The organism is Vibrio sp. 10N.261.52.C11 (assembly GCF_041471405.1).
GTDB lineage: Bacteria > Pseudomonadota > Gammaproteobacteria > Enterobacterales > Vibrionaceae > Vibrio > Vibrio crassostreae_C.
The window spans coordinates 1-57,671 of sequence record NZ_JBFROI010000009.1 but is presented as its reverse complement, the minus strand read 5'-3'; the positions used below and the strand labels follow the sequence as shown (position 1 = coordinate 57,671).

Below are 57,671 nucleotides of genomic sequence, written 5' to 3'. Positions count from 1 at the left end.
CGAAAGATATTGATAGTTTAAAGCTGTCGATTAATCCGCTACTCAGTGAAATCGCCTCTCTTTCGGAAAGGCTGAACCACGCAGAGCAAAAAGAACAAGCTCTGATAGAGAGAATGAGTTACGGAAAGACTCAGTTAGATTCACTCTATGAAGTGACGCAAGATTACCGTAAGCGCTTGGAAGATCAGGCTCAGCGTATGCTGCTTGATCCTCTAACCAAGGTTTACAATCGCACTGCCTTTACTGATCGCTTAGAGCTTGAGTATCGCCGCTGGATCCGCGCGCAACACTCGCTACGCGTAGTACTGCTCGACATCGACAACTTCAAAGCAATTAACGATAGCTTTGGTTACACCGCGGGCGACAAAGCACTCAAGATCATCGCAAGAACTATTACCAAAGAAGCAGGCACCACCGATACTGTGGCACGTTTTTCAGGTGAAGAGTTTGTGTTATTGCTGCCAGAGCAAACCGATGAATATTGCCATCAGGTGATTCAGAACATTCAAACTCAAGTAAGCCGCCTGCCCTTTAAATTCCGTGACCAGCAAATCACGATCACTTTATGCGCGGCAAGTACTCAGTTTAAAGAGTCAGATACACCTGAAGAAGTGCTAGAGCGACTCAATAAGACTCTAAATAAAGCAAAACAACGCGGTACCAACCAACTTGTTTGGCACTAGGCCAGCCCTAGATTTAATTTATTTCATTTTTTCAAATACTTATCACATACCATTTCCCTCAATGTTTGCTAAGCTAATGATTAACATTCGCTTAACAAGCATTCATGGCAAGCAACGCTGTCGTATCCGTTTCGTCTGGTTAACTCTCTCCTACCTTTAACCAAACACTTTCAACGTTTGCTTCTCACTCTCGAGCCAGAGGGTCACTTCAACGTCCCCTGCTCTTTTCAACAAGGAGGCACTATGATCACTCATATCAGCCCTGCCGGTAGCATGGATTTACTCTCTCAACTTGAGGTTGAGCGTCTTAAGAAAACCGCGTCTAGTGATCTATACCAACTGTATCGTAACTGTACGTTAGCGGTACTCAACTCAGGTAGCCACACCGACAACTCCAAAGAGCTACTCGACAAGTATCAGTCATTTGATGTTGAAGTGGTGCGTCGTGAGCGTGGTATCAAGCTCGAACTAAGCAACCCACCAGAGCATGCCTTTGTCGACGGTGAAATCATCAAGGGTATTCAAGAACATCTATTCTCAGTGCTGCGTGACATTGTCTACGTCAACATGCACTTGGCCGATAACCAAAGGCTTAACCTCACCAACGCAACTCACATCACCAATCTTGTGTTTGGTATTTTGAGAAACGCAGGAGCACTCACACCCGGCATCGAGCCTAACCTGATTGTATGTTGGGGTGGTCACTCTATTAATGCCAGCGAATACCAATACACTCGTGAAGTCGGTAATGAGCTCGGCCTCCGTGAACTGAATATCTGTACCGGTTGTGGACCGGGTGCAATGGAAGGCCCAATGAAAGGGGCTGCCATTGGTCACGCGAAGCAGCGTTACACCGATCATCGTTATCTGGGGCTTACCGAGCCTTCGATCATTGCGGCTGAGCCACCAAACCCAATCGTCAACGAACTGGTGATCATGCCAGATATTGAGAAGCGTCTTGAGGCGTTTGTTCGTATGGCACATGGCATCATCATTTTCCCAGGCGGCCCCGGCACGGCCGAAGAGCTGCTGTACATCTTAGGGATCATGATGCACCCGAATAACGCCGAACAGCCAATGCCGATTGTGTTAACGGGCTCGAAAGAGAGTGAGGCTTACTTCCGCTCAATCGATAAGTTCATTGGGGAAACTCTAGGGCCTGATGCTCAGAAACATTACGAGATCGTGATTGATGACCCAGCACGCGCTGCGAAAATCATGAAACAAGCGATGCCAGATGTGCGTTCTCACCGTAAAGAGACCGGTGATGCCTACAGCTACAACTGGTCACTGCATATTGAGCCTGAGTTCCAACTGCCATTCGACCCAACACACGAATCTATGGCGGCGCTTGATCTTCATATGGACCAAAAAACAGAAAGCCTAGCCGCTAATTTACGTAAAGCGTTCTCAGGCATTGTGGCTGGTAACGTCAAAGCAGAGGGTATTCTGGAGATCGAGAAGCACGGCCCATTCCTAATTGATGGCGACAAAGAGCTAATGACCAAGATGGACCAACTGCTGAATGACTTTGTTGAGCAACATCGAATGAAGTTACCGGGAGGGACCGACTACGTGCCTTGCTATAAAATCGCCTCACGTGATTAAGGCGTTTACGTTACCAACGTTTCAACTCACCAAGTGATACGTTACTATAAGGGGCTAGCAGCCCCTTTTTTATTGCCTATTTAGTGGAAACTTATGTCTATCCATCTTGTTATTATCGATGCCTTAAACCTCATCCGACGCGTGCACTCTGTTCAGCCGGATCCAACCGATATAGCAAGAACCATTACCACCACAATTCGCACTCTCAATAAGATTCTGAATGAATCAAAGCCCACCCACATCATCGCGGTATTTGATCACCATTTACAAGACCGTGGCTGGCGCGCAGATGTGCTTCCTGCTTATAAGCAGAATCGTAAACCGATGCCAGAACCATTGATGAAAGGCCTTGATGCTATTCAACAAGCTTGGTGGGAGTTAGGCATTGATTCACTGCTGTCTGATGGCGATGAAGCGGATGATCTCGTCGCAACACTGGCAAAGAAAGTGGCTGACCACGGAGAAACCGTCACCATCGTCTCGACGGATAAGGGCTACTGCCAACTGTTGTCACCAACGCTTCAGATCCGAGATTACTTCCAGCACCGCTGGTTAGATAAACCCTTTATCGAAGCTGAGTTTGGCGTTAAACCTGAACAACTGGCGGATTACTGGGGATTAACGGGCGTAAGCTCAAGCCAAGTACCGGGCATCCCAGGTATCGGGCCAAAAGCAGCCAAAGAGATATTGACCACTTACCCAGATATCGAAGCGGCCTATCAAGCAGAAGATCTGCCGAAAAAATATCGTAAGAAGTTCGACGAACACATCGAATCCGCTCGTGTATGTAAGCAAGTATCGGCACTCAAAACCGATATTGATTTAGGGTTCAACCTGCAAGATATTCGTTACGAAGCAAACGCTTAAGTCGCTGTGACTCGATAATATTGATACAAAAAATGCCCCTTAAAGGAGCATTTTTTATCACTGACACACTAACGTAAATATTAGTGCGGTGAGATGTTTGAAAGCGCCTGAATGTGGACCGTGATCTCTTCGCGATCGTGGTAAAGGTGCTTAGCCTGCATCTTGAACTTCACTTTGTTCTCAATCAGGAACACTTTTAGGTTCTCGATATCTTGCAGTACTTCATCGTAACGGCCTTTCATAGGCAGTTTAAGGTTGAACAGTGCTTCTTTCGCCCAGCCTTTGATGATCCACTCACCCATAAGGTGAGCAACACGAGCTGGCTTCTCAACCATGTCACAGATAATCCAAGTTACGTTCTTACGGTCTGGTTCAAACTTAAAGCCATCCACCATGTGGTGCTTAATTTGACCTGTTTCCATTAGGCTGTCTGCCATCATGCCGTTATCAACACAGTGAACGAACATCGAGCGCTTAACCAATTGGTAAGTCCAACCACCTGGACATGCACCTAAATCAACACCCCACATACCTGGAGCCAAACGCTCGTCCCACTCATCACGAGGGATGAATACGTGGAATGCTTCTTCTAGCTTCAATGTAGAACGGCTTGGCGCATCTGATGGGAACTTCAGACGAGGGATACCCATAAAGAACTGGGAGTTGTTCGTTGGGTAAGAGTAACCAACAAAACAGTGGCCCGGAGCGATGAAGCATAAATGAAGCACAGGCTTCTTAGCGTTATCTTTCGCTGTCATCAGGCCTTTACCACGCATCGCTTGACGCATCGGCACGGTAAATTTACGGCAGAACTTCAAAAGCTCTTTTGCTTCGTTAGTATCTGGCGTTTCAATACGGATATCACCACAACGAGGGAAACCTTCTTTCTCAGAAAGCGCCTCAAGAATTGGAGAAATACGGTCATCGGTTGGCAGGTCTTTAATTTCAACAGCCACTGCCAACATTTGACGAGCAAAGATCAGTGATTGGAAATCGATCTCTTTGATCAACTTGTCCGCTTCACCTGCTTGGTAACATTCAAACAATACAAAACCTGTATTGTTCTTTAGGCGAGGAAAACCAAACACTTCCAGTTGTGTTGCCTTGTCTTGAATTTCGCCAGCACATTCTTTTTCAAAACCAGAGCGACAATAAAGTAGTACGTGTTTCACTGAGTTACCTCTTTTATATTCAAAGCAGCGAAGGAGAAGACTCCCCAACCAATGATAAATAGTAGACCACCAAACGGAGTGATAGGGCCAAACCATTTTATTCCTGTCAGTGCCAAGCCATAAAGGCTGCCACTAAAACAAAGGATGCCGATGATAAAGCAAATTGCCGCAATGAAAAAATATTTTTGTGATTTAGCGCCAAGTTTCATCTGCAGCAGAGCGCCACACGCCAATATCGCTAGAGTATGGATAAATTGGTACTGAACACCCGTCTCAAACACGCCTAGCAGATATTCAGACAAGATAGCTTTCAAACCGTGAGCTGCAAAGGCGCCAAGCATCACAGCAACCGCACCAGAGATGCCAGCAAACATGAGTAAATACTTACTTCTCATTGAGTACCTCTTTGATAAACGCTGATAACTTCTCAACGGTTAACGCAATATTCTGCTGCTCGGTGTAACCAGAACTCTTACGAGGTTTAAAGCTGTGGTCGCCATCGGGAATAAATTCAACACGAATAGAATCAGACAGATCAAAATCAGCAAACTCTTCACGCTTACCAAAGGTATCGCGCTCACCTTGTAAAATGAGGCATGGCTTTGCTAACTCAGCCAGATGCTCACCTTTGTATTTCTCGGGTTTACCTGGTGGGTGGAAAGGAAAGCCTAAACACGCCATTGCGGCCACCTTATCAAGTTCAGACAAATGGCTCGCCATACGCCCTCCCATCGACTTACCACCAATCACAAGCTTATCGGCATCAACCTGCTCAATAATCTCTTGATAGGCTTCAAGTAGCTTAGGCGCTCTGTCAGGTGGACGACGCTTACCATCTTCAGCACGTTTAATCATGTAAGGGAAGTTGAAACGAATCACTCGTATCCCTTTAAAGGCTAACCCTTTGGCTACCGACTGCATGAACTCATGCTCCATGCCTGCGCCAGCACCATGGGCAAAGATAAAGGTGATGGGATTGTCTTCACCATCAATGATGACGTTATTCATCGAGTAAGTCCTCTTGTTCACTTTGCGCTTTCGCTAGCATCCAGTCGCGGAAGGTAGCAATACGACCCATGTCGGCTTGTTTCTCATGACAAACCACATAGAAGGCGTTCTTACTCACCAACACTTCATCAAAAGGCGCAATCAAACGACCCGCTTCGATTTCAGGCTGCGCCAACACGTTGTTACCCAGAGCAATGCCCTGGCCGTGAGCCGCTGCCTGCAGCACCATGGTTGAGTGACTGAAGATAGGGCCGTGATTAACGTTTACCCCATCGATGCCATTTTGCTTAGCGAACTGTTTCCAATCCTTTCGAGAAGTATCATGCAATAGCGTATGACATGCTAAATCACTGAGAGATTCTAATGGTTTTACTCCTAGCAGCACGGAAGGTGAGCAAAGAGGGATCAAGTATTCTTGGTAAAGCTTATCGGCTCTAAGCCCCGACCAATTACCTCGGCCATAATAGATAGCGACGTCTACATCATCGGTTAGCGAGCCTTCATCCATATCAACGGCTTTGATTCTTACATCAATATCAGGCTCTTGCTGATTAAAGTCAGCGAGCCTTGGTACCAACCATTGAATAGCAAAACTCGGCGGTAAACTGATGGTCAATGCGCCCTTCTCACTTCGCTCCAGCACTTTGTCTGTCGCTTCTGCTAGTGATGTGAAAATATCTTTGATATCTAAGAAGTAGCTTTGACCTTCTTCAGTTAGCAGCAAAGAGCGGTTTCTTCGGCGAAACAGCTTCAAAGATAAGAATTCTTCAAGCGCTTTGATCTGATGACTGACTGCCGCTTGAGTAACAAACAACTCTTCTGCAGCACGCGTAAAACTCAAGTGTCGAGCTGCAGCTTCAAACACTCTTAGCGAGTTTAATGGGGGTAATCGACGAGACATAGTTACTCTCTAAATAAGCATTAGTTTTTTTTATCTGAAACATTATAATTTGTCCATTGCCTAGCAGCCAGAGAAATTCTATATTTCATCCCGCAGCAGCTAGCCTGAACGGCTTGATTCTCTCTAGAATCAATTGGCTTAGCTCCTGCGATGTTGTGTTTGCAAACTCGTTCTTTTCGAGTTGGGTAGAGTTCTACCAAATGTTTTGTTGCAGTTTATACTGAAACGAGGCATGTACTTCCTGTATTTATTTTGACCTGTCTGTCAAATTTGTTTACACCGCCTTATGGGCGGTGTTTTTTTATGTGCAAAGAAATGTAACAACAAGTTTATCAATAGCTGTGCTAATTAATCTTTATTATTTTTCATCGCCAATCACAGAATCAGACACCCACTCAAATAATCAACTGAACACATACAAATAGCACCATTGAGTTGCACTAAAAAGTAACAGAATACTTCAAGATACTCACACTTCTTCGGTACTTATAAACCCGTTTAGAGCTTACTCTTTCTATCAATCAAAAATTTTAAAGCTGAGCATGACGATAGCACGCCCAAACTCACGCCTCTGTCTGACTACTGTAAATCATTCACAATAGAAAATAAAAAAGCCGCTTACTTTTCAGTAAACGGCTTTGCAAAATGATTAACGCTTGGTCAACACACCACTATGGGCGGTAAACCTTAACGTTATGGAAGCCCTGCTCTTGTAGGTAAAGTGCCTGTAGACGGCTCATTACACCACGGTCACAGTACAGCAAGTACTCTTTCGCTTGGTCTAGGTCGCCAAACTGAGTCGAAAGCTTGAAGAATGGGATGTGTTTAATTTCAACACCCTCGATCTCTAATGGGCTTTCGTCTTCTTCTTCTGGGCTACGGATATCAAGAACGATAGCGTGCTCAGCAACAGCTTGAACTTGTTCAACTTCAGGCGCTTGCTCTTGGCTCTCTTTCTCGATGTCACGGATATCCATAACACGAGCGTTCTCGATCACTTGATCCAGCACTTCAAAGTTAAACTTAGCTTCTTCTGCTTCCAGTTTGCCTTTCTTCGCTTTCACTGTTGGCTTCTTAGAAATAACACCACAGTACTCAGGCATTACCTTAGCGAAGTCTTCAGTACCGATGATACGAGAAAGGTCGATGATGTCTTCTTTATCCCAGTTGATCAGTGGACGAAGGATCAAAGTGTCCGTCACGTTGTCGATATGACGCAGGTTAGTTAGCGTTTGGCTAGAAACCTGACCAAGAGCTTCACCCGTTACTAGTGCTTCGATACCGAAACGCTCTGCAACCATACCACCAGCACGCATGAACATACGCTTAAGAACAACGCCCATTTGGCCATCTTCAACGTTCTCAAGGATTTCAGCAACCACAGGTTCAAAGTCTACAGAAATGAACTTCACCTTTGCAGATGAGCCGTATTTATTCCATAGGTAGTGAGCCACTTGTTTAACACCAATCTCGTGCGCTGGGCCACCAAGGTTGAAGAAACAGTAGTGAACCTTAGAGCCGCGTTTGATGTGCAGGTAGCTTGAAACACCAGAATCAAAGCCGCCAGAGATCAAGCTCAGTAGATCTTCTTGAGTACCAAGAGGGAAGCCACCGAGGCCTTTGTGACGAGCTAGAACTTGGTTTAGCTTGTCGTTAGCCACTTCAACCTTAACGGTTACATCAGGGTTCTTAAGTCGAACTTTCGCTGACTCAACTGCTTGGTTTAGACCGCCGCCTACGTAGCGCTCAAGTTCAATAGAGGTAAAGTCATGCTTACCACGACGCTTAGCACGTACAGAGAAAGTCTTGCCTTCAATGTCAGCACGGCTGCGTTCTAGTACTTGCTCGTAAATATCGTGCAAGTCTTTGAATTCAGACTGTTGAACTTCAAGAGAGTGGTGAATACCTGGAGTGTGAGTCAGAGCCTCTAACACTTCTGCGTAGTACTGGTCACTCTCAGACGTCACTTCAATATGATCGCGACGGTTGAATACCGCAACACTTTCACAGCGACGTTGAATAACGTTACGAATGTTGCACTCTAGAATCCTTGTGAAGCGCTTACGCACCGATTCACTTTTTACAAAAATTTCCGGATGGGGCTTAACAATAAATTTCATAGTACTTTCACAACATTAATGTTCAAAATTTTGAAAACGCTCATCGCCAAGTAAATTAGAGAATTTACACAGCACTTGAAGCAAGAATAGATCATATCTAAATCTAAGGGCGCGAATTATACATGAGAAAGTGAAGCAAGGAAAAGAGTGCTTGCTGTAACACCATCATTAAACCGCTTGTTATTAACAGTAGCAGGTTTCGAAACGACATAAATGCCGCAGAGAGAACCATTGAAGACCAGCAAACAAAAAGCCCAACCTCATTATAAGGTTGGGCTTTCGATGCTATCTGCATGTTACCGTGTGTACACGTATCGGCTATTCATTAATAACAGGCACTTCGTCACTGTAAAGCGGCTCGCCCTGCATGATGCTGATTTCAACGCGGCGGTTGAGGCTACGTTGCCATTCAGTATCGTTCGGCTCGACTGGCTCGGTATCCGCCATGCCGCGTACTCTCAAGCGTTGATGAGAGAAACCACGCACCTTTTCCATCTCTTGAGCAACAGACACTGCTCGCTGTGATGACAAGTCCCAATTAGATCGATAAAGCTCGGAATCAAGACGTTGATTATCGGTGTGCCCTGAGATTCGAACGATACCCGGAACATCTTTCACCAACTCAGCAACCTGTCTCACCAAAGGTCGGAACTTAGGCTGTAGGAAAGCAGAACCCGATGGGAATGCACCCTTCTCACGAATTCGAATCACAATCTGCTGGCCAAGGTTTTCAACTTCAATCGCGCCTTGGTCTATCTCTCGCTCCAACGCCTTCTTGATGCTTTCCATCAAGGTTTCCATCTCTTGCGATTGAGCTTCAGCTTGTTGTTGCTGTTGGTCTGACTCAGAGTTTTGATTGTCGTGAGTCGAAACCTCTGGCGACTTGCCTCCGGTCATCTTGCCTTGATCACGCATGGTACCGCCAGCACGCTCAGATTCACCTTCATGAAACTCAAGCGTTTGCTGCGTAATATCAATCGTCTGCTGCATGATCACATCAATCGGTGTCGGCTCTGGACGACCAGGTCGAAACTCTTGTGCAATGATGCTGGTGCCTTTAGGAATGTCTTTCACTTCCAAGCGGTTTTGTACACCAAACGCAAATTTCATCGAGCCAGCGATCTGTTTGAACTTCAGTACGTCCATCTCAGAGAATGAGAGCAGCAGTACGAAGAAACACATCAGCAGTGACATCAAGTCAGCAAATGTCCCCATCCATTGAGGCAATCCCGGAGGAGGACATTTACATGGATTTTCTTCATCCATCTTCAACTCCTCTTACGCAGGTTCACCATCAATCGTACGCTTACCTTCGTTTAGGTAGCTCTTCAGGTAACCATCGATTACTCGTGGGTTCTGACCATCTTGAATCGCGAGTACGCCATCCATAACCAAACGACGGTTGAGTGTCTCTTGGTCACGACGCAGCGCAAGCTTGTCGGCAATTGGGAAGAACACCATGTTCGAAAGAATCGCACCATATAGGGTGGTTAAAAGTGCCACCGCCATCGCAGGGCCGATCGCTTTTGGATCATCCATGTTAGAAAGCATGGCAACCAAGCCAACCAAGGTACCAATCATACCCATCGCGGGTGCTACATCACCAAATGCAGAGAACACCTTCGCGCCCTGCTCATGACGCTCTGTGGTTAATGCGATGTCTTTTTGCAGTGCAGCACGAACTACATCTCCATCATGGCCATCCACCAAAAGATCGATGCCCTTTTGCATGAAACTGTTGTTAATTTCCATCTCTTCCAGTGCTAAAAAACCACCTTTACGAGCCGCATCAGCCATCTCTACAACTTTCGCAATAAGATCTTCAGGCTCATCCGCTTTAAACATAAAAGCTTTGCCTGCGATTTTAGTCGCACCAAAGAACTGTCCCATGGTGAACTTCATTAGAACAACAAAGGTTGAGCCCCCAACTACGATCAAAATGGATGTCGTGTCATAGAACATCCCGAGGCTTCCACCTAGGATCATTGCCATAATTACAAAGGCAAATCCACCAATCAAACCTATTAGGGTTGCTAAATCCACTGAGCACTCCTCATGCTTTTTTGTAGCTCTATGTCGACGATAATCTTTGTATCGGCAAGACTATAAGATCTTTTAGTAAATTCTTGGCCTAAGTATCACACTTTTCGTTTTTGAATCCCAACTATTGGCTTACTTTGCTCTTATACGTAGCGCATAAACTCGATAAAGCTAAGGTTATTCAAGCAAAGTGCGTTCAAGCCCCTTAAAAACGAACTTTCTAGCAAAATTTCTTGGTTACATTTGACCATCTCAGCGGCCTAGGGTAACGTTCGTTCATCTTTCCAAACGCAGATTTATTATGGCTACTAAGAAACCTGAAAATATGAGCTTTGAAGCAGCAATCGAAGAGCTTGATGGCTTGGTTGATCAACTAGAAAATGGTGATCTAGCTTTAGATGATGCGCTGAAAAAGTTCGAACGAGGCATCTCCCTCGCTCGTGCCGGTCAAAGCAAACTAAACGATGCTGAACAGCGTGTTAGCATCCTACTGCAAAATGATGAAAACGCAGAACTTAGTGACTTTAACCCACAACCAGAATAACGAATTGTATGAGATCCCCTATGATTGAGACTTTATTGTCTTATCAAGCACGTAATAACGAGCAACTGAACCTTTGGCTTGATCGCCTACCACACCAAGATCAGAACCTGATCAACGCGATGCGTTATGGGTTACTTTTAGGCGGTAAACGCGCACGTCCATTTCTTGTCTACATTACAGGGGAAATGCTCGGCTGCACCGCTGAAGAACTCGACACTCCAGCATCTGCAATCGAATGTATTCATGCCTATTCTCTGATTCACGACGACCTTCCAGCAATGGACGACGATGAACTGCGTCGTGGCCATCAGACTTGTCACATCAAATACGATGAAGCAACGGCAATTTTAACTGGCGATGCACTACAAACTCTCGCGTTTACTATACTTGCGGAAGGTACATTAAGTGCTGACGGTGAAAGCAATCGCGTTCGAATGATTCAACGCCTAGCCGAAGCCTCTGGTGCACAAGGTATGTGCATTGGACAAGCACTTGATATTGAAGCTGAAAACCGCTCTGTCACGCTAGAAGAGTTAGAAGAAGTTCACCGCAATAAAACGGGCGCGCTAATGAAATGTGCGATTCGTTTAGGTGCTCTCGCTGCTGGTGAAAAAGCGTTTGAAGTGATGCCTCAATTAGACAAGTACGCCGACGCCATTGGATTAGCATTCCAGGTTCAAGATGATATTTTAGATATCACTGGCGATACTGAAACTTTGGGTAAGCCACAGGGTTCTGACCAAGAATTGAACAAAAGCACCTACCCTTCTTTGCTAGGTTTAGAGGGCGCTCAAGAAAAAGCGCAAACTCTGCTACAGGAAGCGCTTCAAGCTTTGGCTGCAATCCCATACAATACCCAGTTACTCGAAGAGTTCGCCCGATACGTCATCGAGCGCAAGAACTAAGACAATAAGCGCGCATTACCTATGACTCTTGATATATCAAAGTACCCAACTCTTGCTTTGGCTGATAAGCCAGAGGATTTGCGTCTACTTCCAAAAGAGACGCTGACACAGCTTTGTGATGAATTACGTACCTATCTTCTTAACTCAGTGAGCCAGTCAAGTGGTCACTTAGCGTCAGGCTTAGGTACAGTAGAGCTGACAGTTGCTCTGCACTATGTGTACAACACGCCTTTTGACCAGTTGGTTTGGGATGTTGGTCACCAAGCATACCCGCACAAAATTCTTACAGGTCGTCGCGACCGCTTGTCGACTATCCGTCAAAAAGATGGACTGCACCCATTCCCATGGCGTCAAGAGAGCGAATACGATACCCTTTCTGTTGGTCACTCTTCAACATCGATCAGTGCTGCACTTGGTATGGCTATCAGTTCGAAGAAAGAAGGCAAGAACCGTAAAGTCGTGAGTGTGATTGGTGATGGCGCGATTACTGCGGGTATGGCATTTGAAGCCATGAACCACGCGGGCGATATTCACAATGACATGCTGGTTATCCTGAACGATAACGAGATGTCGATCTCTGAAAACGTAGGTGCGCTAAACAACCACCTAGCTCAAGTTCTTTCTGGCAGTCTTTACACGTCAATTCGTGAGGGCGGCAAGAAAGTGCTATCAGGCGTTCCGCCGATTAAAGAGCTGGTTCGTCGTACAGAAGAACATCTAAAAGGCATGGTTGTCCCTGGCACCATGTTCGAAGAGTTAGGCTTTAACTACATTGGCCCAATTGATGGTCACGATGTCAATGAGCTGATTAAAACGCTTAAGAACATGAGAGACCTTAAAGGCCCTCAGTTCCTGCATATCATGACTAAGAAAGGCAAAGGCTACGAGCCAGCTGAGAAAGATCCAATCGGTTACCACGGCGTACCGAAATTCGATCCAGCACACTCAAGTCTGCCTAAGAGCACCAGCTCTAAACCAACTTTCTCTAAGGTTTTTGGTGACTTCCTGTGTGATATGGCGGCGCAAGATCCTAAGCTAATGGCGATCACGCCTGCAATGCGTGAAGGTTCTGGCATGGTGCGTTTCTCGAAAGAGTACCCAGAACAATACTTCGACGTAGCAATTGCTGAGCAGCATGCTGTGACCCTAGCAACGGGTATGGCGATTGCCGGTGATAAGCCGATTGTCGCTATCTACTCGACGTTCCTACAACGTGGCTACGATCAACTGATCCACGATGTGGCTATCATGGACTTACCGGTCATGTTCGCTATTGACCGTGCAGGTCTTGTCGGTGCTGATGGTCAAACACACCAAGGTGCGTTCGACTTAAGCTTTATGCGTTGTATTCCAAACATGGTGATCATGGCGCCAAGCGACGAAAACGAATGTCGCCAAATGCTTTACACTGGCCACCAGCATACAGGTCCAAGTGCCGTTCGTTACCCTCGCGGTAATGGTATGGGTACTGAGATACAAAATAAATTTACCGCGCTTGAGATTGGTAAAGGTCGTATCGTTCGCGAAAGCGAAAAAACAAAAGATGGCTCGAAAGTCGCTATCTTAAGCTTTGGTACTTTCCTTGAGAGTGCACTTCAAGCCGCTGACGTCATCGATGCGACAGTTGCAGATATGCGCTTTGTGAAACCACTCGATGAAGCTCTGATCAAACAACTTGCTGCTGACCACGATGTACTGGTAACTATCGAAGAGAATGCGATTGCAGGTGGTGCGGGCGCAGGTGTGATTGAGTTCTTGATGCAAGAGAAACTGCTGATGCCAGTATTGAACCTTGGCCTACCAGACAAGTTCATTGCTCAAGGTACGCAAGGCGAACTGCATGAAGAGCTTGGTTTGGACGCGAAAGGCATTGAGAAGTCTATCACTGACTATCTTGCCAAGTAGCTTTAATACGTAAGCTCGTAAGCTCCGCAAACAAAAAAGGTTGGCCCTAGGGTCAACCTTTTTAGTATCTGCTAATTAGTTTGGTGTATCGCCAACTAAACCTTAGCCCTTCAGTTAACTCACACTAACCAACCAGCGAAATGTGCCACGGCATACAACGAAATAGCCGCCATAATACCCGCTACAATATCGTCAATCATGATACCTAAACCGCCGTGAATTCGTGCATCTAACCAACCAATCGGCCATGGTTTCACCATGTCAAAGAAGCGGAAAAGCACAAAACCAGTCAGCAGCCACTTCCAGTCATCAGCAGGGATATTCAACATAGGCACTAAGCTCATGGTGATCCAAAAGCCCGCGAACTCATCCCAAACGATAGAACCGTGGTCATGCACGCCCATATCATCAGACGTTACTTGGCAGATCTTAATACCAATAATGCAGCTTACCACCACCACGGCAACGTAAGCAGGAAACGGTAGCTGAACCAACAATAGGTACAACGGAATTGACGCAAGCGTGCCCATTGTGCCGGGAATAATAGGCGATAAGCCACTGCCAAAACCCGTTGCTAAGAAATGCCAAGGATTTTTAAGAGAAATAAGAGAAAGTGGGTTTGTCATCAATTAACCTTAAAGTGATCGTAACCAGTTAAGTTCCAGCTTAGTGGTTCACCATTATTGTGTAATTCAAAATATTCTACAGGTCTTATCTGGCCAATGCAGGTGACTTTTGTACCTGTGTGTGACAAAGCACTTTCCAGCGACCCTTTATTCTCTTCTGGTACAGTAAAGCACAGTTCGTACTCTTCACCACTCGTTAGCGCATACTGCTGAGCTGAAGTGATATCAGGAGCGAACTGACGTAACTCTGGAGAGATAGGCAGCGTGCTTACATCAATACTCGCGCCAACTTGAGAACGCTTAAGGATATGTTTTAAATCAGCAATAACGCCATCAGAGATATCAATCGCAGATGAAGCAAGGTTCACTAGAGCCTGACCCGCTAACACTCGTGGGGCGCTCACATAATGTCTCTCTTCAAGCTCAGCAGCATAGGGCTTCGCTCTGTTCTGCTCAGGGTTAAGTAACACTTCTAAGCCAGCTTTGCTGTCACCTAGATTACCTGTTACGTAAATCCAGTCGCCCACTTTCGCGCCATCTCTGCGCAGCGCTCGTCCTTCAGGAACAAAGCCCTGTACCGTCAGTGTCAGGCTTAGTGGACCTTTGGTTGTGTCGCCACCAATTAACTGAATACCAAAGTAGTCTGCGAGTTTAAAAAAGGAGTCACAGAAGGGAGCAAGCCATGCTTCATCGATTTCAGGCATGGTTAAAGCAAAAGACACCCAAGCAGGCGTCGCGCCCATTGCAGCAAGGTCACTGATATTGGAAGCCAACGCTTTGTGTGCCACCCAAGCCGGATTCGCCTCAGCTAAGAAATGGGTACCAGCCACTAAGGTGTCCGTGCTGATCGCTATCTCAACATTGCCCGGCGCTTTGACCAAAGCACAATCATCGCCAGCAGCTAGAAGAACGTCTTTACGTTGTGGTTGTCGATTTACAAAATATTTTTCAATCAGGTTAAATTCGCCAGACATCACATGCCCTATCTTTAGTCTCATAAAAATCGCCGTAATCATGGATATTACAGAAATTTAGTTACAAAAAAGGCCAGCATAAAAGCTGACCTTTAGATTCAATATACGAACGTCTTATTTCTTACGAACGTGCGGTGCAGCTTTATCAAGCACACCGTTAACAAACTTATGGCTGTCTTCTGCTGCAAATACTTTTGCAAGCTCGATAGCTTCGTTGATAACCACTTTGTATGGTACATCTTCGCGACGAGTCATCTCGTACATAGCTAAACGTAGAAGCGCTAGTTCCATCAGATCCAGATCTTGCATAGGGCGAGATACGAATGGACGAAGCTTGCTATCAAGTTCCATGTGGCTAAGAGCAACACCAGTTAGTAGGTCGCGGAAGTATGCAACGTCTGTTTCTGGCATAGCAAGAGCAGGCTCTGCAGCATGATGCTCTTCTTCATCATACTTACCACCAGATAAGAACTGTTCTTCAACGGTAGCAATATTTTCTTTAGTAATTTGCCAAGAATAAATTGCTTGTAGAGCAAATTGACGTGCGTTACGACGTGCGGCTGGTTTCACACTGGCCCCCATTAGGAATCGATTTCAGAAAGAACGTTGATCATCTCAAGTGCGCTAAGTGCTGCTTCTGCACCCTTATTACCAGCCTTGGTTCCTGCGCGTTCAATAGCTTGATCGATCGTATCAACAGTAAGAACACCAAACGCTACTGGAAGAGAATATTCCAGAGACACTTGTGCCAAACCTTTATTACATTCACTACAAACATAGTCAAAGTGAGGTGTACCGCCACGAATTACTGTACCAAGAGATACAATCGCATCGAACTTACCTGTTTTTGCAACGCGCTGCGCTACAAGTGGAAGTTCTACTGCACCAGGGCAACGAACAACAGTGATGTTGTCTTCGCTTACTTGTCCATGACGCTTTAAAGTATCGATTGCACCAGAAAGTAAACTTTCGTTAATAAAACTGTTGAAACGAGCAATAACGATAGCAATTTTTGCATTTGGCGCTGGGAAGCCACCCTCGATCACTTTCATAAGCCTTCCTTTAACTATTTTCATCAAGTGAGAATCGCCGGATTCTAGCACAAAACTGTGAGCAATATCTAATGGTAATTTAGAAGAACAGACACCGGCAATGTAAAGATGATAATGCAGCGCTGATCCCAAGCATATAGGAACAGCGAGTAACCAAGTTTGTGTGTTGAACACGTTTTGAGTCGGACTTGGCTACTTTGCTCTTTTGGCAAGATTTATCACCAAAAGAGCCACTGAAATCATCGGTAAATTATGTTGCTACAAACGGAGAAACGTCTGCTTGCTAACGCATGGTTTATTCGCAAACGTACTCAACAACGTTAAGGCCAAAACCACCCAATGCGTGGTAACGCTTAGTGCTTGAAGAAAGCAGACGCATATCGTGCACACCTAGATCTTGAAGAATCTGAGAACCGACACCAACACGACGCGAGGTACCCTGCTTCTTCGCCATAGTTGGCTGCTCGTTCTTGTCTTGCGCTTCGAATGTCTTCACTTTGTGAATCAAAGAATCAGACGACTCTTCGTTGCCAAGAATAACCAACACACCGCCTTCGTCGCCAATACGCTTCATCGCTTTATCTAGCGACCAGCTGCGTTCAGTACCACGGTCTGAATGAAGCAGATCGGTGAACGTGTCATGCAGGTGAACACGTACCAAAGGAGCACCTTCAGATAGGTCGCCTTTTTGCATCGCGTAGTGGATCTGGTTATCAATTGTATCGCGGTAAGTCACCAGCTCGAAATCACCAAACTCTGTTGGTAAATAGCATTGTGCTACACGCTCAATCGTTGTTTCTGTGTTGTTGCGGTATTCAATCAAGTCAGCAATCGTGCCTAGCTTGATGTCGTGTTTTTCAGCAAACACTTCAAGGTCAGGGCGACGAGCCATAGTACCGTCGTCGTTAAGGATCTCAACGATAACCGATGCTGGCTCGCAGCCTGCAAGACGTGCTAAATCACAACCTGCTTCTGTGTGTCCTGCGCGAGTCAGAACACCGCCATCTTGCGCTGTCAGTGGGAAAATATGACCAGGTTGAACAAGATCAGCCGCTTTCGCATCTTTCGCCACTGCCGCTTGAACCGTCACTGCACGGTCTGATGCAGAGATACCCGTTGTTACGCCCTCTGCCGCTTCAATCGAAACAGTAAAGTTAGTGGTGTACTGTGCGTTGTTATCTTGAACCATAGGCGCTAGACCCATGCGGTTTGAACGCTCTTTGGTTAGCGTCAGACAAATTAAACCACGGCCGTACATCGCCATGAAGTTAATCGCTTCTGGCGTCACATGTTCTGCTGCCATGATCAGATCGCCTTCATTTTCGCGATCTTCATCATCCATCAGGATAACCATTTTTCCTAGGCGAATGTCTTCAATAATTTCTTGAGGAGTACTAATTGGCATTGTTCTATATCCTTTGAAATGGTTCTGCTTCCTAGAACCGACACTATTTAAACCTGATGATATTGCTTCGCTTTACAAAGTCTCGCTTAACGCACTTTGTATCAACGGTTAGGCAAAACCATTCTGCTGTAAGAATTCCATCGTTAATCGAGATTCAGGCTCAGATTCTTGTTGCTGACCTTGCAGTAAACGCTCCATGTAACGTGCTAATACATCAACTTCTAGATTCACTTTACGACCGACATTGAATTGGTCGATGGTGGTTTCTGAAGAAGTATGAGGAACGATAGTCAGCTTGAATGCGTTCTTACGTAAATCGTTCACAGTCAGGCTAATGCCATCAACTGTTACTGAGCCTTTTTGAGCCACGTATTTTGAGATTTCTGCTGGCATTTCTACCCAGAATTCAATCGCACGGCCAACTTGGTTACGTTCAACAATCTCACCCACGCCATCAACGTGACCAGACACTATATGTCCACCGAAACGCGTGGTTGGTAACATTGCTTTCTCAAGGTTAACTTTATCGCCCGCTTGGTAATCGACAAAACCCGTTTTTTTCAGGGTCTCAAGCGAAAGATCTGCACTGTAGCTGTGGTCGTTATATTCAACAACTGTCAAACACACACCATTGGTAGCGATACTGTCGCCTAACTTAACGTCAGCCATATCAAGCTTACCAACATTAACCGTTACGGTGATGTCTTCTCCGCGGGGAGTGATTGCACTCAATGTACCTACGGCTTCTACAATTCCTGTAAACATTTTAAAACTCTTTTTGTTGTCAACGACACGTATGTAGTTGGAGTAACTATTTCCACTGTGGTTTCGTTACTATCTGTTTCGAAATACGGGTTTCGCAACGATGCGAATATCCACACCAACCTGTCGAACATCTTTAATTTCTAGGTCAATAACGTCAGACATTGAAGTGAGCCCTAATGCACCCATCAAACCTCGTCCGTCACTGCCCATAAGTTTAGGTGCTAAATAGAGGATTAGCTCATCCACCAGCTGTTCTTCAATCAAGCTTTTTGCCAATGTCGCGCCCGCTTCGACCCAAATATGGTCGATATGATTCGCAGGTAATTGACGCATCAGATCGTGCAAATCGAGCTGACCTGCATCTGTGGTTCCGACTTCAATATCAGCAGACGCTTCAGCGACTCTCAATACCGATGTTGGAGTTTGGAATAACTTGAGCTCAGGACGCAGTTGATTTTGACGATCAAGAATCACGCGAATCGGCTGACGCAGCTCGTCTTCAGCGTAATGATCTTTGATACTGCTTGGCAACTCTGCCCAACGAACATTCAACGACGCGTTGTCTTCAATCACCGTCTGGCTAGTTGATAACACAGCGCCTGATTTTGCCCGGTAGTTCTGGACATCACGACGCGCTTCTGGCGATGTGATCCACTGGCTTTGACCATTTTCCAATGCCGTTTGCCCATCAAGGCTAGCGGCCATCTTTAACTGAACGAATGGCATGCCAGTTTGCATACGCTTGATAAATGCAGGGTTCAAGTCGAGAGCGTCTTGCTCTAGCAAACCGATTTCAACCTCAATACCCGCATCGCGTAGCATTTTGATACCACGACCTGCGACTTTTGGGTTTGGGTCCTGCATGGCACAAATCACTTTGGCTACTTGAGCCTTAATCAAACCTTCAGCACAAGGCGGCGTTCGACCGTAATGAGAACAAGGCTCTAGCGTGACATAAGCCGTCGCGCCTTTTGCCTTATCGCCAGCCATTCGCATGGCATGTACTTCAGCATGAGGTTCACCGGCTTTGGCGTGAAAACCTTCACCAACGATCTGACCGTCACTTTGTACTATGACACAGCCAACATTAGGGTTCGGGGCAGTGGTGTAAATGCCGCGTTTTGCTAATTGAATAGCACGCGACATCATTTGAAAATCTAGGGGAGTAAAGTTTGACATGATTGAGGCGTTAATCCTCTAATTTAGCGATTTCTTCGCCAAACTCTCGGATGTCTTCAAAGCTGCGGTAAACAGAGGCAAAACGAATGTACGCCACTTTATCCAATTCTTTCAATTGGCCCATCACAAGATTACCAATCATCTCGCTTGGTACTTCACGCTCACCAGTTGCACGGAGTTGTGACTTAATCGTACTGATCGCAAGTTCAATCGCGTCAGCACTCACTGGGCGTTTTTCTAGGGCGCGCTGTACACCACCCACCATTTTATCTTCATTAAATGGTTCGCGGTTTCCATTCGACTTTATGACTTTAGGCATCACAAGTTCTGCCGATTCGAACGTAGTAAAACGTTCACTACATGCAAGGCATTGACGGCGACGACGAACCTGATGGCCATCGGCTACCAGTCTTGAATCGATTACTTTAGTGTCGTTCTCTGAACAAAAAGGACAATGCATATCACCTCCAAATAATTGAATATCAGTGTAACGGAATTGCCAAACGTTAGGAAAGAAAAAGGGCCAATTAAGGCCCTTTTGTGTGGTGATTCATTGATTATTGCTACTCGACCGCCATTTCAAAAATGAGCTGAGGAGTAAAATTAACGACCAGCGTTAACCGCGGACTAAATAGTTCGCTTTACCTACCCATTTGTAGCTTGTCAGCTCTTCTAAGCCCATTGGGCCGCGAGCATGCAATTTCTGAGTAGACACGGCAACTTCAGCACCTAAACCAAACTGTGCTCCATCAGTGAAACGTGTTGATGCATTCACATAAACCGCTGCAGAACCAACAGAGTTAATGAAACGCTCTGAGCTCTCTAAGCTATTGGTCATGATCGCATCTGAATGACTCGCGTTGTGTACACGCATGTGGTCAATCGCTTCTGCCACATCCGCTACCACTTTCACGCCTAGCGTGTAGCTTAGCCATTCAGTGTCAAAGTCGCCTTCAACCGCATCACGTTGGTCTTCAAAACCCGCTAGCAGCGATTTTGCACTGGTATCAGCAACTAAGGTTACCTTGCCGGCTAAACGCTGTTTCAGCTTAGTTAGGAAAGCTTCAGCAACCGCTTCATGCACTAGCAGTGTATCTAACGAGTTACACGCCGATGGACGTTGAACTTTTGAGTTTTCGACCACATCGACAGATTTCTCAAGATCAGCGCTTTCATCAACGAAGATATGGCTGATACCAAAGCCGCCGATGATTACTGGGATGGTGCTGTTCTCTTTACACATCTTGTGCAGACCAGCGCCGCCACGAGGAATGATCATATCCACGTAGTCGTCCAGTTTAAGCAGTTGAGAAACGAGTTCACGATCAGGCTTCTCGATGTACTGAACAGAAGCGGCTGGAAGCTCCGCTTTCTCTAATGCAGACTGGATAACCTTAACCAGTTCCATGTTCGAGAAAAACGTCTCTTTACCACCACGTAGAATGCTTGCGTTACCTGTCTTCAGACACAGAGCTGCAATATCGATGGTTACGTTCGGACGCGCTTCATAGATAACACCCACCACACCAAGTGGCACGCGGCGACGAGACAGCGACATACCGTTTTCTAGTACCTTACTGTCGATTTCGCTGCCTACAGGGTCGTTAAGGCTAATCACGTTACGAACATCATTCGCAATGCCGGTTAAGCGCTCTTCATTAAGAAGTAGACGATCAAGCAGTGCGTCAGTTAAACCCGCTTCGCGACCTAATTCGATGTCTTTCGCGTTCGCTTCTAAAATCGTTGTTGCGTTTGCTTCTAGCTCATCAGCGATAATCGCCAATGCTTTATTCTTTTGCGCCGTAGATGCGGTCGCTAGGTGGAAAGCAGCGTCTTTTGCTGCGATACCCATGTTAGTTAAATCCACGTTTAACTCTCCCTAAATTCTGTCTGTCTTTGGATGCAAAAAGGTGATTCACCTTATCATCACGAGCTACTCTTGGATTACAACTAGGTCGTCACGGTGAATGACTTCTGACCCATAATCGTATCCAAGGATGTCGCCAATATCTTTACTGTGCTTGCCTGCAATTTTTGCTAGGTCTTGGCTTGAATAACTGGCGATACCACGCGCAATTACTTTGCCTTTGCTGTCTGTGACTTGGGTAACTTCACCACGAGAGAATTCGCCTTTAACTCGAACAACCCCTTTCGCCAACAAGCTGCTGCCTTTGGTGTTGACTGCGTTTACTGCGCCGTCGTCAACCACGATGTCACCTGCTGAAGCAGGGCCCGCTAAAATCCAGCGTTTACGGTTTTCAAGCGCTTCCGCTAAAGGCAAGAAACGTGTGCCTTGTGGGTTATCACTCAGTGAATCAAACACCACATTTTCAGCACTGCCCGCAGCAATAATCACTTCGATGCCTGCGCGACGAGCAATGTCAGCCGCCTGCAGTTTTGTCGCCATGCCGCCAGTACCCAACGTAGTACCGCTGCCACCTGCGATCTTACGCAGCGTGTCATCAATGGTTTTCACTTCTTTGATGAGCTCAGCATTTGGATCTGTACGAGGGTCAGCCGTAAACAGGCCTTTTTGGTCTGTTAGTAGCAAAAGCTTATCAGCACCGCACAAAATACCCACTAAGGCCGACAAGTTATCATTGTCGCCCACTTTAATTTCGTTGGTTGCTACTGCGTCGTTTTCGTTTACTACCGGAATAATATCGTGCTCAACCAGTGCGTTGATCGTGTCACGTGCATTAAGAAAACGCTCGCGATCATCGAGATCAGCACGAGTCAGTAGCATCTGGCCAATCTTAAGGCCATAGATAGCAAACAAAGACTCCCAAACTTGAATCAACTGACTTTGCCCAACTGCCGCAAGCAACTGTTTGCTCGCCATTGAGTTGGGAAGTGCGGGGTAACCAAGGTGCTCACGTCCTGCTGCAATTGCACCAGACGAAACCATAACCACAGAGTGGCCTTGTTTTTTTAATTCAGCACATTGACGAACCAGCTCAACCATATGAGCGCGGTCTAATGCCAATGTTCCACCAGTTAAGACACTGGTACCCAGTTTAACAACGACAGTTTTACGCTGTGTTGTTGTCCCGCTTTGATGATTTGTTGTCATGAAGTCTTTTATGGATAAAACAAATAAGAGGTGATGTTTTAGCAATCAAAAGGGGAATTCACAAGCAGAAAAGGTGCGAAATCGCACCTTTTTGCTTTATATAGAAGAGTAACCTTTAAAATTAGACGAATTCGACAGACTCTTCGTCTAATTGGATACTGATTTCAAACTTACTTTGAAGTTCATCAACCAGTTTCTTGTGGAAGGCTTCTTGAGTTCGAGAGACCTCAGCGACCGCCTTTTTAGGTAACGGCAAAGAATCCCAGTTACCATCGATGTTGTACTTGCCGATATTGTACTTAGCCGAATATCCCTCTTCCGACTTATCCAATTCCAGCCACCAGCCCCAGAACTCGCGTTCTTCTGGTGATTTTTTATCGTTCACACATACAGACAAGCAATCAAAGATATAGTGGCCTTCTTCTGATTGCGGTTCCCTTAAGTAAGGCCCGATCGCCTTTAAAACATTCAACAAGCGGTAATGCGTAGGTTGTTGTGTCACTTCTGACATATTGAATCTCCATTTTCAATGTTAAGAATGACGTTACTCAGACTGTTATACGTAGAAACTACGCATTTGGATTTTATAAATGACCTCTGAGTATCAGGTACTTAGTTTGTACATTTTTCATGCTTAACTAATTTAGGAGAAATGTCATCTAAATAATTCATCCTCAAGCCACTTTATCGCCAATTCGAGGGATTGCTCATAACCTTGTGTAATTGACTTAGCTTTGATTTTCTTCGCTTTTCCGTAATCACTGTAAATAGCAACCAGTTGATTATCCATTGGCGGTGAAACCGGGTCGCCTTCCAGAGCCAATGCCAAGATAGGAACACTGGTTTTACTGTTTGACAGCAAACCTTGTACCTTGAGTGACCACGCCATCAACTGCCCAGAAAGGCTATTGATATCGACCGCCCCTTTACCAAGGCGCGAAGCCAACACATCTAGATGCATTTTAGGCATCTGCTTAAGTTTGTCTGCATGAACAAAGATATCGTGAATTGGCGCGCCTAAAGAAATACACGCTTTAATCTTATGTTGCTCGAGGAAAGATAATCTCACCATCGCATTGCCACCGAAGCGGAAACCAAACAAGCCGACTTTGTGGTGATCGACCCATGGGATGTTAGGCAATTCATTCAGCACTGCTTGGTGAAGACAAGATGAGTCTTCTGTTAACGGCCAATGTGCACTGTGCCCTATTGATGGCATGTCTACCGTTAACATAGCAATGTTCTTAGGTGCTAAATAATCCCTAAACAGGCGCCACATATCGGTTTGCAAGCTATCTAGACCCGCGCTGACAATCACAACCGGTTGTGGTTTATCTGTCTTGGTTAGATGCAAGTTCGCTTTGATCTTCTTGTTTTGGTATGGAATATCAATCTGCTTGACGATCAACTTAGTGTGCTTGATCGCTTCAGAATACGCTGCGTTGGCCAACACTTGAGCCTGAGCTGCCAAGTTGTCGTTCTTGAGGTGTGGGTAACCCGCAATACTGAAGCACAACGATGCGGAAAATAGCTCTTCAGCCATCTCTTCACCATTCTTCTCATTAGAACGATTTTGATGCTGCATACCCAGCTTGGTCCATTCGTATGCCCAGTTACCACTTCGGTAACCCATGACCGTATCAAGCCACTCATCGGTTGTACGAGAGTTATCTGATGACGCGATGCGAGCCAATACCGCTTCCTGCTCTATTGGATTAACGCCTTGCCATACCCACTGAAGACGTCTTAGGTTTCGATACCATGATGAGTTTTGCTGTTCACGTTTCTCATCCAATAGCGCTTCAGAGCTTGGCATGTATTGTGTCAACATTGAGGTCTCTTTCGCTTGCTTGTGCTTTACAAACAAAGTTTCCGAAAGGTTCGAGCTCGTTTCTTCTGGTTCAGACATTGGGATACTTAATAAGAAATGGTTGTCACTAATAATATAAAAAAAAATGACCCTATAAAGGGTCATTTCTCAAAAAACTAAGTTTACGCTTATTTTGACTTGCGATTTACTGGCTCTACGTAGCTTAGGCTAGTATCCCAAGGTTGCTCAATCCATGTGTCTTGAGCGATATCAACAATGTACTCGTCTAGCAAATCAGCGCCAGATGGTTTTGCACATACAGCGATCAGTTTCGCTTTAGGGTACATTTCGCGAAGCTTACGTGCAGTGTCACCACTATCAACCAAGTCTTCAACGATTAGGAAGCCTTCGCCGTCACCTTCAGGTGCTTTAACTACTGTCATATCACGTTGGTGATCGTGGTCGTAGCTAGAAATACAAATCGTATCTACGTGACGAATACCTAGCTCACGAGCCAAGATTGCACCAGGAACCAAACCACCACGGCTTACTGCCCAGATGCCTTTCCACTGCTCTGCTGGCATTTGCTTTTCAGCAAGTTGACGGCAGTAGGTCTGCATGTTGTCCCAAGTGATAACGAATTTGTTGCTCATAGTATAAAACCTAATAATTTTGTCATGTTATTAGAGGCTATTTCAAACATAGCCTCTTCAGCGATTAAGCAGAAATCTAGACGATTAAGCGAAAATGTATTTAAGAATAAAGATAGCCGACATTACCCACACAGCAGGTGAAACGTCGCGACCTTTACCACTTAGCAGCTTAATTGCAGCGTAAGCGATGAAACCTAGTGAGATACCCTCAGCGATAGAGTACGTCAGCGGCATAAGCAGACATGTTACCACGACTGGTGCTGCTTCCGTAAGATCACGCCAATCAATGCCAACTAGGCCAGACATCATCAGAATTGCTACATAGAAAAGTGCACCTGATGTTGCGTAAGCCGGAATCATACCTGCAAGTGGCGAGAAGAAAAGAGCCAGTAGGAATAAGATACCAACAACAACAGCCGTTAGACCGGTACGGCCGCCTTCAGCAACACCCGCAACACTCTCAACATAAGAAGTAGTATTTGATGTACCTAGCAGTGCACCAATAGATGTTGCTGTAGAGTCAGCAAGCAGTGCTTTGTTCAAGCGAGGTAGTTTGCCGTCTTCTTTGATTAGGTTTGCTTTCGTTGCAACACCAACCAGAGTACCCGCTGTATCGAACAAATCGACGAACAAGAACGCGAATACCACTGAAATCATACCGATTTCAAATACAGCAGAGAAATCAAGCTGCATGAATGTAGGAGCAAGGCTTGGTGGTGTAGACATGATGCCGCCGTATTGAACGTCACCAATAACAATGCCAAGAGCTGTGATAGCTAGAATCGCAATCATTACTGCCCCTTTCACGCCACGGTGAACAAGAGCAATCGTTAGGAAGAAACCAATTGAGCCTAGGATAGGAGCAATCGCGGTAATGTCGCCCAGTGAAACTTTAGTTGCTGGGTTAGAAACAACGATGCCTGCATTGCTAAGCGCAATAAACGCTAGGAAAAGACCGATACCTGCAGAGATACCAACACGCAGAGACATAGGGATCGAGTTGATAATCCATTCACGGATCTTAAAGATGCTTAAGAAGATGAAGATTACGCCTGATACGAAAACCGCTGCCAGAGCAACTTGCCACGTATAACCCATACCCATTACAACAGCGTAGGTAAAGAATGCGTTCAAACCCATGCCTGGAGCTTGAGCAATTGGGTAGTTAGCAACAAAGCCCATGATGAAACAGCCAATAGCAGCCGCTAAACAGGTTGCTACAAATACAGCGCCATGGTCCATACCAGCATCAGCTAGAATCATTGGGTTTACAAAAATGATGTAAGCCATTGTTAGGAAGGTTGTTAGACCTGCGATGATTTCAGTGCGCACATTGGTGCCATTTTCACTGAGTTTGAATAGCTTTTCGAACATTATCGAATCCTATAAGGGTAAAAAGTAAACGGTTGCGTAATCGATTGGCTGTGGATTATAAAGTTATCAAATAACAAATTCCAGATAGAATTAAGGCTCTAATCGATATTTATCAGAATGCCGTATGAAACAAAGCGATTAAAAATGAAGATATCATCGATAAATAACCATTAAAAACAAACAATTAATAACAATAGACTCACTAAAACTAGTTGGTTGTTTTTTCTACCATCGGTTATTTTCATTGATAATCTAGCCAGTAAATTCTGAATTCAAACTCACAATAGTTATGTATTTTTCAACAGGATCAGTAATAAGGCGCAAATTGATATTTCGGCGTTTAAAAAACAACCACGCAGAACAGCAAGGAAAGTGACAAGCGAAAGCGGTTTGGAAAAGTAGCAGGCAAAAAAAACGCCACTCAAAACTGAGTGGCGGTAGAATCTGTCAACCAAAAGGGCTGTAAAAGAATTCCAATATATAGGGGTGAACAAAACTGTTCGAGTTACATGCTTACGGTATTAGTAACCAAAGCTTGTAGGGTATGCAAAGTTGCTAGTGTAAACAGAGCTGTTAATCCAGAACATTGCAGATGGTAAACCTTTCATAACTATCACCTTAATAAATCAATAAAAAACGAATTTGATTTCTCGGTTCCTTGGAGGCGATAAAACGGACTCATCCTTTGAGCATTTACTCTTCATCTCAGAAGTTGGTTATTAATATACCCCAAAGAAAAAAGATTACAAGTATTTTTTGCTATACGTCACATTTTTGGCCATTTACGGTTATTTTGCAAACTTATTTTTGTAATAAAATTACAGAATAGAATTAAACAAACGTTTGCCTGCTCCATTTATAAGCATCAAGGCGCTTAGCTGTGATCAGATGGACAAGATCGCTTTCAAAATTTGAGCTATTTGAGGTTTAGAACCGCTACTCGTCAAAACGCTCAAGTGGTATGCTGTTGCCATCAAAACAGACCCATATTTTAGATTTTTGTTCTAGGCTTTTCCCCATACAAAACCTAAATATATGGTTATTAAATAAAAAAGGAGTCATCCGTGTCTGAATTCCATTCTGAGATCAGTAAATTATCCCCTGCCCCTATCTGGCAGTTCTTCGATAAGATTTGCTCAATCCCACACCCTTCTAAGCATGAAGAAGAGCTTGCTCAATACATTATTGCTTGGGCAACAGAGCAAGGCCTAGATGTACGTCGTGACCCAACGGGTAACGTATTCATCAAAAAGCCAGCAACGGCGGGTATGGAAAACAAAAAAGGTGTAGTGCTACAAGCTCACATCGATATGGTTCCACAAAAGAACGAAGACACAGTTCATGACTTTGCTAAAGATCCAATTCAACCATACATTGATGGTGAGTGGGTTACAGCTAAAGGCACAACGCTTGGCGCTGATAACGGCATGGGCATGGCTTCTTGCCTAGCGGTTCTTGCTTCAAACGAAATTCAGCACGGCCCTATCGAAGTTCTACTAACAGTAGATGAAGAAGCAGGCATGACTGGTGCTTTCGGTCTTGAAGCGGGTTGGTTAGAAGGCGATATCCTTCTTAACACCGATTCAGAGCAAGAAGGCGAAGTGTACATGGGTTGTGCTGGCGGTATCGACGGCGCAATGACATTTGAAATTGCTCGTAATGCGATTCCAGCTGACTTCGTAACACGTAAGCTAACGCTAAAAGGCCTAAAAGGCGGTCACTCTGGTTGTGACATCCACACAGGTCGTGCAAACGCAAACAAACTGCTTGCTCGCTTCCTAGCGGGTCACGCAAAAGAGCTAGACCTTCGCATCGTCGAATTCAAAGGTGGTAGCCTTCGTAACGCGATCCCTCGTGAAGGTTTCGTAACGGTTGCTGTTCCTGCGGCAAACCAAGAAAAACTGGCTTCACTATACAACTACTACACTGAGCTGCTTTCAACAGAGCTAGGTAAAGTAGAAGACAGCATCGTGACTTTCAATGAAGAAGCTTCTGTAGAAATGGGCGCACTTGCGTCAGCAGACCAAGCTCGCTTTATCGCGGCACTTAACGCATGTCCAAACGGCGTGATTCGTATGAGTGACGAGATTGAAGGTGTTGTGGAAACGTCTCTAAACGTAGGTGTTATCACAACAGAAGAGAACTCAATCACAGTACTTTGCCTGATCCGCTCTCTTATCGATTCAGGTCGTAGCCAAGTAGAAAGCATGCTTCACTCTGTTGCTGAACTAGCAGGCGCTAACATCGCGTTCTCTGGTGCTTACCCAGGTTGGAAACCAGACGCAGATTCAGAAATCATGCATATCTTCCGTGACATGTACGAAGGTATCTACGGTCACAAGCCAAACATCATGGTTATCCATGCTGGTCTTGAGTGTGGTCTATTCAAAGAACCTTACCCGAACATGGATATGGTTTCTTTCGGCCCAACCATCAAGTTTCCGCACTCTCCTGATGAGAAAGTGAAGATCGACACCGTTGAGCTATTCTGGAACCAAATGGTTGCATTGCTTGAAGCGATCCCAGAAAAAGCTTAATTCGATAAGCTATGTTTGTTCAGTAAATGGTGTTTTACAGTAAACACCGTTTATCTGAGACAAAATAAAACAGGTACTCAATGAGTACCTGTTTTTGTATCTAATCTTTGTAGCTACTACTTGTGACTAAATAAACAATTAAGCGCGTGAAGCCGCGTAGCTTTCTAGCTCATCAATTGAAGTTTGTGCCACAACTTCGCCATCGATGAAGTACGTCACCATCTCGCCATCACGAACACCGATTAACGTCGCACGCTCACCAGACTGGTAAGTAATGTCCATTTGGATCGTGTTTTCATCAATCTGCTGCATTTGACCTTTTTCGATCACATCTGCACTCGTGATAGGACCCACTGGCGCTTCCGTTAGAGACGGATCAAGTTGGTGGTTGATGTCTAGGTAAGTATCAGTCTTTGTATCAAAGATGTGCGGAGAACCAGTTAGTGGGTTGCTACCAGTCCAGAACTCTAGTGAGTTGAATACCAGGTAATCGGCAGCAACTGTTAGGCCGTAAGCAGGCGCTAGTAGCATGTTCAAGCCACCACGTGCGTAACGGTTATCAACAGCCTTAACGTTAAACTTCATTAGGTAACCGGTTACTGCGTTACTACCAACACAGCCAGATAAAGCGACAGAAACCACCGCCAGTGCAACGACTTTTGAAATTGTTTTTTTCATTTTTATCTCGATATATGAATTTGGCCGCCAAAAAATGGCGATGAATAATACCAACCAACCGAACAATAAATATCAGCGTTAAATCAATGTATTGTCAGGAAATTCACAATTCTAAACCCCTTCTAACTAGCCAAATCAAAAACTGAAACCAATTCAGAAGCCCCTTCATAAAAAACTTTTGTCGTCACCGTAAAGCGATTGATTCGTACTAAAAATCAACGATTGCTACATTCCGTGTTAACGAATTATCACCATGTTGAGAACAACCTAAATGGCAAGACTAAAACCTAATCAACCATTCGAATTACTTGGTTATACTGTTCAGCCAGGACAGCGAATGGAGATTGAACTGCAAGCGGCTCAGCTTTACACGCATTCTCCACTTTCGATCCCGATTGAAATTATTCACGGTCGCCAAGCAGGCCCAACACTGATGGTAAATGCGGCTATCCACGGCGATGAGCTAAACGGTGTTGAGATTGCACGACAACTGACCAATGCGATTGATCCAAAGAAACTGAAAGGGACATTAATTGTTGTGCCTATCGTTAACGTATTTGGCTTTATCCATAAATCTCGTTACCTACCAGACCGTCGTGACCTAAACCGTTGCTTCCCTGGCAGTGAGAAAGGATCGTTAACATCACGTATCGCTTACACCTTCTTTGAGAACGTGGCAAAGCACTGTGATTACATTCTGGATCTACACACGGGCGCGATTCACCGTACCAATCTGCCACAGATTCGTGCAAACCTATCGAACCCTGAGACACTGCGCATCGCAAAAGCGTTCGCAACACCCGTGATTATTGATTCTCCACTGCGCGACGGTTCACTGCGTAGCGAAGCGGAAAAACTGGGTATTCCTGTATTAACTTACGAAGGTGGTGAAGCGCTGCGTTTTGATCACCTCGCGATTCGTGCGGGTTACCTTGGCGTGCATCAAGTGATGAAAGAAATCGGCATGCTGCGCCCTAACCGTAAGAAGTTACCAGAGCCAGTATTGAGTAAATCCACCAGCTGGATCCGCGCTGAATCAGACGGTATTTTGCGTAACATGGTAAGACTTGGCGAACAGGTTGAAGCAGGACAAACCCTTGCTTACATCAGCTCTCCATTGGGTCACCAAGAAGGCCAAGTGATCACAACCAAAGGCGGTATCGTGATTGGTCAGCAAACTCTGCCTTTGGTCAACGAAGGTGATGCTGTGTTCCACATCGCTTACTTCAAGCAAGACGATGAAGAAGTAGGACAATCAGTAGAAAGCTACATTGAAGAAGTGGCAGAAGACGATTGGCTAACTGCACTGAATAACTGATCAGACAATGCTTAACAGTTTAAGAGCTCGACGTTAAAAGCGAGAAGCCAAACCGAGCTCTTAAACACAATAAAACAGAACTCCACAAACTAAAAAGCCCCAATACACTTTTAACTATAAAGAAAAAAGTTGTATCGGGGCTTTTTTTTCACAAATCCCTTATCTTAAAATTAAGGGATCTATAAATTAGTCATGCACTGAATTACTCAGCGTCTTCTTGCTCTTCTGCACGAGCTTTAGCGCGCGCTTCACGTGCTTGCTCAGCTTTAAGCTCTTTAGTGTGACGTAGTTCGTCACGCTCTTTACGCTGCTCTGATTTACGCTCGTTACGTTCAGCTTGGTTAGCGATGAAAGATGCTAGCTCTTTCTCTGCCCACTCTTGTGCTAGAGCTTCAGTTTCGAAACCAGACTCACGCTTAGATACTGTAGTGCTGCGAGACGTTACTTGACGAGTAATCTCTGCACACCAACCGTTGCGTTTTTCTGTAAGGCGGATATCAAATTTTTTGTTCTTAGACATGTTCTATTTTTTCCTAAGGGAGATCATTAAGGGATCGGTCAACTTTGATAACTCCATCTAAGTGAGCATCTTTTAACACCATCCCTTGGTAAGCGCGGTATTAGAGCACAAATCAATGAATATTGCTGCAAATATTTGCAGCGGATCACACTCCAATGCTGCAAATCGTTTGCGACTGATTTCAATAGGTTCATAACTCTCGGTTCACCATCAACTTCTATCCTATTTTATCGACAACAATGAAATGAACTATGCTCAAACAGAGATAAATGAAAGAGATACCTGCTTGCTCAGGTTTATAGACTCTATTGTCTCACCTGCTCCGCTCATAATTAAAATAGCTAAGGAGTTGCTATGGATAGCTTCATCAAAAATTTACCCAAAGTTGAGCTGCACTTACATATAGAAGGCACATTAGAGCCAGAGCTGATGTTCCAACTCGCCAAGCGTAATAACCTGTCGATTCCCTTTGAGACCCCAGACCAAGTTCGAGACGCGTACCAGTTCCACAATCTTCAATCCTTTCTCGATATCTATTACCAAGGTGCAAACGTACTGATTCATGAACAAGATTTCTACGACCTGACGTGGGCTTATCTGTTGAAGTGTCAGCAAGATAATGTGGTTCATACTGAGATCTTCTTCGACCCTCAGACTCACACTGAACGCGGCATTGACTTTGAAGTCATCGTTGGCGGGATTACTCGAGCTTTGAATCAAGTGGAGCAAGAGCTTGGTATCAGCAGCCAACTGATCATGTGCTTTCTGCGTCATCTCGATGAAGACAGCGCTTTTGAAACACTCAAACAAGCCCTTCCTTATAAAGATAAGATCATTGCCGTTGGGTTAGATTCATCAGAACAGGGCAATCCACCAGAGAAGTTTAAACATGTATTCCAAGAAGCGATCAACCAAGGCTTTCTGACTGTCGCGCACGCCGGAGAAGAAGGCCCAGCACAAAATATTAGCGACGCACTGAGCTTGCTAGGCATTACCCGAATTGATCATGGCGTTCGCTGTGTAGAAGATGAAGAGTTGATGGAACAGCTAATAGCAAAACGTACACCACTGACCGTCTGCCCGCTGTCGAATACCAAGCTCAAGGTGTTTGAGACCATGCAAGAGCACAACATCGTCGAGTTGCTGAGAAAAGGGCTGTGCGTCACCATCAATTCCGATGATCCGGCTTACTTCGGCGGCTATATGAATGATAACTTCCTCGCCGTCGCCAATGCTCACCCAGTGACCAAAAACGAATTGGCGCAGTTCAGTATTAATGCCATCGAAGCCAGTTTTATCTCGCCTCACGCCAAGGAAGATCTCATCACACAGGTACGCCAATACCTTGCTGCGAGTACTTAATGAGTTATCAAGATCAAAAAGGGAAGCTCTGAGCTTCCCTATCTATATCAATAGATAACTAATTGGCTTAGCCCGGGTGACCATCCACTCTTGGCGTTAACAGCATCATCCCAAATTTCCAGATAAATAGACCGAACGCTAACGTCCATAAACCCGCGCTGATATTGACCATCTCAAATAAATACGCCGGGAAGAATGTCACACCTAAACTACGAACGAGTGCCGCGATAAATATAGCCGAGAACGCCAAAGCCATACTTGGCCCTTTATAGATAGCACGGCCAGTATGTCCCATTGTCACGCGCGTGATCATCGCCAGAATTAACCCACTCAAACCGCCAATCGCAAACAGGTGCAGCATGTTATGGCTCGCGAACGGGTTATCTAGCAAACCGCGTAACAGCAAGCTGAGAGGGATACATAGGTAAGCCGCATGCAGCGACCACAACAAGGGTTCTGATAGTGTTGTCCAAGGCTTCCAGCGGATAAAGCGCACCAACTGTGTCACACCTGCAAATACCATCAACTCATTGCCGACTTGAGCAAAGGTCAATGGGAAGAAGCTCAACACAAATAAGCCAACCAAAGGTAGATTGGCTAACCATTCCAACCAAACCAAGGGCTGCGCTTTTTCGAAATCAAAACGACGCGCTGTAAAGAATGGGAGCACTCGCCCACCCATCACTGATAACAGCAAGGTAAACCACCACAACATAGCCTGCCAAACTGCAGACGATGGGAATGGAGGCATCCCCTTAATGGTCGCGTAACTAGCAAAGTTCGCCACGATAGCCAATATAAACAGTGGCACAAAGAATAGATTCTTCCAGCCTTTCGACTTCACGACTCGGAAACCAATTTCGTAGGCGGCGAAGATTAAGAACAGCGCCTCAACCGACGAAATCAGCCATAACGGCGCGGGGGTCCAAAACAGAATACGAGGTGCGAGCCACAAACCGACTAGCGCAGCTAATCGATAATGCTTGGTGCCATTGACACCCGTCCACGTTTGTACTGCCGTTAACACAAAACCGACCACTATCGCCATTGAGAAACCAAACAGCATCTCATGCACGTGCCACCACAGTGCGGGAACTTTTAAAATCTCAGGCTGACCGTTTTGGAACATGATGACCCAAGCGACAATCGCGATCACTGCATAGAGACTGCCTAAAAAGAAGAAAGGTCGAAAGCCTAAACGCAGGTAGGCTGGAATCGCGTCTTCTACACTTTTATCTGTGATATTTAACAAACTCGCTCCTAATTCTCAGATAAGCGGCCAAGGTATTACCTAAACCAAATTTTGTGTGCATCAAATCCGATGCAATATGCAGATCACATTGCATGAAACGCGCCAATTAGATAAAACCAGTAAAAACAGCGACTCACGAGATTCAATAGCCAATAAATAAGTCAAAAAAACACAACCAAAAGAGTCATAAAGACATATACATGTATAAATAGAAACTTACTGACTTTTGGTATCTCGCCACATATAGTAAGACTAGACTTAAATGGAACAGCTCAGACAAGGAATGCGATGTATATTTTTGGTTATGGCAGTTTAATCAACTCATCTTCACGTCAGCTTACCGGTCAGACAGGGCAAGCGATCCCTGCGATTGTTCATGGCTTGATTCGCCATTGGAGCAAGATCGATGACAGCTATGTCTTATCCCCTTTGATCGTCAATCTCGGCGAAGGACAAGTGAATGGTGTGTTGCTTGAGGTGGATGATATTGCACTGGCTGAGTTTGATCGCCGTGAGCGTGGTTATCACCGTATCGAATTAAAGGCCTCTCAGATAGAAAGCCAAGATGAATTCAAACAGGATCAACCGATCTGGGTTTACATCAAAGACGAGATTGAAGCACCTTGCGAAAACAGCCCTATCGTTCAAACCTACGTCGATACTGTATTAGCAGGATGTTTAGAGGTGTCTGAAAGCTTTGCGGCGCACTTCGTTAAACACACACAAGGTTGGCATCACCCATTAGAAAATGATCGCCACCAGCCTAAATACGGCAACCTTGCTGGGGTTTCCGATCACCATCACAGTGTGATTGATGGCTTGATACTAACTGTACGCAGCTAGTTGATTTAGGTTGGTGAACACATTGACTCACCAACCTAAAGTGAGCTTAAACGACACGAATACCTGCTGGCATCGCACGTTCAGGTGTTAGCAATACACTTTCAGATTCATCTTCCGTTTCTGCACAAAGCAACATGCACTCAGAAGTGTGGCCTCTCATCTTCGCCTTCGCTAGATTGCACAAAACAACAACCTGCTTACCCATCAACTCTTCTTCTGTGTAGTAAGGGACTAGGCTGGTCACCGTTTGCAGTGTCTTGTCACCAACATCCACTTGCACTATGTAAAGCTTGTCGGCGTTTTCATGACGCACAACCTCAATGATCTTACCCACACGCATTTCTAACTTAGCAAAGTCACCATAAGAGACAGTATCCATTTCTCACTTCCTATATTGGTTTATTTTCACTCATTAAATCATTTACTAAAATTAAGTAAAATGTAAATGTTTACACTAGCATTAAGCCTAATAATTACAAGCGGTAAAGATCTCATTACTGGAAGTAAAATGAGAGTTTCGTTGCCTTACTATCATTGTCGGTGTTAAATAGATGAAGCAATGTATAGAGGTTAAAAATGGCAACAATTAAAGATGTAGCAAAGGAAGCTGGTGTTTCTGTTGCAACCGTATCTCGAGTGATCAACAAGTCTCCCAAGGCGAGTGCAAGCTCGGTAGAGTCTGTAACTAAAGCGATGTCTAAACTTGGCTATCGACCGAATGCCAATGCTCGAGCGCTGGTAAGCCAAAGCACGAACACTGTTGGTGTATTGGTCGGTGACATCTCCGATCCCTTTTTTGGCACGCTGGTTAAGGCTGTCGACAATGTCGCTCGTGAGAACGGAAAACATATCCTTGTCGGTAATGGCTCGCACGATCGTGAAGAAGAGAGACAAGCGATTGAATTGCTGATTAACAGCCGTTGTGACGCCCTGGTGATCCACTCTAAAGGCCTCACCGACGAAGAACTGATTGCCTATGCAAAAGAGGTCAAAGGCTTAGTACTGATCAACCGTTATATTGCTGAGATTGCCAACCACTGTATTTTCTTAGACAACAAAAAAGGTGCGTATCTTGCGACGGAATATCTGATCCGCCATGGCCATAAGAACATTGCCTGTATCGCCTCATCGCATAGCATTGAAGATGCCGATGAGCGTATCCAAGGTTACTTAGCGGCACTCTCAGATTACAAAATAGCGCTCTCTGACAGCTATATTGAATACTCAGCGCCGACCAGTGACGGTGGCGAATACGCCATGACTAACCTTCTGACTAAGTCACTGCCAATCACTGGCATTGTGGCGTACAACGATTACATGGCAGCTGGTGCTTTGTCTGTCCTTGATGAAAACGGTATTCAAGCGCCAGACAAAATGTCGATCATCGGTTTCGATGATGGTTTGATTGCCCGCTATGTTCATCCAAAGCTCACCACTATTCGCTACCCGATTCAGATGATGGCAGAGAAAGCGACACGACTCGCGTTGCACTTAGCCAAAGGTGAAAACACCTCAACTGAACCAATGATGTTCTCTCCAACTCTGGTACGCCGTAATTCGGTAGAGAAAGTCTAGGTTCTGGTCGACTCATCAAGCAATAAACAAAAAAAAGCCCTAACAGAATCGCTTCTGTTAGGGCTTTCCTACCTTACTCAGATACTCAACAATTGCGCTTAATAAACCGCACTCTTGTTGAGCGCCACTTTTGCTCATCCCCCAAGAACAACGCGATAATTCACATCGTCCTATTCACAAACAAAAGATATTGACGTAACCGCTTTGAGCTAGAGCGTACTAGTTTGAAGAATCCCCCGAAAATTCAAACTGGTAACAGGTACTGTAGTTATATTCTTGTTCAGGCTTGAGAATACAACTGTCCTGCTTCCACTCTGGGTGGTTAGGAGAGTCAGGTAAGAACTGGGTTTCTAGCGCCAAACCAGCGTAGTCTTCATAGCTGCCACCACTTCGGTTTGGTGTGCCACCAAGCCAGTTTCCGGTGTATAGCTGCATTGCAGGTTTGGTTGAAAATACTTTTAGTGTGACGAGCGCATCTGGTGAGGTTACGGTCGCGGCGCATTGAGTGCGTTTGCAGCCATCAGCCAATAAGAAAGAGTGGTCGTAACCCTTTGCTGCTTTCTGCTGTTCATCGCCCAACAAACGCTCTGAGATCATCATAGGCTGATTGAAGTCAAAGCTGGTCGATTTCACTGATTTAAGGTTACCTAACGGAATACCCACCGAATTGGTCGGTAAGAACTGATTAGCATTGATACTGACAATGTGTGACAAACAATCGTGTCCAGCTTCAGCGCCAAGTAGATTGAAGTACGCATGATTCGTTAGGTTGACTACAGTCGGCTTGTCTGTGGTTGCAGAGTAATTAATGGACACTCGATTGTCTTCGGTGATGTCATAACGTACCGACACATTCAAATTCCCCGGGAATCCTTGGTCGCCATCAGCAGACTCTAGACTGAACACCACTGACGTTTCGGTTTGCTCGGCAATATTCCAACGGCGTTTATCAAATCCGTTCGGGCCACCATGTAAGGTATTGCCCGCTTGGTTGGTTTCCAGCTTGTAATTCTGACCATCAATTTTGAAACGACCATTAGCAATGCGGTTAGCATAACGGCCAACGGTTGTGCCCATATAGCTGGCTTGTTTATCGAAGTTCTCCATTGAGTTAACACCCAACAACACTTCTCTTTTGTTTCCCTTTACTGGCAGGATACAGCTCAACCATGTTGCACCAATATCCATGAATGTCACTTGAATGCCATGCGTATTTGATAGCGTCACTAACTGAGCGGGTTGGCCATCATAGGCTGGAGTCTGCGCCATGGATTGATGCAGGTTTTGCTCTTGTGTCATTCTAAATTCCTTCTAGTGCCAGTAAAAAGCCTCTACCTGAAGTAAAGGCTTTAGCATTTGGCCTACCATGATCTTTTTACTTGGTAAGCTCTATATTAAGTCTCGAAGCCGTTAGATTACTTCAACTAAGCCTGCTCCGTCTTTCGCTTGGCACACATAAATAGATTCTTTTAGCCCCGTCGCCGCTTGATATTTCTGTTCAACGGTTGTTTTGATTTCATCAACCAATGCAGGTGGAACCAATGCCACAATACAACCACCGAAACCACCGCCAGTCATACGCACGCCACCTTGTTCACCGATCACTTCTTTGACCATATCAACCAGCGCATCAATCTCTTTCACCGTGATTTCAAAATCATCACGCATTGATGCATGCGATTCAGCCATCAACTCGCCCATACGCTTCATATCATGAGTGCGTAGAGCTTGAGCCGCTTCAACAGTACGGTCATTTTCAGTAATCACGTGACGAGCACGTTTCGCGACCATTTCATCCAATTCAGACTCTTTCGCTTTGAATTGCTCAATGGTCACATCACGAAGTGCCGGAACACCAAAGATGCGCGCCGCTTCTTCACACTGTTCACGACGTGTGTTGTATTCGCTGTCGACTAAGCCGCGTTTCTTGTTTGAGTTAATGATAACCACAGCCATATCTTCTGGCATTGAAACCGCTTGAGTCTCTAGGCTACGACAATCCAAAAGCATCGCGTGGTTTGCGCGACCTTCTGCAGAGATCATTTGGTCCATGATGCCGCAGTTACAGCCCACAAATTCGTTTTCGGCCTGCTGACCATTTAGCGCCACTTCAGCTTGGCTGATCTCTAGGTTATAAAGCACCTTGAATGTTTGACCAATCACCACTTCCAGCGCCGCAGAAGAACTTAAACCTGCACCTTGAGGCACGTTGCCCGTTACAGAGATGTCTGCACCTGTAAATTCAAAGCCGCGACCTTTTAAGCACTTCACCACACCACGAATGTAGTTAGCCCACATCTTGTCTTGTTGGAATGTGATCTCTTGAGTTAAATCGAACTCATCGACTGCATTACCGTAGTCCACTGATACTACGCGAACAATGTTGTCGTCACGCTTAGCCGCGGCGACTACCGTTTGGTAGTTAATGGCACACGGTAGAACAAAACCATCGTTGTAGTCAGTGTGCTCGCCGATCAGGTTCACACGACCTGGTGCTTGGATAATATGAGTCGCTTGGTAACCAAGGACTTGCTCAAAAGATGCTTTCACGTTTTGGATTAGGTCAGACATAAGTAAACTCTCTGGTTAAACTCTTTGTTCAATTGGTTATGGCCCCTTCACGGCACCACTTTAATTCTTTTAGATTCCCTATCTCATTCGTCTCTCACGGTAGGGAATGACAACATCAGCCTTTCACCTGCCGTCATTCCAGAATCGAGGGACGAGATATCAGGAATCTTGCTTGTTATCTACGAAGTAACGTATTACTGCTCTTTGTAATGCACGTCACTCAAGTCGCGCAGACGCTGTGCCGCTTGTTCTGCGGTTAAATCACGCTGAGACTCAGCCAGCATTTCGTAGCCGACCATGAACTTACGAACCGAAGCACTGCGTAACAGTGGCGGGTAGAACAACGCATGCAGTTGCCAGTGATCGATGTCGGTGCCTTCTTCGAAGAACGGTGCATAGTGCCAGCCCATTGAGTAAGGGAATGAACACTGGAACAAGTTGTCGTAACGACTGGTCAGCTTCTTAATCGCAAGCGCTAAATCATCACGCTGCTCGTCAGTCAGTTCGCTCATACGGCGAATGTGTGTTTTTGGTAGCAACATGGTTTCAAATGGCCACGCCGCCCAATAAGGAACCACAGCAATCCAATGTTCAGTTTCAACCACAGTGCGAGAGCCGTCTTTCATTTCAGCTTCAACGTAATCCACTAAAAGATTCGAACCTTGTTGTTCGAAGTACTCTTTTAACAATTTCTCTTTGCGTTCAATCTCGTTGGGCAGAAAGCTGTTCGCCCAAATTTGACCGTGTGGGTGAGGCTGAGAACAGCCCATGGTCTCACCTTTGTTTTCAAACGCTTGAACCCACAGGTAGTCTTTACCTAGTTCTTCAATCTGTTCATTCCAGGTATCGATAACACCACGGATCTTGTTTACCGGAAGCTCCGGCAGCGTTTTGCTGTGGTCCGGAGAAAAACAGATCACGCGGCTCAACCCGCGAACACCTTGAGTCTTGAATAGAGGGTTATCAGACTCTGGAGCGTCAGGCGAATCAGGCATCAAGGCCGCGAAATCGTTACTGAACACGTAAGTGCCGTCGTAATCTGGGTTTTCGTCGCCCGAGATACGCGTATTGGTTGGGCACAAGAAACACTCTTTCTCATACGCAGGAAGCTGCGCAGTCGATGGTTTTTCATCTTGGCCACTCCAAGGACGTTTTGCTCGGTGCGGTGATACTAAGATCCACTGACCCGTTAATGGGTTATAACGACGATGCGGGTGGTCTACTGGGTTAAATTCAACTTTTGACATGTTTAGATTGCTCTCAAATTTTGTGTCTTGGTCAATTCACCAAGATGAATAATTCTTCTACAAGGAGATTCCCTATCACGCTCGTGCCTCGCTGTAGGGAATGACGTGTAATCTCGTTGTGCTATTTGTGCAAAGGCCACCACTTCATAGCCTTATGCTCATCCGTCATTCCAGAATAAAGGCACGATATATCTGGAATCTCTATTTTTTCAATAGCTTAAAAGTTCTTTAGTAACCTTGTGGGTTATTCGACTGCCAATTCCATGTATCCGCCGTCATCTCCATCACGCTACGCGTCGCCTTCCAGCCAAGCTCGCGCTCTGCTTTTTCAGTACTTGCCCAACATTCGGCAATGTCACCTGCGCGGCGTGGGCAAAGTTCATAAGGAACCGGTTTGCCCGATGCTTGTGCGAAGGCTTCAACCATCTCGAGTACACTTGAGCCTTTGCCCGTACCTAGGTTGTAAATGTGTAAGCCCGCTTTCTCGCCAACCACTTTTAGTGCTGCTACGTGGCCATCAGCCAAATCCATTACATGAATATAGTCACGAACGCCTGTGCCATCGACTGTTGGGTAATCGTTTCCAAAAACAGCCAGTTTTTCACGGCGACCGACGGCTACTTGAGCAATAAACGGCATTAAATTATTTGGAATACCTTGTGGGTCTTCACCCATAGTGCCCGATGGATGTGCGCCAACTGGATTGAAGTAACGCAGTAAAGTGACGCTCCAGTCGTTCTCCGCGTTGAACAGATCGCTCAAGCACTCTTCCACCATATATTTGCTGCGACCATAAGGGTTAGTTGTCGCGCCAGTTGGTGAAGTTTCAGTAATCGGCACTACTTCTGGATCACCGTAAACGGTAGCCGAAGAACTAAATACGATGCTTTTCACGCCCGCTTTCTTCATGCTGCGAGCTAACACTAGTGAACCATTAACGTTGTTATCGTAGTACTCCAAAGGCTTAGCCACCGACTCCCCTACCGCTTTCAGGCCAGCAAAGTGAATCACCGCTTGGATATCGTTTTCTGAAAACACGCTATCTAGAAAAGATTGGTCACGAATGTCGCCAAGATAAAACGTTGGGCGCTTGCCAGTTAACGACTCGATTCGTTCCAGCACTAGCTCTTTGCTGTTGCAAAGGTTATCAACAATGATCGGCTCCATACCTGCCTGTATCATTTGAATGCATGTATGACTTCCGATGTAACCCATGCCGCCCGTAACCAGTACTTTCACAATCAACCTCTCTTTGTCGTCATTCGTGGGCTAACTCGAACTGACATTCAGCTCAGTAGCACCGTATGTCAGAAATAGTAGCAGCCATTTTGACTATAATTCTGTGATCAAAACCACGAAGTGTAAACGTTTACACTAACTTTCATCATTGGTACTGCTCATGACATAGAGGGAATGTATAGCTGTTAACCTCTAATTTATTGAATTTTAATAAGATAATTATAGATAGTTAGATTTGAGACATCACAGATGAGTTGAGCATTTATTTTACTAAAAGTTAATGCAATGACGTCCAGTTTGATTACAATAGGTCTGTAGAATAAAGAGGTGCATTGCTTTTTTACTAAATACCAATTTCAAAGCAGCGCAATGTTCCAATAACAGGAAGTGAGTATGGCAACGTTAAAAGATATCGCGACTGAAGCGAATGTATCATTGGCTACAGTTTCAAGGGTTCTCAATGAAGATCCAACATTAAGCGTCAAGGAAGAGACCAAAAGGCGTATCTTTGAAATTGCAGAGAAGTTGGAATACAAAACCAGCAGCTCACGAAAAACCGTTAGCAGTAAAAAACAAAACCATCACTTCCTAGCACTGTATAACTACAAGCAAGAAGCGGAAGTTAACGACCCTTACTATCTATCGATTCGCCACGGGATTGAAACCCAATGTGAAAAGATGGAAGTTAAGCTAACCAACTGTTATGAAAGTAAAATACAGATCAATTCAGCACCAATCACAGGTGTTTTGTTGGTGGGTAGAATGACACCAGAGGTTATCGAGCAAGCTAAAAAGCTGAGCGATAATATCTGTTATGTCGATTTTACCGATCACTCAGAACCTTATGACTCTGTCGATATCGACCTGGCTTTGATCAGCAAAGAGATCACCAACTTCTTTATCAACCAAGGCTATGAGCGCATCGGCTTTATTGGTGGCCAAGACGACGTCAATACCCCTGATATTCGTGAAGTCGCTTTTGCTGAATATGGTGGCCTCAAGAACGTTGTCAGTGAGCAAGACATCTACCGTGGTGACTTCTCTAGCTCATCAGGTTACAAGCTTGCAAAACAGATGCTCGCGACGGGCGACTACCCTAAAGCCATGTTTATTGCGTCAGATTCCATCGCAATTGGCGTTTTACGAGCAGTTCATGAGCACGGATTAAACATCCCTGAAGATATTGCGCTGATCAGTGTAAACGACATCCCAACAGCTAAATTTACCTTCCCATCTTTATCAACGGTTCGTATTCACTCTGAACTGATGGGAATTCAAGGCGTTAACCTGCTGATTGAAAAAGTACGCGACGGCCGAACCATCCCGTTACGCGTCTATGTACCAAGCAAACTTAAGCTGCGCGATACAACAAAATGATTAAACATATCAAGTAGATAAATAAAGGCTACCTTTGTTGAAGGTGGCCTTTTTTGTGCCCGTCACATACATCAATCGACACATATCTCCCTCTTTAACCTACTGCGTAAATCAGCCAATAGCATTCTTTTAAGTGGATCACACAGCACCGTAAAAAGACCAAAAAAAACGTGATGAAGTTAAAGTAAAACGTTTTCACCAATTTCATTTAGTAAAACTTTTACTAATAATTAGCTCAGTCCAAAAATACTCGTATTCACTACGACCCAATTACGCATAAGAACGTCGGTCAGCAAACTGCATTCAGACCGAGAGAGAGGCAACGTGAACAACTGGGAAAACTTCCTGAACTTACATGAGAACCGTATGGCACCGCGTGCATACTTCTTCTCGTACGCATCAGAAAAAAATGCAAAAACGTTTCAGCGTGAACTGAGCAGCCACTTCCAACTATTGAGTGGCCAATGGAATTTCAGCTATTTCACCAATCCGCTATTGGTTCCTGAAGAGTTCTATTCTCAGGAAATGAGCGACTGGGGAAACATCACGGTTCCAAACATGTGGCAAATGGAAGGCCACGGCGATCTTCAATACACAGATGAAGGTTTCCCATTCCCAATTGATGTGCCTTTCGTACCATCAGACAACCCAACCGGCGCATACCAACGCTCTTTCTTCCTTGGCGAAAGCTGGGACGAGAAACAAACCATCATCAAATTTGATGGCGTTGAAACTTACTTCGAAGTTTACGTAAACGGCGAGTACGTGGGCTTCAGCAAAGGCAGCCGCCTAACCGCTGAGTTCGATATCTCTAGCCAGGTAAAAGCAGGCAACAACCTACTTTCTATTCGAGTGATGCAGTGGGCCGACTCTACCTACATTGAAGACCAAGACATGTGGTGGACGGGCGGTATCTTCCGTGACGTTTACCTAGTAGGTAAAGAACAACTGCACGTTCAAGACGTTACCGTTCGCACTGACTTCGACGACGCTTACCAAAGCGCGACCCTGTTATGCAAAGTGGAACTAGAAAACCTAGCAGCAGCGGCAAACGCAACCCTTGAGTACGCATTGCTCGATGGCAGCCAAGTTATCTCCCAAGGCTCAGTAGATAACTTAACTGTTCCTAACCAACAGACTGGCGGCAATACGAGTACTCAATTCTCTATTGATGTGGTTAACCCTGTCCAATGGAACGCTGAAAACCCATACCTTTACCAACTGCTGCTGACGCTGAAAGACGCTGACGGCAAAGTGTTAGAAGTAATCCCACAACGCGTTGGTTTCCGCGACATTAAAGTTCGTGATGGTCTGTTCTACATCAACAACAAATACGTGATGCTGCATGGTGTGAACCGCCACGACAACGACCACCTAAAAGGTCGTGCTGTTGGGATGGATCGCGTAGAAAAAGACTTAGTGTTGATGAAGCAACACAACATCAACTCAGTACGTACAGCGCACTACCCGAACGACCCACGTTTCTACGAACTGTGTGATATCTACGGTCTGTTCGTGATGGGTGAAACCGATGTCGAAACTCACGGCTTTGCTAACGTTGGCGACCTAAGCCGCATCACTAACGATGCAGCATGGGAAGCGGTGTTTGTTGAACGTATCGAACGTCATATCCACGCTCAAAAGAACCACCCTTCTATCATCATGTGGTCTTTAGGTAACGAATCAGGCTACGGCTGCAATATCCGCTCTATGTACGATGCGGCAAAAGCGATTGATGACACCCGCTTGGTTCACTATGAAGAAGACCGCGATGCTGAAGTGGTCGACATCATTTCAACCATGTACTCACGTGCTCAACTGATGAATGCCTTCGGTGAATTCCCACACGAAAAACCACGCATTATCTGTGAATACGCACACGCAATGGGTAATGGCCCAGGTGGTTTAACTGAATACCAAAACGTGTTCTACAAGCACGATGCAATTCAAGGTCACTACGTTTGGGAATGGTGTGACCACGGCATTCTAGCGCGTGATGAAGCGGGTACTGAGTTCTATAAGTACGGCGGTGACTACGGTGACTACCCGAACAACTACAACTTCTGCATGGACGGTTTGATCTACCCAGACCAAACACCGGGGCCAGGCTTAAAAGAGTACAAGCAGGTTATCGCACCAGTGAAGATCCGTGACTTCAATGCTGAAGACGGCACCTTCACAGTAGACAACAAACTTTGGTTCTCAAACATCGATGACTACACCATCACTGCGGAAATCCGTGCTGAAGGTGAAACCATTGCTGTGCAACACATCAAGATTGAAGAACTGGCAGAAAACTCGAGCCGTGAACTGACACTTAACTTGCCACAACTTGATGAGCGCGAAGTGTTTGTGAACTTTACCGTGCGCAAGGATTCTCGTACGCCTTACAGCGAAGCGAACCACGACATCGCGGTGTATCAATTCCAAGTGAAAGAGAACACAGCACAGCTAGAAGCCTTCACTAACAACAATGCGACAGCACTGAATGTGGAAGAGTCTCGTTTAGCTTACCTAATCAAAGGCCACAACTTCGCACTGAACTTCTCGAAAGTGAACGGCAAGCTGACGTCATGGTTGGTCAATGGCGAAGAGATGATTAAGTCAGAACCACGAATCAACTTCTTCAAGCCAATGATCGATAACCATAAACAAGAGCACGATGGTTACTGGGAGCCTGCACACTTGCAAATTATGCAGGAGCACTTCCGTAGCATTGACCTTGAATGCGTTAACGTTGAACAGGTAAATGGCAAGGTAGAGATCACCACCACCAGCATCATTGCTCCACCAGTATTCGATTTCGGCATGCGTTGTGAATATCGCTACCAAGTTAATGCTGAAGGCCAATTGAACGTTGAGCTAAGCGGCGAACGTTACGGTGAGTACCCTCATGTAATTCCTGTGATTGGTTTTGATATGGGCATCAACGGCGACTTCGACCAAGTCCAATATTACGGACGCGGCCCTGAAGAGAACTACCAAGACAGCAAGCAAGCCAACATGATTGATGTGTACCAATCAACCGTTGCAGACATGTTCGAGAACTACCCGTTCCCACAGAACAACGGCAACCGCCAACACGTTCGTTGGGCTGCGCTTTCAAGCCGCGCGGGTAATGGTATTGCAGTAAAACCACAGCAAGAAATCAACTTCAGCGCATGGTTCTACACCAACCAAAACCTGCACCAAGCACAACACACCATTGAGCTAGAGAAAAGCGGTTACATCACGTTAAACCTAGATCACCAAGTGATGGGCTTAGGCTCTAACTCTTGGGGCAGCGAAGTGCTCGATTCTTACCGCGTTTACATGGACGAGTTCCGCTACGGTTTAACTCTGATTCCATTCCAAGCAGGCGATTGCGATGCGCAGCACCTAATCAATCACAACTTTGGCGATGAGTTTTTTACGGTGAATGCACCAAAAGCTCAACCACAACTGAAGAGGCATAAGCGATGATCGTTTTAGAGAACTTAGAACAATTTAAAGTCGTCTACCGCGATGGTCGTAAATGGCAACGCTGTGTAGAAGCGATTGAAAACATCGGAAACATCAAAGATGGCGTGATGTATTCAATTGGTGATTCACTGGCTTACATGATTGAAGACGGTGTGGCTCGTAACACAGAAAACTTCACCGGTAATCGTCGTTACTTCGACGTGCACTACTACCTAGAAGGCCGTGAAACGGTTGAATTCGCAGCGAAATCAGAGCTAGAGCAGATCCAAGCTTATAGCGATGAAACCGACCGCGAACACCTAATGGGGAACGGTGAAACTCGTGAGCTAGCTGAAGGCCAAGTGGCGATCTTTGACAACAATCAGGCTTACCGTTTCCACGGTGATAACCGAGTTCGCAAGGTGGTGCTGAAAGTGACCATTGAAGACGGTTACTTCCTTAATAAGTAAGCAATAACCCTATTAACTCACAGCGCGTTTGAGCCTTGCCGTTCAAGGCTCAAATAGACTGAACAAAACCTCTGTGCTTCTTCCCTACAAAGAAGCATAGGGAAATAACGACTATAATTATGTGATTCCCTGGAGGACACTATGTCTGAATCTGTACGCGGTAAGTTAGGCAAATTTGCCCTACTCTCCATGACATTTGCAGCGGTATTTAACGTTCGCAACATCGTAAACAACAACATCGAATTGGGATTGAGTTCAGCCCCTATCTTTTTGCTCGCTACCCTTATTTACTTTATTCCATTCGTGTTCATCATTGCTGAATTCGTATCTGCAAATAAAAATTCTGAGTCAGGCATGTACGACTGGCTTAAAAAACCGCTAGGCTCAAAAGCAGCCTACCTAGGTTCGTTCCTATACTGGTTCGTAAACCTTTTCTGGTTTGTATCCCTGCTACCAAACGTAATCGCTTATGCGTCTTACGCGATGTTGGGCTATGAATACGCCTTCTCGCCAGTCGTCACATCGGCTATCTCGATTGCTCTGTTTGCAGCAGCGACACACATCTCAACCAAAGGCGCGAACTGGCTAGGTAAGATTGCCGAGATCGTGGCCTACGGCGTATTCGCTCTGTTTGTAATCTACGTTATCGGCGCACTAATGGCACTGGGCGGCAACCATGAACCAGTAGAACCAATCACGCTTGAAGCAATGACACCGACCATCAACTGGGCAACGCTAGGTATCATGTGTTGGATCTTCCAAGCAGCCGGTGGTGCTGAAACCGCAGCCGCTTACCTAAACGATGTTAAGGGCGGTCACAAGTCTTTCATCAAGGTTATCATTGGTGCAGGTATCGCAATCGGCGCAATGTACGCAGTTGGCTCTCTTCTAGTAAACGTATTCGTTGCTCGTGATGAACTGACCTACGCTGGCGGCATGGTTGAAATCTTCACAGGTATGGCAAACTACTTCGACATCTCACAATCTCTAACGGGTCGCTTCGTCGGTATTATCCTATTCGTTGCCATGTTCGGTTCGATGATGATGTGGACAGCAGCTCCAGTAAAAATTCACTTCTCTGAAATTCCTAAAGGTGTTTACGGCGAGAAAACAACAGAGCTTAACGAACACGGCGTGCCAGTACGTGCAGCTTGGTGGCAGTTCGCGTTTGTATTCGTGATGCTTGTGGTTAACGGCTTCGGCTCTGAATCAGTACAAGACATGATGAACACAGCAATCAACCTAACCGCTGGTACCGCAATGCTTCCGCCTATCTTCATCATGGTGGCCTACTTTGTATTCCGCTTGAAACACGACGACACACCGCGTGATTTCCGCATGGGTACTCGAGTTCAAGGTATGGCAGTGGTTTCGGTACTGATTGGTATCTTCATTGTGAGCATGACAGCATCGGCATTCCCGACAGGTGTTGACCTTGTTCAAGCCTTCTTCATCAACGTCTTCATGACAGCGGTATTCTCTGGTATTGCATGGTGGTGGATCTCTCGCTTTGAAAAGAAGCAAGCAGGTAAAGAAGCAAAGCTAGAAACGGCTAAGCAATCGTAGCACTCTGCATCCCCCAACTATAAAAGCGCCTACTAAGGCGCTTTTTTTGTTTTAAATCAGACAATTAAAAGAAAGCCCGAGAAATAAAAACGGCGTTCCGTCAAGGTTTCAGTTCACGAAAAACACCAATTAATAGGTAATAAAACTCAAATAAAAACCAAGGTAAAATATTAACTAAATTTATTTACTCAAGGTCACATATTTGATCAATTTCGATTAACTTCCCGCCGCTTAATCTTTAATCTTCTTGCTGAAGAGACAAACTGATTCATATAAAGAAAGCGACAAAAAGCCCCTACAAGCCTTATAAATCGTCGCTCATTAAACAAGCAATCTCTTCAATGAACTTCTTAATCTTTAACTCTTTGTTTTGGTAATAACTTTACTGAAACACCAAAGAAAAAAGCCCAAAGAAGTCCGATCGTAAATCTATAAAAACAACAATGAGCCAACCCTGACAAAACAAAGCGGGTGTTTGCCAAACCAACATAACAATAAAAGTGCGGCCTAGAGCTTCCCTCTCTAGGACCAAGTTATAACGATCATCAACATGATTCACCGGAGAACATCATGTCCGAAAATAAACGCAGTACGATAGGCAAATTTGCCCTACTGTCTATGACCTTCGCGGCGGTATACAGCTTCAATAACATCATTAATAACAACATCGAGATCGGCCTTTCCTCGGCTCCGATGTTCTTTCTAGCAACCATCTTTTACTTTGTGCCATTTTGTTTGATCGTTGCAGAGTTTGTGTCACTGAATAAAGACTCTGAAGCGGGTGTTTACTCTTGGGTTAAAAGCTCTCTAGGCGGCCGCTGGGCGTTTATTTCAGCTTACACCTACTGGTTTGTTAACCTGTTCTTCTTCACCTCTCTGCTCCCTAGAATCATCGCTTACGCGTCGTATGCGTTCTTAGGTTTTGAGTACATATTCACGCCAATGACCACCGCAATTCTAAGTACTATTTTGTTTGCGGTCGCGACTCATATCTCGAATAACGGTGCGAAATTACTGGGCCCTATCACCTCACTAACATCATCACTGATGCTGCTGCTAACGATGTCTTACATCTTGCTATCTGGCGGTGCTTTGGTAGGCGGTATCGAGCCAGCTGACCCAATCACCATTGAAGCCATGACACCAAGCTTCAACTGGGCATTCCTTGGCGTAATCACTTGGATCTTCATGGCGGCAGGCGGTGCAGAATCGGTCGCGGTTTACGTTAACGACATCAAAGGCGGTCACAAGTCTTTCGTTAAAGTCATCATCATTGCCGGTATCTTCATCGGTGCGCTTTACTCGGTAGGATCTGTGTTAGCAAACGTGTTTGTTTCGCGTGAAGAGCTTAAATTCATAGGCGGCTCAGTTCAGGTATTTGAAGGGCTAGCAAGACACTTTGGCCTGTCTGAAATCTTGATGAACCGTTTCGTTGGTGTGGTTTCATTCACGGCGATGCTGGGCTCTCTGCTGATGTGGACAGCAACACCGGTTAAGATTTTCTTCTCTGAAATCCCTAAAGGTATCTTCGGTGAGAAAACGGTCGCTCTAAACAAACAAGGCGTTCCAGAGCGTGCGGCTTGGATTCAGTTCTTGATTGTGATTCCACTGATGTTCATTCCGACACTGGCGTCCGATACGGTTCAAGATCTGATGAGTACCATTATCAACATGACAGCTGCAGCATCGATGTTGCCACCGCTATTCATCATGATCGCGTACCTTAATTTACGTTTGAAGTTGGATCACTTACCTCGTGATTTCAGAATGGGCTCACGTATGACAGGCATTACCGTGGTCTCGATTCTGATCGGCATTTTCACTGTTGGCTTCTTTGCGTCAACCTTCCCAACAGGTGCTGACATCATGACCATCATCTTCTACAACGTGGGCGGTATCGTGATCTTCCTTGGCTACGCATGGTGGAAGTACGGTCAATACGAGAAAAGCTTATCTCCAGAAGAGAAAAAACTAGAAGCAAAGCCTGAACCGGCGAACGCTTAGCTTTACCCTACACTCTGATTTAAACTTCGGGCACTCTGACTTAAACTTCAGGCACTCACATTTGGTGAGTGCCTTTTTATTTGTCGGTACATTTCCACTAACCATCTCGATTAAATCAAAGCCATTCAAGAATCAAAACATTCGAACCAACAATCTAATCACCCATCAAACAATTCACCTCCCGAATACTTACAACCCTAGCCATACCTCTGCAAATTCAACTGAAAGTCAAAATAAAAACAAAGTAAATATTTACTAAAAACAGATCACACTTTTAAACTTAATTAATTTTAAACATCAAAATTATCATTAATATTGGTTTTGCGATCGTAAGTAACCTGACCAATACGCCTTGAAGAGCACCCCATATTAGAAGTCAGAACTGCTTGCGAACCTTCATTTATAACCCCGACACAGAAGTGATTAAAATGAAAAGTAGTTTTACTAAAAACACTCTTATTACAAGCTGTATTCTTGCTGCCTTAAGTACCACTGCCCACGCGGAAGAGTCCGCAGCAAACCACAGTGATACTCAGCCTCCTCAGACAGAAACTGAAACCCTATTTAACTTTTATGGTGAGCTTGGCCTTGGTGGTCACGTGGCACTCGAAGGTGATGATAAAGGCCGCTACGCAGACGGTACTTACATTGAAGCTGGCTTGGCTATCGAGCACGGTAATTGGTTTGGTCTTGCTTATATGGAGGGCTGGACAGTACAAGCCGATGACGAAGGCAATGCTTGGGCAACGGGCCACGGCTGGGGCGGTTTTGAAGGTGGTTTCAACCGCTTTTACGCTGGCTACCGCACAGATAACAAAACAGAATTCATGATTGGTCGTATGGACTCTTCATTAGATGACGTTCAATGGTGGGGTGACCCTACGGTTGAATACGGCTACGCGATCTCAAACACGCGAGACGTGCACCTTGGTGTGAAGATTCAAAACCTAGAAGGCAAGCTTCGCTACAGCGTTTCTTTCGCGCCAGAGTCTGACTTCTCGGAAGACGATGCTCTTGTTCACTTCGGTAAATACGACAGCTTCGCAGACCAATGGAAAGATAAGAACGCCATGGTCAATGGTTACCTTCAATACGATCTGACCGACGACTTAACCTTAATGGGTGGTGGTGAAGTTCGTAACAACGATGGTGGTGAACTATTGCTATTGGGTGCTGAGTACAAAAACTTCGCCACTCGTGTTTGGCACGATACAGATAAAGGCAACCAAGAGTCTTTCGGTAGCGAGTCTGGTATTCAAACCAGTGCATGGTACGAAGCGGCACAAGGCGTTTACCTATCTGCAGCCTACAACTACGCAAACTTTGACGGTGACAATGGCGACAAAGAAATCACCTCTTACATCAATGCTGGCGTTTGGTATGAATACGGCAACGGCGCGTTTGCGACTGCTTTCGATAGCCGCTTTGGCGTAGGCAGCGACACTGAAATCGGCGACGCTCAGGTGTTCGCAATGCAATACTTCTACTGGTAATAACAGGAATTGATCATGAAACTGAATAAATCATTCGCAGCTCTCGCTATCGGTGCAGCCCTTGTCGTTACTGGTTGTGCATCAAATTCCATCTCTGGCTCAAGTTCTGATGCTGAGCAACTGCAAGCCAACGAATTTAAGAACGTTATCGACCGTACTGGCTCACCTGAATACATGCGTGACTACGACTTCGATGACCACCAACGCTTTAACCCATTCTTCGACCTAGGTGCATGGCACGGTCATCTGCTGCCAGACAGTGCAGAAGGCATGGGCGGATTCCCAGGTACAGCACTGCTTACCGAAGAATATATCAACTTCATGGCTGATAACTTCGACCGCCTAAGCGTGTTCAAAGACGGCAAAAAAGTGGCTTTCACTATGGAAGCTTATAGCCTACCGGGCGCATTGGTTCAGACGCTAAAATCTGACGATGTGACCGTAGAAATGACGATGCGTTTTGCTTCAAACCGTACCTCTCTGCTAGAAACAAAAATCACTACCGACTCACCGGTTGAATTAGTGTGGGATGGTGAACTGCTAGAAAAGACGCACGCCAAAGAAGGCGTGGCACAAACCGACAAAACAATCGCTGAAACTTACCCTGAGTATGACCGTCAAATCGTCGCAACCGACGATGGCCTAAAGGTGACCTTCGGTAAGGTTCGTTCGACATGGGATCTACTGACTTCTGGTGAGTCTGAATACCAAGTTCACAAGTCGATTCCAACGAAAACCACGGTTGATGGTTTAGCGTTTACTTCAATGGCAAACATTGAAGCATCGACGACTATCTACACCACATACTCGCATGTTCTAACGGCAGAAGAAGCGCAAGCGGAACAGCCTGAAATCAAAAAGATCATGGCAAACCCTACCGACTTCTTAGCCGCATCAGCAGAACGTTGGGAAGGCTATCTTGAGATGGGTTTAACCAACCCGAACGCGACACCAGAGCAAGAGCGTGTTGCGGTTAAAGCGATGGAAACCCTAAACGGTAACTGGCGTGGCGCTGCAGGTGCGATGGAGTTTGACTCTGTGACACCATCCGTGACGGCGCGTTGGTTCTCGGGCAACCAAACTTGGCCTTGGGACACATGGAAGCAAGCCTACGCAATGGCTCACTTCAACCCAGATGTAGCGAAAGATAACATCCGCGCGATGTTTGCCTACCAAATTCAAGCTGACGATCCTGTTCGCCCTTGGGATGAAGGTTACGTGCCAGATCTATTGGCTTACAACCTAAGCCCAGAACGTGGCGGCGACGGCGGTAACTGGAACGAACGTAATACCAAACCAAGCCTAGCTGCATGGGCCGTGATGGAAGTCTACAAGACCACCAGCGATGAAGCTTGGCTAGAAGAGATGTATCCAAAGCTAGTGGCTTACCACGACTGGTGGCTACGCAACCGTGATAACAACGGCAACGGTGTTCCAGAATACGGCGCAGCACGCGACAAAGCACACAACACACCTGAAGGTGAAATGTACTTCACCGTGGTTCGTGGCGATAAACACGAAACAGTCGTAGGCCAAGCTGAACTGGATAAAGTGGTAGCAGAAGGCAACTACGATTACATCGAGAGCCCAGCTCAAACCGCTGCGTCTTGGGAATCAGGTCGTGATGATGCAGCAGCCTTCGGTTTCATCGATAAAGACCAGCTAGACGCGTACGTTGCTAATGGTGGCAAGCGCAGTGATTGGGATGTTGAATTCGCTCAAAACCGCGCTGAAGACGGCACTTTGCTTGGCTATTCATTGCTGCAAGAGTCCGTTGACCAAGCAAGCTACATGTACAGCGATAACAAGTACCTAGCAGAAATGGCTGACATTCTAGGTAAAGACGCAGAAGCGAAAGAGTTCCGTGAAAAAGCAGAGCACCTATCGAACTACATCAACACCTGTATGTTCGACGAAGGCACTAACTTCTTCTATGACATTCGTATTGAAGACAAGCCTTTAGCCAATGGCTGCGCAGGCAAACCGATTGTCGAGCGTGGTAAAGGCCCTGAGGGTTGGTCACCACTGTTCAACGGTGCAGCAACACAAGCTCACGCTGATGCCGTGGTCTCTGTGATGAAAGATACCTCAGAGTTCAACACCTACGTTCCACTGGGCACAGCAGCGCTTTCTAGCCCAGCATTTGGCCCAGATATTTACTGGCGTGGACGTGTATGGGTAGACCAGTTCTACTTCGGCCTAAAAGGTATGGACAGCTACGGCTACCGTGACGATGCGATTGAAATGGCAGGCGCATTCTTCGACCACGCCGATGGCTTGGTACAAGACGGTCCTATCCGTGAGAACTACAACCCGCTAAACGGTGAACAACAAGGTGCTCCAAACTTCTCTTGGAGTGCTGCCCACCTATACATGTTATACAACGATTTCTTTACTGACGCAGAGTAAGTAAAAACCTATACCTGTCTTCTGAAATTCAATGAAAATCTAACCTCATAAATTTCAGACTTTGGCACTCAGTTTCTCGCTGAGTGCCTTTTTTATATCTGAAGTAACGTAAGCGAAAAACAAGCACTTAGACCATTTGGCCTGCCATGATCCTTTTACTCTGTTCGTTGTACTCAGCTAACACAGGCAAGCTTTTACTCACAAAAAGCAAAGAGTGCTCTTGCTATGAAATCCCATTCAAAAATTTCATCACCCTCACTGAAATATTGAATTCTGAAGACTTATTCGAATTTTATTTATCCTTATTAGCCTTCCGGACATTAATTTGATAGTCGTTTACTAAATAATAGCTAAACTATAGTGTCGCCTACCCCTTTTTTGAGAAAACCTAAATGCCTAATGCTGATTCCACCCTAAACAAACGTATGGGAATCGTTGCGCTCACCTGGCCAATTTTTATCGAAGTTCTTTTAAGAACCGCACTCAACACCAGTGATGTATTCATGTTATCGGGATACTCGGACAAAGCCGTGTCTGCCGTTGGTGTTATTTCTCAGATATCCTTTTTCCTGATCATTGTCTCGACCATGGTCAGCAGTGGTACGGGTATTCTAATCGCGCAATACAATGGTGCTTCCCGCACTCAAGAGAGCGCTCACGTGGGTGTAGCAAGTATCATTCTGGCCATTATTGCCGGTGTGCTACTGAGTGTGATTGCCGTTCTTGTTGCTGAATATTTTATCCCGCTTTATCAACTCGAACCTCAAGTCGAACAGTACGCGCAAGAATACCTGTTCATCAGTGGTGCTCTCACCTTCAATGTAACCATAGGTGTGGTTCTCACCACTATTTTGCGCAGTCATGGCTATTCAAAGTCACCGATGGTGATCAATATGATTGCAGGTGTCATCAACGTATTCGGTAACTACTGTGCCTTATATCAACCTTTTGGTTTGCCTGTATACGGCGTGCAAGGGGTTGCGACCGCGACCGTCATTAGCCAAGTAATCGGAATGTTGATCTTGATTGGTGTGGTCAGAAGCAAAGGGATTTATCTACCAGTGAAGCAGTTTAAATCTGTGCCGAAAGCCATCTATCAAAAAATCATGAAGATCGGCTCGATGAACGCTGGAGAAGTGCTCTCTTATAACATGGCTCAGATCAGCATTACCTTCTTTGTAGTGCAGATGGGTACGTCTTCACTGGCTGCGTTTACTTACGCACAAAACATCGCTCGCCTCTCTTTTGCGTTTGCACTGGCAATTGGTCAAGGCAGCCAAATCCAAACAGGCTATTACATTGGTAAGGGTTGGATCGACGAGATTACCAAGCGCGTGCAACGTTACTTTGTGGTTGGCTTTATCGCGTCAACCGCGATCACCTGCATGGTGTATGTGTTCCGTTTCGAAATTCTCGATCTGTTCACGCAAGATCCAGAGATCATTGCGCTAACGGCGGCACTGATTGCAGGTTCCATCATTCTTGAAGCTGGACGAGTATTTAACCTTATCTTTATCTCTTGTCTAAAGGCTGCTGGCGACATTAAATTCCCGATCAAAATGGGCATTCTCAGCATGTGGGGCATTGGGGTTGCCATGAGCTATTTGCTTGGCGTGCATTGGGGTTATGGCGTATTGGGTGCTTGGATGGCAATCGCGATGGACGAGTGGTTCCGTGGAATCATCATGGCCTATCGCTGGCGAGCTAAGAAATGGACTCGATTCTCTTTTTAGGTTGTTGTTGATACGTCGAAATTTATCTCGACTGTCTCGTCCTAAAATACGTTGACAGTATTTCTACTAAGCCAACAGCATCAGCTGTTGGCTTTTTTCATGCACCTCATTTGGAGTTTTCATCCTGAGACTAAGGTGCGGCCTCATATTGTTATAGGTACTTATAGACTCTTTTACTAGTTGTTTAAGCTCTCCGAGGTTTTTACACTTATTAAGTAAGAACTCTTGTTTCAGTATTCCATTTACTCTCTCTGCTAATGCATTTTGATAGCAGTCATAACCGTCTGTCATCGAGGGGCTTATGCCGCTACTTTTCAACTTATCTTGATAAACACCGGAGCAATACTGGAGACCACGATCAGAGTGATGGATACACGAACGATGATATTGACGCCCCTTAATAGCCATATCTAGCGCTTTCACAACATCCGTCGCCTTCATTTCGTTGCTCAGCTCGTAGCCCATAATTTTCCGACTAAACGCATCAGTTACCAATGAGAGATAGTGAATGCCTTCATCTGATTGGATATAGGTAATATCACTTACTAACACACCCTCTGGAGTGCATGGTTTGTAGTTCTTTAATAAGTTCGGATGTTTTTTCATCCAATGCTTACTGTTTGTCGTTTTCGTAAAACTACGTTTAGGTCTTACCAATAACCGTTCATCACGTAAGTAGTTGAAAAGAGCATCCCGACCTAACTTGATACCTTGTTCTTGCAACTTTGGCTTAAGTAAAAAGTAGAGCTTTCTAGTGCCAACCCGAGGCATATAACGTCTAATATCCAACACCATTTGTTTGATGGGTTTAAGTTCCAACTGGCGATGAACAGCTCGCTTTTCTCGTTGATAAACGCTTTGTCTCGTTATCCCGCATAGCTTACATACTCGAACTAAACTTATTCCTTCTTGTTCTTGAAGGCTTCTTGCTCCTTGGTGAGATACTTTTTTCTGAGGCTAGTTCCGTGTTCAGCATCAAGAATATCAACCACTCTATTTAAAAAGAGATTCTTGATTTTTTCGTCTTCCAGCTCTTTCTCAAGACGCTTTATTTTCTGTGCTGGTGACTCTTTAGGCTTAGTTGATTGGTGCATGGTATTCATCCTTGGAGTTTGCGCCCAATTCATCTTACCGTGCTTTCGAAGCCAAGTTAAAACAGTTGAACGGCCTTGGATACCATAAATGGTTTGGGCTTGTTTATATGTCATATCGCCTCTTTCTACAGCGGCGACGACCTGTAATTTAAAGCCTAGTGTGTAATCACGCTGAGTGCGCTTAACGTAGGTATTATTTGAAGTAGCCATAATTCGTCCTCAATGTGTAAACACATTTCAGGACGGGACAGACCAAAAGAAAAAAGGTTCATCGCGGA

At 45.4% G+C, this 57,671-nt stretch carries 49 protein-coding genes (1 of these 49 running past the window's edge); 19 read left to right on the top strand and 30 right to left on the bottom strand.

Features of this window, described 5'->3' with window-relative positions; genetic code table 11:
• The 3 genes from AB4323_RS02560 to xni all read left to right on the top strand — a co-directional run.
• Positions 1–683 carry the 3' portion of a GGDEF domain-containing protein gene (locus AB4323_RS02560; protein WP_017069497.1) on the top strand. The gene continues 883 nt to the left of window position 1, outside the view, so 683 of the gene's 1,566 nt are visible here — the last part of the coding sequence; its start codon lies beyond the left edge, outside the window; the stop codon is at positions 681–683.
• Between the two features lie 243 nt (positions 684–926).
• Positions 927–2,291, top strand: a complete 1,365-nt coding sequence (gene ppnN / locus AB4323_RS02555) for a nucleotide 5'-monophosphate nucleosidase PpnN (RefSeq protein WP_017070492.1) — start codon at positions 927–929, stop codon at positions 2,289–2,291.
• A 93-nt stretch (positions 2,292–2,384) separates the two neighbouring features.
• A complete protein-coding gene (gene xni, locus AB4323_RS02550; protein ID WP_017069498.1) occupies positions 2,385–3,158 on the top strand; it encodes a flap endonuclease Xni in 774 nt (257 codons plus the stop codon).
• An 80-nt stretch (positions 3,159–3,238) separates the two neighbouring features.
• On the opposite strand, the gene rlmM is transcribed toward xni, so the two are convergent.
• From rlmM to pomA, 7 genes are all read right to left on the bottom strand, one after another.
• Entirely contained in the window at positions 3,239–4,330 is a 1,092-nt protein-coding gene (rlmM, locus tag AB4323_RS02545) for a 23S rRNA (cytidine(2498)-2'-O)-methyltransferase RlmM (protein WP_017070491.1), read from the bottom strand.
• On the bottom strand, positions 4,327–4,725 hold the full coding sequence (locus tag AB4323_RS02540) for a DUF423 domain-containing protein (RefSeq protein WP_372151538.1): 399 nt from the start codon (positions 4,723–4,725) through the stop codon (positions 4,327–4,329). The genes rlmM and AB4323_RS02540 overlap by 4 nt, the downstream gene beginning before the upstream one ends.
• Positions 4,715–5,338, bottom strand: coding sequence for an alpha/beta fold hydrolase (locus tag AB4323_RS02535; RefSeq protein WP_102319949.1), 624 nt, complete (start codon positions 5,336–5,338; stop codon positions 4,715–4,717). Before AB4323_RS02535 ends, AB4323_RS02540 begins: the two co-directional genes overlap by 11 nt.
• Positions 5,331–6,239: a transcriptional regulator GcvA gene (locus AB4323_RS02530; protein ID WP_012604639.1), complete on the bottom strand. Its 909-nt coding sequence runs from the start codon at positions 6,237–6,239 to the stop codon at positions 5,331–5,333. The genes AB4323_RS02535 and AB4323_RS02530 overlap by 8 nt, the downstream gene beginning before the upstream one ends.
• A 671-nt stretch (positions 6,240–6,910) precedes the next feature.
• On the bottom strand, positions 6,911–8,359 hold the full coding sequence (gene thiI / locus AB4323_RS02525; RefSeq protein WP_017060776.1) for a tRNA uracil 4-sulfurtransferase ThiI: 1,449 nt from the start codon (positions 8,357–8,359) through the stop codon (positions 6,911–6,913).
• Positions 8,360–8,677: 318 nt separating this feature from the next.
• Positions 8,678–9,625: a flagellar motor protein MotB gene (locus AB4323_RS02520; protein ID WP_017060777.1), complete on the bottom strand. Its 948-nt coding sequence runs from the start codon at positions 9,623–9,625 to the stop codon at positions 8,678–8,680.
• 12 nt (positions 9,626–9,637) lie between these two features.
• Positions 9,638–10,402 carry a flagellar motor protein PomA gene (gene pomA, locus AB4323_RS02515; protein WP_017060778.1) on the bottom strand — a complete coding sequence of 255 codons (765 nt, stop codon included), beginning with the start codon at positions 10,400–10,402 and terminating at the stop codon, positions 9,638–9,640.
• A gap of 298 nt (positions 10,403–10,700) precedes the next feature.
• On the opposite strand from pomA, the gene xseB reads away from it, so the two are divergent.
• Genes xseB through dxs form a run of 3 tightly spaced genes read left to right on the top strand, consistent with a single transcriptional unit; the run spans position 10,701 to position 13,753 of the window.
• The gene (xseB, locus tag AB4323_RS02510; protein WP_004734405.1) at positions 10,701–10,943 is read left to right on the top strand and encodes an exodeoxyribonuclease VII small subunit; all 243 of its coding nucleotides are present in this window, start codon (positions 10,701–10,703) and stop codon (positions 10,941–10,943) included.
• A 20-nt stretch (positions 10,944–10,963) separates the two neighbouring features.
• The gene (gene ispA, locus AB4323_RS02505; protein ID WP_017063336.1) at positions 10,964–11,848 is read left to right on the top strand and encodes a (2E,6E)-farnesyl diphosphate synthase; all 885 of its coding nucleotides are present in this window, start codon (positions 10,964–10,966) and stop codon (positions 11,846–11,848) included.
• Between the two features lie 21 nt (positions 11,849–11,869).
• Positions 11,870–13,753 (top strand): 1-deoxy-D-xylulose-5-phosphate synthase, encoded by a 1,884-nt coding sequence (gene dxs, locus AB4323_RS02500; protein WP_372151536.1) that lies wholly within the window; start codon positions 11,870–11,872, stop codon positions 13,751–13,753.
• A gap of 119 nt (positions 13,754–13,872) precedes the next feature.
• Here dxs and pgpA read toward each other — a convergent pair whose 3' ends face one another.
• The 14 genes from pgpA to AB4323_RS02430 all read right to left on the bottom strand — a co-directional run bounded on the left by pgpA (position 13,873) and on the right by AB4323_RS02430 (position 26,664).
• The gene (gene pgpA / locus AB4323_RS02495; protein ID WP_017060782.1) at positions 13,873–14,379 is read right to left on the bottom strand and encodes a phosphatidylglycerophosphatase A; all 507 of its coding nucleotides are present in this window, start codon (positions 14,377–14,379) and stop codon (positions 13,873–13,875) included.
• The gene (gene thiL / locus AB4323_RS02490) at positions 14,379–15,353 is read right to left on the bottom strand and encodes a thiamine-phosphate kinase (RefSeq protein WP_017066823.1); all 975 of its coding nucleotides are present in this window, start codon (positions 15,351–15,353) and stop codon (positions 14,379–14,381) included. Before thiL ends, pgpA begins: the two co-directional genes overlap by 1 nt.
• A gap of 114 nt (positions 15,354–15,467) precedes the next feature.
• Complete coding sequence (nusB, locus tag AB4323_RS02485) at positions 15,468–15,935, bottom strand: transcription antitermination factor NusB (RefSeq protein WP_004734399.1); 468 nt, start codon at positions 15,933–15,935, stop codon at positions 15,468–15,470.
• Complete coding sequence (gene ribE, locus AB4323_RS02480) at positions 15,935–16,405, bottom strand: 6,7-dimethyl-8-ribityllumazine synthase (RefSeq protein WP_004741508.1); 471 nt, start codon at positions 16,403–16,405, stop codon at positions 15,935–15,937. Before ribE ends, nusB begins: the two co-directional genes overlap by 1 nt.
• Before the next feature lie 295 nt (positions 16,406–16,700).
• A complete protein-coding gene (ribBA, locus tag AB4323_RS02475; protein ID WP_372151534.1) occupies positions 16,701–17,810 on the bottom strand; it encodes a bifunctional 3,4-dihydroxy-2-butanone-4-phosphate synthase/GTP cyclohydrolase II in 1,110 nt (369 codons plus the stop codon).
• A 108-nt stretch (positions 17,811–17,918) separates the two neighbouring features.
• A complete protein-coding gene (locus AB4323_RS02470; protein ID WP_010436361.1) occupies positions 17,919–18,575 on the bottom strand; it encodes a riboflavin synthase in 657 nt (218 codons plus the stop codon).
• Positions 18,576–18,644: 69 nt separating this feature from the next.
• The gene (gene ribD / locus AB4323_RS02465) at positions 18,645–19,724 is read right to left on the bottom strand and encodes a bifunctional diaminohydroxyphosphoribosylaminopyrimidine deaminase/5-amino-6-(5-phosphoribosylamino)uracil reductase RibD (protein WP_372151532.1); all 1,080 of its coding nucleotides are present in this window, start codon (positions 19,722–19,724) and stop codon (positions 18,645–18,647) included.
• Between the two features lie 40 nt (positions 19,725–19,764).
• The gene (gene nrdR / locus AB4323_RS02460; protein ID WP_004734394.1) at positions 19,765–20,214 is read right to left on the bottom strand and encodes a transcriptional regulator NrdR; all 450 of its coding nucleotides are present in this window, start codon (positions 20,212–20,214) and stop codon (positions 19,765–19,767) included.
• A 156-nt stretch (positions 20,215–20,370) separates the two neighbouring features.
• Positions 20,371–21,621 carry a glutamate-5-semialdehyde dehydrogenase gene (locus AB4323_RS02455; RefSeq protein ID WP_017060786.1) on the bottom strand — a complete coding sequence of 417 codons (1,251 nt, stop codon included), beginning with the start codon at positions 21,619–21,621 and terminating at the stop codon, positions 20,371–20,373.
• A 66-nt stretch (positions 21,622–21,687) separates the two neighbouring features.
• Positions 21,688–22,872 (bottom strand): glutamate 5-kinase, encoded by a 1,185-nt coding sequence (gene proB, locus AB4323_RS02450; protein ID WP_372103630.1) that lies wholly within the window; start codon positions 22,870–22,872, stop codon positions 21,688–21,690.
• A gap of 76 nt (positions 22,873–22,948) precedes the next feature.
• Positions 22,949–23,338, bottom strand: coding sequence for a sigma factor-binding protein Crl (gene crl, locus AB4323_RS02445; protein ID WP_017060787.1), 390 nt, complete (start codon positions 23,336–23,338; stop codon positions 22,949–22,951).
• A 144-nt stretch (positions 23,339–23,482) separates the two neighbouring features.
• Entirely contained in the window at positions 23,483–24,736 is a 1,254-nt protein-coding gene (gene frsA / locus AB4323_RS02440) for an esterase FrsA (protein ID WP_017060788.1), read from the bottom strand.
• A gap of 89 nt (positions 24,737–24,825) precedes the next feature.
• On the bottom strand, positions 24,826–25,290 hold the full coding sequence (gene tet(34) / locus AB4323_RS02435) for an oxytetracycline resistance phosphoribosyltransferase domain-containing protein Tet(34) (RefSeq protein ID WP_009847475.1): 465 nt from the start codon (positions 25,288–25,290) through the stop codon (positions 24,826–24,828).
• Between the two features lie 84 nt (positions 25,291–25,374).
• Entirely contained in the window at positions 25,375–26,664 is a 1,290-nt protein-coding gene (locus tag AB4323_RS02430) for an NCS2 family permease (protein ID WP_017066820.1), read from the bottom strand.
• Between the two features lie 1,064 nt (positions 26,665–27,728).
• On the opposite strand from AB4323_RS02430, the gene AB4323_RS02425 reads away from it, so the two are divergent.
• Positions 27,729–29,201: an aminoacyl-histidine dipeptidase gene (locus tag AB4323_RS02425; RefSeq protein ID WP_017060790.1), complete on the top strand. Its 1,473-nt coding sequence runs from the start codon at positions 27,729–27,731 to the stop codon at positions 29,199–29,201.
• A gap of 138 nt (positions 29,202–29,339) precedes the next feature.
• Here AB4323_RS02425 and AB4323_RS02420 read toward each other — a convergent pair whose 3' ends face one another.
• On the bottom strand, positions 29,340–29,879 hold the full coding sequence (locus tag AB4323_RS02420; RefSeq protein WP_017066819.1) for a DUF3332 family protein: 540 nt from the start codon (positions 29,877–29,879) through the stop codon (positions 29,340–29,342).
• A 271-nt stretch (positions 29,880–30,150) separates the two neighbouring features.
• Between AB4323_RS02420 and AB4323_RS02415 the strand changes: the two genes are divergently transcribed.
• Complete coding sequence (locus AB4323_RS02415) at positions 30,151–31,197, top strand: succinylglutamate desuccinylase/aspartoacylase family protein (RefSeq protein ID WP_017060792.1); 1,047 nt, start codon at positions 30,151–30,153, stop codon at positions 31,195–31,197.
• Positions 31,198–31,399: 202 nt separating this feature from the next.
• On the opposite strand, the gene AB4323_RS02410 is transcribed toward AB4323_RS02415, so the two are convergent.
• The gene (locus tag AB4323_RS02410; RefSeq protein ID WP_017056240.1) at positions 31,400–31,717 is read right to left on the bottom strand and encodes a DUF3622 domain-containing protein; all 318 of its coding nucleotides are present in this window, start codon (positions 31,715–31,717) and stop codon (positions 31,400–31,402) included.
• A gap of 354 nt (positions 31,718–32,071) precedes the next feature.
• On the opposite strand from AB4323_RS02410, the gene AB4323_RS02405 reads away from it, so the two are divergent.
• Positions 32,072–33,079 carry an adenosine deaminase gene (locus tag AB4323_RS02405; RefSeq protein WP_017069510.1) on the top strand — a complete coding sequence of 336 codons (1,008 nt, stop codon included), beginning with the start codon at positions 32,072–32,074 and terminating at the stop codon, positions 33,077–33,079.
• Between the two features lie 67 nt (positions 33,080–33,146).
• On the opposite strand, the gene AB4323_RS02400 is transcribed toward AB4323_RS02405, so the two are convergent.
• Positions 33,147–34,331: an NnrS family protein gene (locus tag AB4323_RS02400; protein WP_372151530.1), complete on the bottom strand. Its 1,185-nt coding sequence runs from the start codon at positions 34,329–34,331 to the stop codon at positions 33,147–33,149.
• Between the two features lie 288 nt (positions 34,332–34,619).
• Here AB4323_RS02400 and AB4323_RS02395 point away from each other — a divergent pair, with 288 nt between their 5' ends.
• Complete coding sequence (locus tag AB4323_RS02395) at positions 34,620–35,174, top strand: gamma-glutamylcyclotransferase family protein (protein WP_017060795.1); 555 nt, start codon at positions 34,620–34,622, stop codon at positions 35,172–35,174.
• Between the two features lie 46 nt (positions 35,175–35,220).
• Here the strand turns inward: AB4323_RS02395 and AB4323_RS02390 are convergent, their stop codons facing one another.
• Positions 35,221–35,553, bottom strand: coding sequence for a tRNA-binding protein (locus AB4323_RS02390; RefSeq protein ID WP_017060796.1), 333 nt, complete (start codon positions 35,551–35,553; stop codon positions 35,221–35,223).
• 197 nt (positions 35,554–35,750) lie between these two features.
• On the opposite strand from AB4323_RS02390, the gene AB4323_RS02385 reads away from it, so the two are divergent.
• Positions 35,751–36,749, top strand: a complete 999-nt coding sequence (locus tag AB4323_RS02385; RefSeq protein WP_017066816.1) for a substrate-binding domain-containing protein — start codon at positions 35,751–35,753, stop codon at positions 36,747–36,749.
• A gap of 219 nt (positions 36,750–36,968) precedes the next feature.
• Here the strand turns inward: AB4323_RS02385 and galM are convergent, their stop codons facing one another.
• The 4 genes from galM to galE form a co-directional block, all read right to left on the bottom strand.
• Positions 36,969–38,048: a galactose-1-epimerase gene (galM, locus tag AB4323_RS02380; protein WP_017063325.1), complete on the bottom strand. Its 1,080-nt coding sequence runs from the start codon at positions 38,046–38,048 to the stop codon at positions 36,969–36,971.
• Between the two features lie 111 nt (positions 38,049–38,159).
• A complete protein-coding gene (galK, locus tag AB4323_RS02375; RefSeq protein ID WP_017060799.1) occupies positions 38,160–39,320 on the bottom strand; it encodes a galactokinase in 1,161 nt (386 codons plus the stop codon).
• A gap of 194 nt (positions 39,321–39,514) precedes the next feature.
• Positions 39,515–40,567: a UDP-glucose--hexose-1-phosphate uridylyltransferase gene (locus tag AB4323_RS02370; protein WP_052878877.1), complete on the bottom strand. Its 1,053-nt coding sequence runs from the start codon at positions 40,565–40,567 to the stop codon at positions 39,515–39,517.
• A 228-nt stretch (positions 40,568–40,795) separates the two neighbouring features.
• Complete coding sequence (gene galE / locus AB4323_RS02365) at positions 40,796–41,806, bottom strand: UDP-glucose 4-epimerase GalE (protein ID WP_017070355.1); 1,011 nt, start codon at positions 41,804–41,806, stop codon at positions 40,796–40,798.
• A gap of 393 nt (positions 41,807–42,199) precedes the next feature.
• Between galE and ebgR the strand changes: the two genes are divergently transcribed.
• From ebgR to AB4323_RS02325, 8 genes are all read left to right on the top strand, one after another.
• On the top strand, positions 42,200–43,183 hold the full coding sequence (gene ebgR / locus AB4323_RS02360; RefSeq protein WP_017069515.1) for a transcriptional regulator EbgR: 984 nt from the start codon (positions 42,200–42,202) through the stop codon (positions 43,181–43,183).
• A 324-nt stretch (positions 43,184–43,507) separates the two neighbouring features.
• The gene (gene ebgA / locus AB4323_RS02355) at positions 43,508–46,645 is read left to right on the top strand and encodes a beta-galactosidase subunit alpha (protein ID WP_372151528.1); all 3,138 of its coding nucleotides are present in this window, start codon (positions 43,508–43,510) and stop codon (positions 46,643–46,645) included.
• Positions 46,642–47,094 (top strand): beta-galactosidase subunit beta, encoded by a 453-nt coding sequence (locus AB4323_RS02350; protein WP_017066026.1) that lies wholly within the window; start codon positions 46,642–46,644, stop codon positions 47,092–47,094. Before ebgA ends, AB4323_RS02350 begins: the two co-directional genes overlap by 4 nt.
• 141 nt (positions 47,095–47,235) lie before the next feature.
• On the top strand, positions 47,236–48,660 hold the full coding sequence (locus AB4323_RS02345) for an amino acid permease (RefSeq protein ID WP_372151526.1): 1,425 nt from the start codon (positions 47,236–47,238) through the stop codon (positions 48,658–48,660).
• Between the two features lie 570 nt (positions 48,661–49,230).
• Complete coding sequence (locus AB4323_RS02340; RefSeq protein WP_372151524.1) at positions 49,231–50,664, top strand: amino acid permease; 1,434 nt, start codon at positions 49,231–49,233, stop codon at positions 50,662–50,664.
• 428 nt (positions 50,665–51,092) lie between these two features.
• Positions 51,093–52,157 (top strand): protein YgjJ, encoded by a 1,065-nt coding sequence (gene ygjJ / locus AB4323_RS02335; RefSeq protein ID WP_004734431.1) that lies wholly within the window; start codon positions 51,093–51,095, stop codon positions 52,155–52,157.
• Positions 52,158–52,172: 15 nt separating this feature from the next.
• Positions 52,173–54,566, top strand: a complete 2,394-nt coding sequence (gene ygjK / locus AB4323_RS02330) for an alpha-glucosidase (protein WP_372151522.1) — start codon at positions 52,173–52,175, stop codon at positions 54,564–54,566.
• A 392-nt stretch (positions 54,567–54,958) separates the two neighbouring features.
• Positions 54,959–56,299, top strand: coding sequence for an MATE family efflux transporter (locus AB4323_RS02325; protein ID WP_017060807.1), 1,341 nt, complete (start codon positions 54,959–54,961; stop codon positions 56,297–56,299).
• A 66-nt stretch (positions 56,300–56,365) separates the two neighbouring features.
• On the opposite strand, the gene AB4323_RS02320 is transcribed toward AB4323_RS02325, so the two are convergent.
• Positions 56,366–57,603 (bottom strand): IS3 family transposase gene (locus tag AB4323_RS02320; protein WP_102319877.1). Its coding sequence is split into 2 segments (ribosomal slippage): positions 56,366–57,231 and positions 57,231–57,603, totalling 1,239 coding nucleotides; the frame shifts between segments, so codons are not numbered across the junction.
• Between the last annotated feature and the right edge of the window lie 68 nt (positions 57,604–57,671).

What these genes read in the sequence shown, in the direction of transcription:
- ppnN (WP_017070492.1), top strand. Translation starts at nt 927, where the DNA reads ATGATCACTCATATCAGCCCTGCCGGTAGCATGGATTTACTCTCTCAA.
- xni (WP_017069498.1), top strand. Translation starts at nt 2,385, where the DNA reads ATGTCTATCCATCTTGTTATTATCGATGCCTTAAACCTCATCCGACGC.
- AB4323_RS02540 (WP_372151538.1), bottom strand. Translation starts at nt 4,725, where the DNA reads ATGAGAAGTAAGTATTTACTCATGTTTGCTGGCATCTCTGGTGCGGTT.
- AB4323_RS02535 (WP_102319949.1), bottom strand. Translation starts at nt 5,338, where the DNA reads ATGAATAACGTCATCATTGATGGTGAAGACAATCCCATCACCTTTATC.
- AB4323_RS02530 (WP_012604639.1), bottom strand. Translation starts at nt 6,239, where the DNA reads ATGTCTCGTCGATTACCCCCATTAAACTCGCTAAGAGTGTTTGAAGCT.
- thiI (WP_017060776.1), bottom strand. Translation starts at nt 8,359, where the DNA reads ATGAAATTTATTGTTAAGCCCCATCCGGAAATTTTTGTAAAAAGTGAA.
- AB4323_RS02520 (WP_017060777.1), bottom strand. Translation starts at nt 9,625, where the DNA reads ATGGATGAAGAAAATCCATGTAAATGTCCTCCTCCGGGATTGCCTCAA.
- xseB (WP_004734405.1), top strand. Translation starts at nt 10,701, where the DNA reads ATGGCTACTAAGAAACCTGAAAATATGAGCTTTGAAGCAGCAATCGAA.
- ispA (WP_017063336.1), top strand. Translation starts at nt 10,964, where the DNA reads ATGATTGAGACTTTATTGTCTTATCAAGCACGTAATAACGAGCAACTG.
- dxs (WP_372151536.1), top strand. Translation starts at nt 11,870, where the DNA reads ATGACTCTTGATATATCAAAGTACCCAACTCTTGCTTTGGCTGATAAG.
- pgpA (WP_017060782.1), bottom strand. Translation starts at nt 14,379, where the DNA reads ATGACAAACCCACTTTCTCTTATTTCTCTTAAAAATCCTTGGCATTTC.
- thiL (WP_017066823.1), bottom strand. Translation starts at nt 15,353, where the DNA reads ATGTCTGGCGAATTTAACCTGATTGAAAAATATTTTGTAAATCGACAA.
- nusB (WP_004734399.1), bottom strand. Translation starts at nt 15,935, where the DNA reads ATGGGGGCCAGTGTGAAACCAGCCGCACGTCGTAACGCACGTCAATTT.
- ribE (WP_004741508.1), bottom strand. Translation starts at nt 16,405, where the DNA reads ATGAAAGTGATCGAGGGTGGCTTCCCAGCGCCAAATGCAAAAATTGCT.
- ribBA (WP_372151534.1), bottom strand. Translation starts at nt 17,810, where the DNA reads ATGCCAATTAGTACTCCTCAAGAAATTATTGAAGACATTCGCCTAGGA.
- AB4323_RS02470 (WP_010436361.1), bottom strand. Translation starts at nt 18,575, where the DNA reads ATGTTTACAGGAATTGTAGAAGCCGTAGGTACATTGAGTGCAATCACT.
- ribD (WP_372151532.1), bottom strand. Translation starts at nt 19,724, where the DNA reads ATGATGTCGCGTGCTATTCAATTAGCAAAACGCGGCATTTACACCACT.
- nrdR (WP_004734394.1), bottom strand. Translation starts at nt 20,214, where the DNA reads ATGCATTGTCCTTTTTGTTCAGAGAACGACACTAAAGTAATCGATTCA.
- crl (WP_017060787.1), bottom strand. Translation starts at nt 23,338, where the DNA reads ATGTCAGAAGTGACACAACAACCTACGCATTACCGCTTGTTGAATGTT.
- frsA (WP_017060788.1), bottom strand. Translation starts at nt 24,736, where the DNA reads ATGTCTGAACCAGAAGAAACGAGCTCGAACCTTTCGGAAACTTTGTTT.
- AB4323_RS02430 (WP_017066820.1), bottom strand. Translation starts at nt 26,664, where the DNA reads ATGTTCGAAAAGCTATTCAAACTCAGTGAAAATGGCACCAATGTGCGC.
- AB4323_RS02420 (WP_017066819.1), bottom strand. Translation starts at nt 29,879, where the DNA reads ATGAAAAAAACAATTTCAAAAGTCGTTGCACTGGCGGTGGTTTCTGTC.
- AB4323_RS02415 (WP_017060792.1), top strand. Translation starts at nt 30,151, where the DNA reads ATGGCAAGACTAAAACCTAATCAACCATTCGAATTACTTGGTTATACT.
- AB4323_RS02410 (WP_017056240.1), bottom strand. Translation starts at nt 31,717, where the DNA reads ATGTCTAAGAACAAAAAATTTGATATCCGCCTTACAGAAAAACGCAAC.
- AB4323_RS02405 (WP_017069510.1), top strand. Translation starts at nt 32,072, where the DNA reads ATGGATAGCTTCATCAAAAATTTACCCAAAGTTGAGCTGCACTTACAT.
- AB4323_RS02395 (WP_017060795.1), top strand. Translation starts at nt 34,620, where the DNA reads ATGTATATTTTTGGTTATGGCAGTTTAATCAACTCATCTTCACGTCAG.
- AB4323_RS02390 (WP_017060796.1), bottom strand. Translation starts at nt 35,553, where the DNA reads ATGGATACTGTCTCTTATGGTGACTTTGCTAAGTTAGAAATGCGTGTG.
- AB4323_RS02385 (WP_017066816.1), top strand. Translation starts at nt 35,751, where the DNA reads ATGGCAACAATTAAAGATGTAGCAAAGGAAGCTGGTGTTTCTGTTGCA.
- galM (WP_017063325.1), bottom strand. Translation starts at nt 38,048, where the DNA reads ATGACACAAGAGCAAAACCTGCATCAATCCATGGCGCAGACTCCAGCC.
- galK (WP_017060799.1), bottom strand. Translation starts at nt 39,320, where the DNA reads ATGTCTGACCTAATCCAAAACGTGAAAGCATCTTTTGAGCAAGTCCTT.
- AB4323_RS02370 (WP_052878877.1), bottom strand. Translation starts at nt 40,567, where the DNA reads ATGTCAAAAGTTGAATTTAACCCAGTAGACCACCCGCATCGTCGTTAT.
- ebgR (WP_017069515.1), top strand. Translation starts at nt 42,200, where the DNA reads ATGGCAACGTTAAAAGATATCGCGACTGAAGCGAATGTATCATTGGCT.
- AB4323_RS02350 (WP_017066026.1), top strand. Translation starts at nt 46,642, where the DNA reads ATGATCGTTTTAGAGAACTTAGAACAATTTAAAGTCGTCTACCGCGAT.
- AB4323_RS02345 (WP_372151526.1), top strand. Translation starts at nt 47,236, where the DNA reads ATGTCTGAATCTGTACGCGGTAAGTTAGGCAAATTTGCCCTACTCTCC.
- AB4323_RS02340 (WP_372151524.1), top strand. Translation starts at nt 49,231, where the DNA reads ATGTCCGAAAATAAACGCAGTACGATAGGCAAATTTGCCCTACTGTCT.
- ygjJ (WP_004734431.1), top strand. Translation starts at nt 51,093, where the DNA reads ATGAAAAGTAGTTTTACTAAAAACACTCTTATTACAAGCTGTATTCTT.
- ygjK (WP_372151522.1), top strand. Translation starts at nt 52,173, where the DNA reads ATGAAACTGAATAAATCATTCGCAGCTCTCGCTATCGGTGCAGCCCTT.
- AB4323_RS02325 (WP_017060807.1), top strand. Translation starts at nt 54,959, where the DNA reads ATGCCTAATGCTGATTCCACCCTAAACAAACGTATGGGAATCGTTGCG.